45 protein-coding genes (1 of these 45 running past the window's edge) are annotated in these 57671 nt (G+C 71.9%); 25 read left to right on the top strand and 20 right to left on the bottom strand.

Annotation, left to right across the window (positions count from 1 at the left end):
* Positions 1–1609 carry the 3' portion of a maltose alpha-D-glucosyltransferase gene (gene treS / locus AB0G16_RS00225; protein WP_362796895.1) on the top strand. Its footprint begins 86 nt before the window's first position, so 1609 of the gene's 1695 nt are visible here — the last part of the coding sequence; its start codon lies off the left edge, out of view; the stop codon is at positions 1607–1609.
* A gap of 74 nt (positions 1610–1683) precedes the next feature.
* Here the strand turns inward: treS and AB0G16_RS00220 are convergent, their stop codons facing one another.
* From AB0G16_RS00220 to AB0G16_RS00210, 3 genes are read right to left on the bottom strand one after another with little or no spacing between them, the layout of a single operon-like run.
* Entirely contained in the window at positions 1684–3963 is a 2280-nt protein-coding gene (locus tag AB0G16_RS00220; RefSeq protein ID WP_362796894.1) for an FtsX-like permease family protein, read from the bottom strand.
* 6 nt (positions 3964–3969) lie between these two features.
* Positions 3970–4731 (bottom strand): ABC transporter ATP-binding protein, encoded by a 762-nt coding sequence (locus AB0G16_RS00215; protein WP_362796893.1) that lies wholly within the window; start codon positions 4729–4731, stop codon positions 3970–3972.
* A complete protein-coding gene (locus AB0G16_RS00210) occupies positions 4728–5234 on the bottom strand; it encodes a PadR family transcriptional regulator (protein ID WP_362796892.1) in 507 nt (168 codons plus the stop codon). Before AB0G16_RS00210 ends, AB0G16_RS00215 begins: the two co-directional genes overlap by 4 nt.
* A gap of 131 nt (positions 5235–5365) precedes the next feature.
* On the opposite strand from AB0G16_RS00210, the gene AB0G16_RS00205 reads away from it, so the two are divergent.
* From AB0G16_RS00205 to AB0G16_RS00180, 6 genes are all read left to right on the top strand, one after another.
* Positions 5366–6622 (top strand): ABC transporter substrate-binding protein, encoded by a 1257-nt coding sequence (locus AB0G16_RS00205; protein WP_362796891.1) that lies wholly within the window; start codon positions 5366–5368, stop codon positions 6620–6622.
* Positions 6623–6766: 144 nt separating this feature from the next.
* Complete coding sequence (locus tag AB0G16_RS00200) at positions 6767–8098, top strand: ABC transporter substrate-binding protein (RefSeq protein ID WP_362796890.1); 1332 nt, start codon at positions 6767–6769, stop codon at positions 8096–8098.
* A 12-nt stretch (positions 8099–8110) separates the two neighbouring features.
* Positions 8111–9742, top strand: coding sequence for an ABC transporter permease subunit (locus tag AB0G16_RS00195; protein ID WP_362796889.1), 1632 nt, complete (start codon positions 8111–8113; stop codon positions 9740–9742).
* Positions 9739–10614, top strand: a complete 876-nt coding sequence (locus AB0G16_RS00190) for a carbohydrate ABC transporter permease (RefSeq protein ID WP_362796888.1) — start codon at positions 9739–9741, stop codon at positions 10612–10614. Before AB0G16_RS00195 ends, AB0G16_RS00190 begins: the two co-directional genes overlap by 4 nt.
* A gap of 81 nt (positions 10615–10695) precedes the next feature.
* Positions 10696–11373, top strand: coding sequence for a uracil-DNA glycosylase (locus AB0G16_RS00185; RefSeq protein ID WP_362796887.1), 678 nt, complete (start codon positions 10696–10698; stop codon positions 11371–11373).
* A 37-nt stretch (positions 11374–11410) separates the two neighbouring features.
* A complete protein-coding gene (locus AB0G16_RS00180) occupies positions 11411–11743 on the top strand; it encodes a hypothetical protein (RefSeq protein WP_362796886.1) in 333 nt (110 codons plus the stop codon).
* 138 nt (positions 11744–11881) lie between these two features.
* Here AB0G16_RS00180 and AB0G16_RS00175 read toward each other — a convergent pair whose 3' ends face one another.
* Positions 11882–13309: a deoxyribodipyrimidine photo-lyase gene (locus tag AB0G16_RS00175; RefSeq protein ID WP_362796885.1), complete on the bottom strand. Its 1428-nt coding sequence runs from the start codon at positions 13307–13309 to the stop codon at positions 11882–11884.
* 133 nt (positions 13310–13442) lie between these two features.
* Here AB0G16_RS00175 and AB0G16_RS00170 point away from each other — a divergent pair, with 133 nt between their 5' ends.
* From AB0G16_RS00170 to AB0G16_RS00160, 3 genes are all read left to right on the top strand, one after another.
* Complete coding sequence (locus tag AB0G16_RS00170) at positions 13443–14573, top strand: MerR family transcriptional regulator (RefSeq protein ID WP_362796884.1); 1131 nt, start codon at positions 13443–13445, stop codon at positions 14571–14573.
* 336 nt (positions 14574–14909) lie between these two features.
* On the top strand, positions 14910–15434 hold the full coding sequence (locus AB0G16_RS00165) for a sigma-70 family RNA polymerase sigma factor (RefSeq protein ID WP_362796883.1): 525 nt from the start codon (positions 14910–14912) through the stop codon (positions 15432–15434).
* Positions 15435–15493: 59 nt separating this feature from the next.
* Complete coding sequence (locus tag AB0G16_RS00160) at positions 15494–16525, top strand: DUF523 and DUF1722 domain-containing protein (RefSeq protein ID WP_362796882.1); 1032 nt, start codon at positions 15494–15496, stop codon at positions 16523–16525.
* 54 nt (positions 16526–16579) lie between these two features.
* Here the strand turns inward: AB0G16_RS00160 and AB0G16_RS00155 are convergent, their stop codons facing one another.
* The 9 genes from AB0G16_RS00155 to AB0G16_RS00115 form a co-directional block, all read right to left on the bottom strand.
* A complete protein-coding gene (locus tag AB0G16_RS00155; protein WP_362796881.1) occupies positions 16580–17461 on the bottom strand; it encodes an alpha/beta hydrolase in 882 nt (293 codons plus the stop codon).
* 32 nt (positions 17462–17493) lie between these two features.
* Complete coding sequence (locus AB0G16_RS00150; protein WP_362796880.1) at positions 17494–18162, bottom strand: DNA alkylation repair protein; 669 nt, start codon at positions 18160–18162, stop codon at positions 17494–17496.
* Between the two features lie 166 nt (positions 18163–18328).
* A complete protein-coding gene (locus tag AB0G16_RS00145) occupies positions 18329–18700 on the bottom strand; it encodes a hypothetical protein (RefSeq protein ID WP_362796879.1) in 372 nt (123 codons plus the stop codon).
* A gap of 1748 nt (positions 18701–20448) precedes the next feature.
* Positions 20449–22176 carry a malto-oligosyltrehalose trehalohydrolase gene (gene treZ / locus AB0G16_RS00140; RefSeq protein ID WP_362796878.1) on the bottom strand — a complete coding sequence of 576 codons (1728 nt, stop codon included), beginning with the start codon at positions 22174–22176 and terminating at the stop codon, positions 20449–20451.
* A gap of 3 nt (positions 22177–22179) precedes the next feature.
* Positions 22180–24705 (bottom strand): malto-oligosyltrehalose synthase, encoded by a 2526-nt coding sequence (treY, locus tag AB0G16_RS00135; protein WP_362796877.1) that lies wholly within the window; start codon positions 24703–24705, stop codon positions 22180–22182.
* Positions 24698–26803: a glycogen debranching protein GlgX gene (gene glgX / locus AB0G16_RS00130; RefSeq protein WP_362796876.1), complete on the bottom strand. Its 2106-nt coding sequence runs from the start codon at positions 26801–26803 to the stop codon at positions 24698–24700. Before glgX ends, treY begins: the two co-directional genes overlap by 8 nt.
* 113 nt (positions 26804–26916) lie before the next feature.
* The gene (locus tag AB0G16_RS00125) at positions 26917–30324 is read right to left on the bottom strand and encodes a BTAD domain-containing putative transcriptional regulator (RefSeq protein ID WP_362796875.1); all 3408 of its coding nucleotides are present in this window, start codon (positions 30322–30324) and stop codon (positions 26917–26919) included.
* A 159-nt stretch (positions 30325–30483) separates the two neighbouring features.
* Positions 30484–31074 carry a hypothetical protein gene (locus AB0G16_RS00120; RefSeq protein ID WP_362796874.1) on the bottom strand — a complete coding sequence of 197 codons (591 nt, stop codon included), beginning with the start codon at positions 31072–31074 and terminating at the stop codon, positions 30484–30486.
* Positions 31064–31372, bottom strand: coding sequence for a hypothetical protein (locus AB0G16_RS00115; protein WP_362796873.1), 309 nt, complete (start codon positions 31370–31372; stop codon positions 31064–31066). Before AB0G16_RS00115 ends, AB0G16_RS00120 begins: the two co-directional genes overlap by 11 nt.
* A gap of 210 nt (positions 31373–31582) precedes the next feature.
* Between AB0G16_RS00115 and AB0G16_RS00110 the strand changes: the two genes are divergently transcribed.
* The 7 genes from AB0G16_RS00110 to AB0G16_RS00080 all read left to right on the top strand — a co-directional run bounded on the left by AB0G16_RS00110 (position 31583) and on the right by AB0G16_RS00080 (position 35808).
* Complete coding sequence (locus AB0G16_RS00110; RefSeq protein WP_362796872.1) at positions 31583–32452, top strand: helix-turn-helix transcriptional regulator; 870 nt, start codon at positions 31583–31585, stop codon at positions 32450–32452.
* Positions 32453–32549: 97 nt separating this feature from the next.
* Positions 32550–32762, top strand: a complete 213-nt coding sequence (locus AB0G16_RS00105) for a DUF397 domain-containing protein (RefSeq protein WP_362796871.1) — start codon at positions 32550–32552, stop codon at positions 32760–32762.
* A gap of 143 nt (positions 32763–32905) precedes the next feature.
* On the top strand, positions 32906–33154 hold the full coding sequence (locus tag AB0G16_RS00100; RefSeq protein ID WP_362796870.1) for a DUF397 domain-containing protein: 249 nt from the start codon (positions 32906–32908) through the stop codon (positions 33152–33154).
* 44 nt (positions 33155–33198) lie between these two features.
* On the top strand, positions 33199–33627 hold the full coding sequence (mscL, locus tag AB0G16_RS00095) for a large conductance mechanosensitive channel protein MscL (protein ID WP_362796869.1): 429 nt from the start codon (positions 33199–33201) through the stop codon (positions 33625–33627).
* A 163-nt stretch (positions 33628–33790) separates the two neighbouring features.
* Entirely contained in the window at positions 33791–34657 is an 867-nt protein-coding gene (locus AB0G16_RS00090) for a helix-turn-helix transcriptional regulator (protein ID WP_362796868.1), read from the top strand.
* A 25-nt stretch (positions 34658–34682) separates the two neighbouring features.
* Positions 34683–34901 carry a DUF397 domain-containing protein gene (locus tag AB0G16_RS00085; RefSeq protein WP_362796867.1) on the top strand — a complete coding sequence of 73 codons (219 nt, stop codon included), beginning with the start codon at positions 34683–34685 and terminating at the stop codon, positions 34899–34901.
* 205 nt (positions 34902–35106) lie between these two features.
* Positions 35107–35808 carry a hypothetical protein gene (locus AB0G16_RS00080; RefSeq protein WP_362796866.1) on the top strand — a complete coding sequence of 234 codons (702 nt, stop codon included), beginning with the start codon at positions 35107–35109 and terminating at the stop codon, positions 35806–35808.
* Positions 35809–35955: 147 nt separating this feature from the next.
* Here the strand turns inward: AB0G16_RS00080 and AB0G16_RS00075 are convergent, their stop codons facing one another.
* A complete protein-coding gene (locus AB0G16_RS00075) occupies positions 35956–36489 on the bottom strand; it encodes a MarR family transcriptional regulator (protein ID WP_362796865.1) in 534 nt (177 codons plus the stop codon).
* A 75-nt stretch (positions 36490–36564) separates the two neighbouring features.
* Between AB0G16_RS00075 and AB0G16_RS00070 the strand changes: the two genes are divergently transcribed.
* Positions 36565–37284 carry an SDR family oxidoreductase gene (locus AB0G16_RS00070; protein WP_362796864.1) on the top strand — a complete coding sequence of 240 codons (720 nt, stop codon included), beginning with the start codon at positions 36565–36567 and terminating at the stop codon, positions 37282–37284.
* Between the two features lie 60 nt (positions 37285–37344).
* On the opposite strand, the gene AB0G16_RS00065 is transcribed toward AB0G16_RS00070, so the two are convergent.
* Together AB0G16_RS00065 and AB0G16_RS00060 are read right to left on the bottom strand one after the other, a co-directional pair.
* Complete coding sequence (locus AB0G16_RS00065) at positions 37345–38334, bottom strand: Gfo/Idh/MocA family oxidoreductase (RefSeq protein WP_362796863.1); 990 nt, start codon at positions 38332–38334, stop codon at positions 37345–37347.
* A 180-nt stretch (positions 38335–38514) separates the two neighbouring features.
* Positions 38515–40098 (bottom strand): peptide chain release factor 3, encoded by a 1584-nt coding sequence (locus AB0G16_RS00060; protein ID WP_362796862.1) that lies wholly within the window; start codon positions 40096–40098, stop codon positions 38515–38517.
* Positions 40099–40345: 247 nt separating this feature from the next.
* On the opposite strand from AB0G16_RS00060, the gene AB0G16_RS00055 reads away from it, so the two are divergent.
* A complete protein-coding gene (locus AB0G16_RS00055) occupies positions 40346–41107 on the top strand; it encodes a protein phosphatase 2C domain-containing protein (protein WP_362796861.1) in 762 nt (253 codons plus the stop codon).
* 306 nt (positions 41108–41413) lie between these two features.
* Here AB0G16_RS00055 and AB0G16_RS00050 read toward each other — a convergent pair whose 3' ends face one another.
* Together AB0G16_RS00050 and AB0G16_RS00045 are read right to left on the bottom strand one after the other, a co-directional pair.
* Positions 41414–42553, bottom strand: a complete 1140-nt coding sequence (locus tag AB0G16_RS00050) for a HAMP domain-containing sensor histidine kinase (RefSeq protein ID WP_362796860.1) — start codon at positions 42551–42553, stop codon at positions 41414–41416.
* A complete protein-coding gene (locus AB0G16_RS00045; protein ID WP_362796859.1) occupies positions 42550–43206 on the bottom strand; it encodes a response regulator transcription factor in 657 nt (218 codons plus the stop codon). Before AB0G16_RS00045 ends, AB0G16_RS00050 begins: the two co-directional genes overlap by 4 nt.
* Positions 43207–43399: 193 nt before the next feature.
* Between AB0G16_RS00045 and AB0G16_RS00040 the strand changes: the two genes are divergently transcribed.
* From AB0G16_RS00040 to AB0G16_RS00015, 6 genes are all read left to right on the top strand, one after another.
* Positions 43400–44836: an MBOAT family protein gene (locus tag AB0G16_RS00040; protein ID WP_362796858.1), complete on the top strand. Its 1437-nt coding sequence runs from the start codon at positions 43400–43402 to the stop codon at positions 44834–44836.
* Positions 44837–44986: 150 nt separating this feature from the next.
* Positions 44987–46117 (top strand): hypothetical protein, encoded by a 1131-nt coding sequence (locus tag AB0G16_RS00035; protein WP_362796857.1) that lies wholly within the window; start codon positions 44987–44989, stop codon positions 46115–46117.
* 213 nt (positions 46118–46330) lie between these two features.
* On the top strand, positions 46331–46897 hold the full coding sequence (locus AB0G16_RS00030) for a hypothetical protein (protein ID WP_362796856.1): 567 nt from the start codon (positions 46331–46333) through the stop codon (positions 46895–46897).
* An 11-nt stretch (positions 46898–46908) separates the two neighbouring features.
* Complete coding sequence (locus AB0G16_RS00025; protein WP_362796855.1) at positions 46909–49017, top strand: flotillin family protein; 2109 nt, start codon at positions 46909–46911, stop codon at positions 49015–49017.
* Positions 49014–54182, top strand: coding sequence for a DNA repair ATPase (locus tag AB0G16_RS00020; RefSeq protein WP_362796854.1), 5169 nt, complete (start codon positions 49014–49016; stop codon positions 54180–54182). Before AB0G16_RS00025 ends, AB0G16_RS00020 begins: the two co-directional genes overlap by 4 nt.
* A gap of 557 nt (positions 54183–54739) precedes the next feature.
* Positions 54740–55579, top strand: coding sequence for a nitroreductase/quinone reductase family protein (locus AB0G16_RS00015; RefSeq protein WP_362796853.1), 840 nt, complete (start codon positions 54740–54742; stop codon positions 55577–55579).
* A 97-nt stretch (positions 55580–55676) separates the two neighbouring features.
* Here the strand turns inward: AB0G16_RS00015 and AB0G16_RS00010 are convergent, their stop codons facing one another.
* Together AB0G16_RS00010 and AB0G16_RS00005 are read right to left on the bottom strand one after the other, a co-directional pair.
* A complete protein-coding gene (locus AB0G16_RS00010; RefSeq protein WP_362796851.1) occupies positions 55677–57011 on the bottom strand; it encodes an MFS transporter in 1335 nt (444 codons plus the stop codon).
* Positions 57008–57505: an SRPBCC domain-containing protein gene (locus AB0G16_RS00005; RefSeq protein WP_362796849.1), complete on the bottom strand. Its 498-nt coding sequence runs from the start codon at positions 57503–57505 to the stop codon at positions 57008–57010. The genes AB0G16_RS00010 and AB0G16_RS00005 overlap by 4 nt, the downstream gene beginning before the upstream one ends.
* Positions 57506–57671: the final 166 nt, after the last annotated feature.

Here is a 57671-nt window from a genome sequence, read left to right as displayed (position 1 = left end):
CTTCTACGAGGTGCTGGTCCGCGGGTTCAAGGACTCCAACGGCGACGGTACGGGTGACCTGCGCGGTCTCATCGAGAAGCTGGACTACGTCCAGTGGCTCGGCGTCGACTGCCTGTGGCTGCTGCCGCTGTACGAATCCCCCCTGCGCGACGGCGGCTACGACATCTCCGACTACATGAAGATCCTGCCGGACTTCGGCGACCTCGGGGACTTCGTGCAGCTCATCGAGTCGGCCCACCAGCGGGGCCTGCGCATCATCACCGACCTGGTGATGAACCACACCAGCGACAGGCACCCCTGGTTCCAGGCCTCCCGGCACGACCCCGAGGGCCCGTACGGGGACTTCTACGTCTGGTCCGACGACCCCACCGGTTACCCGGACGCGCCGATCATCTTCGTCGGCGCCGAGGAGTCGAACTGGACCTACGACCCGGTCCGCAAGCAGTACTACTGGCACCGCTTCTTCCACCACCAGCCGGACCTGAACTACGAGAACCCGGCCGTCCAGGAGGCCATGCTGGAGGTCCTGCGGTTCTGGCTGGACCTCGGCATCGACGGCTTCCGCCTGGACGCGGTCCCCTACCTGTTCGAGCGCGAGGGGACGAGCTGCTCGGGGCTGCCCGAGACCCACGCGTACCTGAAGAAGATCCGCGCCGAGGTCGACCGGCTCTACCCCGACCGGGTGCTGCTGGCCGAGGCCAACGGCTGGCCCGAGGACGTGGTGGAGTACTTCGGCGACCCCTCCACCGGGGGCGACGAGTGCCACATGGCGTTCCACTTCCCGCTGATGCCGCGCATCTTCATGGGGGTGCGCCGGGGCAGCCGGGAGCCGATCTCGGAGATCATGTCGCGGACCCCCAAGCTCCCCGACAGCGCCCAGTGGGGCATCTTCCTCCGCAACCACGACGAGCTGACGCTCGAGACGGTGACCGAGGAGGAGCGCGACTACATGCACGCCGAGTACGCCAAGGACCCGCGCATGCGGGCCTACCTGGGCATCCGGCGCCGTCTCGCGCCGCTGCTGGAGAACGACCGCGACCAGATCGAGCTGTTCACCGCGCTGCTGCTGTCACTGCCCGGCTCCCCGGTCATGTACTACGGCGACGAGATCGGCATGGGCGACAACATCTGGCTGGAGGACCGCGACGCGGTCCGCACCCCGATGCAGTGGAGCCCGGACCGCAACGCAGGCTTCTCCAGGGCCGACCCCGGCCGCCTGTACCTGCCGGCCGTGATGGACCCGATCTACGGCTACCAGGCGGTCAACGTCGAGGCCCAGCAGAAGAACCCGGCCTCGCTGCTGCACTTCACCAGGAACATGCTGGCGATCCGCCGCGACCACCCGGTCTTCGGCACAGGCGTCTACAACGAGCTGTGGTCCAGCAACCCGGCCGTGCTCAGCTTCGTCCGCGAGGACGGGGACGACCTGATGCTCTGCGTCAACAACCTGTCGAAGTTCCCGCAGCCGGTCGAGCTGGACCTGCGCCGCTTCCTGGGCATGACCCCGGTGGAGGCCAGGGGCGGGGTGCGCTTCCCCGAGGTGGGCACGCTGCCGTACCTGCTGACCCTGCCCGGTCACGGCTTCTACTGGTTCTCGCTCACCCTCTGAGCGGTGCGCGAAAGGGCCCGGGGCGACCCCCGTGCCCTTTCGCCCGCCCGGGGGCCGTCGGGGGCCGGCCAGGTCTACCGGGCGGTGACCGGGACCTGCGCGCGGGCCGCGCGGCCCGCCGGGATCAGCGTCACCAGCAGGGAGGCGCCGACCGCGACGAGCGCCGCGACGGTGAGCGTCAGCGCCGAGGGCGTACGGCCGATGCCCGCCCCGACCCCGCTGGTGTGGCCCTGCAGGTCGATCAGCCCGCCGACCACCGAGGCCCCGGCCGCGATGCCCGCGACCACGCCCAGCACGATCAGCAGGCCGGTCCCGGTGACCAGGGTCGCGGCCACCTGGCGGGGCGTGAGACCCATGGCCTTGAGCACCGCCAGGTCGAAGGCGTGGTCGCGCAGGCCCAGGGCGCCGGCGGTGAGCAGGTTGGCCAGGCCCAGCAGGGCGAGCACCCCGATCAGCGCCACGATCACCACGCGGATGACGGCGAGCCGCTCGGCCGGGTTGACCACCCGCTGCACCTCCAGCGCCTCGCCCGAGGCTGCCAGCAGCCGCGCCCGGACGGCGGCCGGGTCGGCCCCCGGCCTGAGCACCAGGCTGTAGAACTGCGGCGGCACCGCGTCCTTGGCCGGGAGGCTGTCGATCCCCAGCGAGAGCACCTCGCCGTCGTGGTCGGGCTCCACGACCCGGCCCACCAGGTGCACGATCAGCGGGGTGCCGCCGACGGTCAGCCTGACCCGGTCCCCGATGCTCACGTCCAGCAGGTCCAGCAGCCCCTGCCCGGCGACGGCCTCCCCCCGCGCGGCGAACATCCGGCCCTCCACGACCGAGAAGGGGTACGGCTCGGCGGAGGTGCCCGTGGCGCGCGCCAGCACGCTCCTGGTCTGTTCCGGCTCCAGCGCGGGCACCTCGGCGCCCGGATGGGCGACCAGCACGTCGGGGTCGGCCCTGGCGATCCGGGCGGCCTCGTCGGCCGGGAGCTTGGCGGGGCGCACCACGAGCGCGGCCGCCTGGCCGACCCGCTCGGGGTGGCGCAGGAAGTCGTCCAGGGTGCTCCAGCAGCCGAGCGCGATGGTGATCATCATCATCGGGATCGCGACGCCGAAGATGCTCAGGAAGGCCGGCAGGCGGCGGGTGAAGGCGTCGCGGCTGCCCAGGACTAGGGCGGGAGGGAGCCGCGCCAGGAGCGCCAGCCGCGCCAGCCGCGACAGGTGGCCCCTGGGCGGTGCCGCGGGGGCCGCGGGGACCGGCGGGGTCCGGCCGCCGCGCCAGGCCGGCAGCGCGACGGCCACCGTGACCACCGCGGCCGTCCCCCCGGCGATGGCCAGCAGCGGGACCGGTGAGAGCGGCGAGAGCGGCACGCCGTCCAGCACGAACGAGGCGGCGACCTGGCCGCAGCCGAGCCCGACGGCGATGCCGATCAGCCCGAGCGCGCCGTGCTCGGCCATCAGGACGCCGAACACCTGGCCCCGGGTGTAGCCGAGGGACTTCAGGGTGGCGATGTCGCGGGTCTGGGTGAGCACCCGGCCGCCCACCGCGTTGGCGATGGCGAGGGCCGCGGCGACCAGCCCGGTGACGCCGAACAGCGCCAGCAGCAGGCCGAGCAGCCGGTTGTCCAGTTCCATCGAGGCGCGGACCTCGCGCCAGGTGGACATCCGCTGGATCTGACCGTCCAGCAGGGTGACGGCGCCGTGCACGGCGGGCAGGGTGGCCTCGCCGTCGGCCAGGCGCAGCCCGGTGACGGACTCGCTGCGGCCCAGCGCGGGCTCGACCCTGGCCAGCACCGACGGGAGCGTCCAGGCCAGGCCGGGTGTCCACTCGGGGTAGAAACCCTGCTCGGCGCTGTCGGCCAGGCCGACCACGACGAGAGGGTGGGTGGCGCCGTTGAGCGCGGTCACCGGGAAGGGCCCGCCGACCCGCAGGCCGAGCGCCCTGGCGAAGGACCGCTCGACGATCACGCCGTCGGCGTCGCCGGTACGGAGCGCCCGCCCGTCGCGGATCAGCGGGACGGCGATCCCCGGGGGCGTCTCGGGCGTCTCCCGCAGGGCCACCGGGGACTTCTTGCCGTTCAGGGTGAGCGTGACCGGCGCCGACCGGTAGGGGCCGGCGACGCCGACCACGCCCGGGAGCCTGGACAGCGCGACCCGGTCGGGGGCCTCCCCGGTGTGGATCCACACGTGCGCGCCCCTGGACTCGGCGAACAGCGCCCGCCAGGGGTTGGTGCCGTCCTCCAGGAGGGTCGCGGAGGTGATCAGCGCCGTGACGATCCCGGCCACGGCGAGCACCGTCAGCAGCGTCTGTCCCCGGCGGGCCCGCAGGTCGGCGCGGATCCACCTCACCGAGGCGCGGACCGTGCTCACCGCGGGTCAGCCCCTCAGCTCGACGACGCCGCCCGCGCCGCCCCTGGGCCGGCGGCGGACCAGGCCGGCGCCGCCGTCGTCGACGATCTGGCCGTCCAGCAGGGAGACCACCCGGTCGGCGAGGCTGGCCACCCTGGCGTCGTGGGTGACCATGATGACGGTCTGCCCCTCGCGGTGCACCTCGGCGAGGAGGCGCAGCACGTCGCGGGTGTTGCGGCTGTCGAGGTTGCCGGTGGGCTCGTCGGCCAGCAGCAGGCTCGGCTCGTTGGCCAGCGCGCGGGCCAGCGCGACCCGCTGCTGCTCGCCGCCGGCGAGCTGGGAGGGCGCGGCGTCGGCGCGGTCGGCCAGGCCGAGCTCGCCCAGCAGGTGCTCGCGGCGCCTGCGGGCCTCGCGGGCGGAGGCCCCCGCCAGCAGCGCGGGCAGCTCGACGTTGTCGGCCACGGTCATGTTGGCGACGAGGTTGAAGAACTGGAAGACGAAGCCGATCTTCCGCCTGCGGAGCAGCGCCCAGGCGCTCTCGCCCAGCGTGTCGGCGCGCCGGCCGTCGAGCCAGATCTCCCCGCTGGTGCGGGCCTCCAGGCCGCCGAGCATGTGCACCAGCGTGGACTTGCCCGACCCGGACGGCCCCATGATCGCCACGAACTCCCCCGGGGCCACCCGCAGGTCGACCCCCCGCACGGCGGGCACCGGCACCCCGCCGTCCTGGTAGATCTTCACGAGGTTGACGGTGTCGACCACCGGGGGGGTCTCGACCGCGGAAGGGGTCACCTCAGGTCCTCCTGGCAGCGTTCGAGCCAGTCGAGGTCGGCCTGGAGGTGGAGCATGGCCCCCTCGACGAGCAGCAGCGCGACCCGGTTGGCCGGGTCGGTCCGTTCGGCGAGTTCGTTGAGGTCACGCATGAGTCCGAGGTAGTGACGGCGCTGGCGGTTGATCATCGCTGTTCTGTCGGCGATCCCGGTCGTCGGGGCCAGCACGAGCTTCATGAAGAACTCGTCCCGGACCCGTGGGCCCTCCGAGGGCTCGTCCACCCACGTGCCGAGCGCCTCCCGGCCCTCGGCCGTCAGGTGGTAGACCTTCTTGTTCGGCCGGTTGGACTGCTCGACGCCCACGGCGCGCACCAGGCCGTCCTTCTCCAGACGGCCCAGCGTGACGTAGATCTGCCCGATGTTCGGTGAAGGGTAGGCGCTGCCGAAGATCTGTTCAAGTGCCTGTTTGAGCTCGTACCCGTGGGCAGGTTCCTTCGCGAGGAGCGCCAGCAGCGTCAGCCGCACGCCCCACCTCCTCGGAGAGCTCGTTACGTGAGCGTTACGTGTCCAGCCGTTGACGCTGATGTTACCGCTATGCATAACATGAATGCATCTACCTAACACGTATGTAACCAACTGGAGATCAGGAGGTAACGGTGCGCCGATTCATCCCCGTCGCGCTCACCGCGCTCCTCCTGAGCGGCTGCTCGGCGGCCGACGCGCGACCCGTCGAGAACACCGGCGGGAGCGGCCCTTTCACCCTGGTGATCGGGCGTGACACCACCGCCTACCTGCAGCCGCTGCTCGACAGATGGAACCAGGCCCACCCCGAGGAGCGGGCGACCCTGCTCGAACTCCCCGAGGCGGCCGACGAACAGCGCGCGCAGATGGTCGCCAACCTCCAGGCGAGGAGCGACCGCTACGACGTGCTGGGACTGGACGTGGTCTGGACGGCGGAGTTCGCCGACGCGGGCTGGATCCTGCCGCTGGAGCGGGGAACGTTCCCGCTCGGCCGGTTCCTGCCCCCGGTCGTCGACACCGCCATCTACCGGGGCAAGCTCTGGGCGGTGCCGTACACCAGCAACGCCGGCCTGCTCTACTACCGCAAGGACCTGCTGGCCAAGCACGGGTTCACCCCGCCGAAGACCTGGAAGGAGCTGCGCGAGCAGGCGCGCGCGCTGCACGCCAAGCACCGGATCGGCGGCTACGCCGGGCAGTTCCTCGCCTACGAGGGCCTGACCGTCAACTTCACCGAGGCCGTGCAGTCGGCCGGCGGGCAGATCCTCAGCCCCGACGGCACCAAGGTGACCATGGACGTGGACAAGGCCAAGGCCGGCCTGGACTTCCTGGTGAACGGGTTCCGGGAGGGGTGGATCCCGCTCGAGTCGCTCTCCTTCAAGGAGGAGGAGGCGCGGCTGGCCTTCCAGGAGGGCCGGCTGGCGTTCGCCCGCAACTGGCCGCACGCGTACGGGCCGGCCACCGACTCGCTCGTCGCGGACCGGTTCGCGGTCACCCGGCTGCCCGGCCCGAACGGGCCGGGCACCGGTGCCCTCGGCGGGTACAACCTCGCGGTCAGCGCCTTCTCCAAGCGGCAGAAGTCGGCCGTGGAGTTCATCCGCTACTTCACCAGCCTGGAGAACCAGCGCCGGGTGCTCACCGAGGGCTCGTTCCCGCCCGTGTGGGCCGAGCTGTACGACGACCCCGAGCTGATCGAACGATTCCCCTACCTGCCGGTCCTGAAGCAGAGCATCCTCTCGGCTCGGCCCAGGCCCGCCAGCGCCAACTACGAACAGGTGAGCCTGGCGATCGCCAGTGCGGTCTCCAACGCGCTCACCCCACCCTTCGAGGAGTCCGGCGACGACGTCGTCGCCTCCATGAAAGGCCAGCTCGACGAGATCATCCGAGATCGGTGACGCCGGGACGATCCCGGCGCCCCGCAGCCCGACCCGGTCACGAGCACGTCGAGCACCACCGTCACCATCGCGATCCGTACGACCCGTTCCCGGCCCGGTGGCTCCCCCCGCCGGAGGGAACGCAATCCAGGAGGTCTGTTCAGCATGCGCAAAACCATCCCCGCAGTGACGACGGCGGGACTGGCGCTGGCGCTCGCCGCGTGTGGCGGCGGGGCCGCGACCCCCGCGTCGCCGGCCCCGGCCGCGAGCGGCGCCTCGTCCGCCCCGGCCGCCGCCAAGACCCTCGAAGGCGTGACCGTCGAGGTCGCCGCCAAGTGGACCGGCGCCGAGCAGGAGAACTTCCAGAAGGTGCTCCAGGCCTTCGAGGCGAAGACCGGCGCCAAGGTCACCTACGCCTCCACCGGCGAGGACACCGGCGCCTACCTCGGCCCGCGCATCCAGGGCGGCACCCCGCCGGACATCGCGATCCTCCCCCAGCCCGGCCTGGTGGGGCAGTACGCCGACCAGAAGGCGCTCAAGCCGCTGACCGCCGAGGTCCAGGCGCAGATCGACGAGAATTACACCCCGTACTGGAAGGAGCTCGGCTCCGCCGGCGGCCAGTCCTACGGCGTGCTGGTCAAGGCGGCCCACAAGTCGCTCGTCTGGTACCGCGACCAGGCCTTCCAGGACGCCGGCGCGCAGCCCCCGGCCACCTGGGACGACCTGATCAAGACCGCCCAGACCATCGCCGACTCCGGCACCCCGCCGTTCTCGCTCTGCGGCGCCTCCGGCTGGACCCTGACCGACCTGTTCGAGAACGTCTACCTGTCCACCGCGGGCCCGGAGAACTACACCAAGCTCTCCAAGCACGAGATCCCGTGGACCGACCCCAGCGTCACCACCGCGCTGGAGAAGATCGCCCAGCTCGTCGGCAAGAAGGAGTTCCTGCTCGGCGGCTCGGCCGGCGCCCTGCAGACCGACTTCCCGACCTGTGTGACCCAGGTCTACGGCCAGGACAAGTCGGCCATGGTCATCGAGGCGGACTTCGTGGGCGTTACGGCCGAGCAGTCGGGCGCCAAGCTCGGCGAGGAGGCCAAGTACTTCCCGTTCCCCAAGGCCGGCGAGACCGCTCCGGTCGTGCTGGGCGGCGACATCGCGGTGGCGCTGAAGGACTCCAAGGGCGCGATGGCGCTGCTGGAGTTCCTCGCCTCCAAGGAGGGCGGCGAGGTCTGGGCGAAGCTGCCCGGCTACCTGTCCCCCAACCGCAACGTCTCGCCGGACAACTACCCGGACGAGCTGACCAAGAAGCTCGCCGAGACGATCATCGCGGCCGGTGAGACCGTCCGCTACGACATGTCCGACCTCGCGCCCAGCGCGTTCGGCGGCACCGACGGCAAGGCCGAGTGGAAGCACCTGCAGGACTTCGTCCGCGACCCCTCCGACGTCAAGGGCATCCAGGCCAAGCTCGAGGCCGACGCCAAGAAGGCCTGGAAGTAGGGGAGAGCGGCCGTGACCGACAGGTTGGACGGCCCGCAGGGCCCGCGCGGCGGCGACGACGCCGCCCGCGGTCCCTCCTCCGGACCACACGACACCCGACCGGACGACGCCCGGGCGGACGGCGCCTCGCCGCCGGCCCCCGGCTCCCCGTCCCCCGCCCCCGATTCCCCCGATTCCCCCGGCTCCCCCGGCTCCCCCGGCTCCGCTGCCTCCGCCTCCCCCGCCCCGGGTTCTCCCGGCTCCGCGTCCCCGGGCACGGAGACGCGGTCCGGTCACCCGGCCGTACCGGAGGCGACGGCCGGGCCCGAGCTCACGACGGCCGGGCCCGCCGCCCCGGCGGTGGTGCCCGCCGGGGCCTCCCGGCTGGGACCGCCGCCACGGCTGGCGCTGTGGTTCCTGCTGCCGGGCGCGCTCGTGCTCGGGGTGATGGTGATCTACCCGATCGTCTACTCCGTCTTCCGCAGCCTCTACGACGCCGACGGCGGGACCTTCGTCGGGGTGGAGAACTACGCGACGATCTTCAGTGACTCCGGCACCCTGACCACGATCAGGAACAACCTGATCTGGGTCCTGGTGGCCCCGGCCCTGGTCACCGTGATCGGCCTGATCTTCGCGGTGCTGACCGAGCGGATCCGCTGGGCGACCGCGTTCAAGCTGATCGTGTTCATGCCGATGGCCGTCTCCCTGATGGCCTCGGGCGTCATCTTCCGCCTGGTCTACGAGCAGGACCCCGACCGGGGCGTGGCCAACGCCGTGGCCACCACGGTGACCGGCTTCTTCGGCTCGGGCCAGACCTACCCCGACGCCCGCGCCAGGGAGAACGACCAGGCGCCCGTCGTCACCGAGCAGGGCGCGGTGGTGACCAGACAGCCCGCCAAGGCCGGGCAGCCGGTGCTCATCCCGCTGGTGGGCGTGAAGCCCGCCGACGTGGCCTCGGCCGCGACAGCGAAGGCGGCGCAGCCCGGTCCCGGCGAGCTGGCCGGCACCGTCTGGGTGGACTTCACCCAGGGCGGCGGCGGCGCGCTCAACCAGGTGGACGCCACCGAGAAGGCCCTGGCCGGGGTGACGGTCGAGGCGGTGCAGAACGGCGCCGTCAAGGCCACCGCCACCAGCGAGGCCGACGGGACCTTCCGCTTCACCGGGCTGGCCCCGGGCGACTACCGGGTACGGCTGCCGCAGTCGAACTTCCAGGCGGCCTTCAACGGCATCCCCTGGCTGGGCCCGGCGCTGATCACTCCGGCGATCATCGGCGCGTTCATCTGGGTGTGGGCGGGGTTCGCCATGGTGCTGATCGCGGCCGGCCTCGCGGCCATCCCGCGCGACGCGCTGGAGGCGGCCCGCATCGACGGCGCCACCGAGTGGCAGGTGTTCCGGAAGATCACCGTACCGCTGCTGTCCCCGGTGCTCCTCGTGGTGTTCGTCACGATGATCATCAACACCCTGAAGGTCTTCGACCTGGTCTTCGTCATCGCCCCGGGATCGGTGCAGCCACAGGCCAACGTGATCGCGCTGGAGATGTGGCGGGTCTCGTTCGGCGGAGGCGGCAACCAGGGGCTGGGCAGCGCGCTGGCCATCTTCCTGCTGATCCTCGTCCTGCCGTTCATGATTCTCAACATCCGCCGGTTCAGGAGGGACAACCAGTGACGACCTCCACCCTCGGCGCCCCGCGGCGCGGCACCCTCGGCAGGATCGTGGACCGGCTCGGCGGCGGCGCCGTCCAGGCGGTGCTGGTGGTGATCGGCCTGTTCTGGCTGGTCCCCACGCTCGGCCTGTTCATCGTCTCGATCCGGGACGAGACGGCCAACAACTCCACCGGCTGGTGGACGGTCCTCACCAAGCCGGCCGAGCTCACCCTGCAGAACTACTCCGACCTGCTGGCCACCGGGTTCACCGCGTCGTTCTGGAACACCGTGTTCATCACGGTGCCCTCGACCGTCCTGGTGATCGGCATCGCCGCCATGGCGGCGTACGCGTTCGCCTGGATGGAGTTCCCCGGCCGGGACGCGCTGTTCCTGGTCGTGGTCGGCCTGCTGGTGGTGCCGACCCAGATCGCGCTGATCCCGATCGCCAAGCTCTACGGGTCGGCCGGGATCTTCGGCTCCATCGTCAGCGTGGTGCTCTTCCACGTCGCCTTCGGTCTTCCCTTCGCCATCTTCCTGCTCCGCAACTTCTTCGCGGGCATCTCGCGCTCGCTGCTGGAGGCGGCGCGGATGGACGGCGCCGGGGAGTGGAAGATCTTCTCGACCGTGGTGTTCCCGCTGGCCAAGCCCGCGGTCGCCTCGCTCGGCATCTTCCAGTTCCTCTGGGTCTGGAACGACCTGCTCGTCTCGCTGGTCTTCGCCAACCCCGAGAACCAGCCGATGACCAAGGCCCTCCAGTCCCAAATGCGGCAATTCGGGACCAACGTGGACATTCTTGCGCCAGGAGCCTTCCTGTCGCTGATCATCCCGTTGATCCTTTTCTTCGCCTTCCAGCGCTACTTCGTTCAGGGGATGATGGCTGGCTCGGTGAAATAGATAACAGGGGCAGGCCCGGTACGGCGCGTCGATTCGACGGGGCACGCCGTACCGGGCCTCAAACCTCGATAGGGTCCCCCCATGGCCGCACGTCCCTTGAACGAAGTCGTGGAAGCCGGGTGGGCCGAGGCCCTGGAACCCGTCTCCGAGAAGGTCGCCGAAATGGGCGAGTTCCTGCGGAGGGAGGTGGCCGAAGGCCGGCAGTACCTCCCCTCCGGAGCCAACGTGCTCCGCGCCTTCCAGCAGCCCTTCGACCAGGTGAAGGTGCTGATCGTGGGGCAGGACCCCTACCCCACCCCGGGCCACCCGATCGGCCTGAGCTTCTCCGTCGCCGCGGACGTGAAGCCGATCCCGGGCAGCCTGCGCAACATCTACAAGGAGCTCACCGAGGACCTCGGGCTCCCGATGCCGGGCAACGGCGACCTGACCCCCTGGACCGAGCAGGGCGTGCTCCTGCTCAACAGGGTGCTCACCGTCATGCCGGGCAAGCCCGCCTCGCACCGCGGCAAGGGCTGGGAGGAGATCACCGCCCAGGCCATCGAGGCGCTCGTCGCGCGCGGCACGCCCCTGGTGTCGATCCTGTGGGGACGCGACGCCCGCACCCTGCGCCCGATGCTCGGCGACCTGCCCGCCATCGAGTCGGCCCACCCCAGCCCCCTGTCCGCCCGCAGCGGCTTCTTCGGCTCCCGCCCGTTCAGCAGGACGAACGAGCTTCTCGAGCAGCAGGGCGCGACCCCGGTGGAGTGGAAGCTCCCCTAGTCGGGTTAGCCTTCCTCCAGGCACTAGGATTTCCACCATGAGTGATGAATCGGGCACCGAACGCTATCTGCGTCTTACCGTTGAACTGACCGTCGAGGTGCAGGACATCGCCGCCCTGCAGGCGGCCGCGCTGAAAGAGGTCAACCACCCCGACGCGGATCTGGACGACGACGAGCGCAAGGAACAGGCCGAGCTCGTCTCGACCGACGAGACCGGTGCCACCGCGCTGCAGTGGTTGATCGAGCCGGACCACGTGCTGGGGCTGATCGAGCACGTCGACCAGATCGAGCCCCGCGAGGCCGTGCTGGGCGTCGAGCCCTCGGACGGCCCCTCCGACGAGGACGACGAAGAGGACGACCACCAGCACTAGCCACCTCGCGCCACCGGGCCTCACCGGCCCGCCCCCCGCCGCCCTGCCGGTGGGGGGCCCTCCCCGCAGGCGCCCCGCGGGGAGGGCCCCCCACCGGCAGGGCTTTTTCACGACCGGGCCCCCGGCCGGCCGGTCCGTTCACTCCATGGCCACCAGCGGCGGCGGATAGCCCGGCACGGGCGAGGAGAGCCGCCACGGCTCGTGGATCATCCGCCTGGGCACCCCGCGGAGCTCGGGAACGTGGCGCAGGACGTACTCCCCGTCCGGGTCGTAGCGCCTGGCCTGCCGGATGTGGTTGACGGGCCGGTTGGGCCGGGTGTCGTTGCCGGTCCCGGCCACCCACTGCCAGTTGCCGTAGTTGTTGGCCACGTCACCGTCGAGCAGGTGCTCGAAGAAGTGCTCCCCGCCGACGCGCCAGTCGACGCGGAGCCGCCTGATCAGGAACGACCCCGTGATCAGGCGGGCCCGGTTGTGCATCCACCCCTCGGTGAGCATCTGCCGCATCCCGGCGTCCACGATGGGGACGCCGGTGATGCCCTCCCTCCACGCCCGCGCCGCCTGGTCGTCGCCGCGCCACTCGTGGCCGCGAGGCCGGTAGTCGTCCCGGTCGATACGCGGGAAGGCCCGCGTCACCTGGTAGAAGAAGTCGCGCCAGCACAGCTGCCTGACGAAGGCCGCGACCTCGTCCGCCGCCCGGGCGTACGCGGCCCTCCTCGGGTCGTCGTCGGTGGGACGCGCGTTCCCGGATGGATCGACCTCTCCGGCGGGATCGGCGTCCTCGGCGAGGCCGACGATCCCGGCGGATCCGGCGGCCCACATGTTCGCGGCCTCCCCGGCGAGCGACTCCAGCTCCAGCGGCGAGACGCAGCCGAAGCGCAGGTAGGGACTGAGCCTGGACGTGCGGTTCCCGGCCATGTCGTCGTGGCCGTCGGTGTACTCGCGCACGCAGTGCCTGAGCCACTGGTCCATTCTCCGGCGGCCGACCGTCTCACCCCCCGGGAACAGCTCGTAGGTCCGGCTCCCGGGCTCGGGCAGGGGGCCCGCGAAGAGGCTCCGGGGAACGGGCACCACGCCCGGGGCCTTGAGCACCTCCCGCCGTGGGCGCGCGCTCCAGGCCCGCCAGTAGGGCGTGAAGACCCGGTAGTGGTCCCCGCCGCCCGAGGGGCGCAGGGCGTCCGGCGGCACGACCGTCAGGCCGGGGAACAGCCGGTACTCCGTCCTGGCCCGCTCGCACTCCTCGGCCAGCCTGCGCTGCCGCAGGCGCGCGAACGTGCTGACGTCCAGGCTGGCGTACACGGCCCCGGCCCCCACCTCCCCGGCCAGGCGCATCGTCTCGGCGACCACGTCGCCCCGGCGGACGATCAGGTCGCCGCCCCTGCTCCGGAGTGACTCGCGCAGGTCGGCCAGGCACTCCGACAGGAAGCCCCACCGGTTGCCCGAGGGCACGGCGGGGTCGGCCACGAAAAGCGGTATGACATGACGTGCGCGCTCGCACGCAGCGGCGAGCGCCGGGTGGTCGTGCACCCGGAGATCACGGCTGAACAGAACGATCACTGTATCGGTCACGTTTTCCTTTCGGCCGGTCACGCTGGGTCGGTTGCATCCAGCGGGGACCGCATCTCGAAGGAACGTTCAGGGAGCGACCGCTCCCGTCGCCTGTCACGCTGGTACCGCAGTGACGGGCCGGAAATGAGATGAGATGGACGAGCAGCGTCAGGTGGCAACCGATGAGGAACCGGGCTACGGCATCGGAGCCGTCGCGCGGCGTCTCGGCGTGCCCGCCCCCACGCTGCGGACCTGGAACCTACGCTACGGCCTGGGGCCGAGCCGCCGGAGTCCGGGGGGTCACCGCCGCTACGACGCCCGTGACCTGTGGCGCCTGGAGGAGATGAACCGGCTCATCAGGAGCGGCGTTCCCGCGGCCGACGCGGCCCGCGAGGTGCTGAGGATCGAGACCGTCCCCGAGCCCCCGGCCGAGCCCGGAGCGGAGCGGGGCCCGGCGCGGGGAGCCGGGCAGGGACAGGGGCCCGAGCAGGGAGCGGGGCAGGGACAGCGGCCGGGCACCGGGCCGGCACCCGGGGCACGGCCGGGATCACGGCCCGGGCCCGCGACGGGTCCGGCGCCCGGATCGACGTCCGGATCGACGTCCGGGCCGCCGCCCGCGTCCGGGCGCCCGTCCCCGGAGCGCGTCCCCGCACCCGCCGGGCGGCCCGGCGTGCCCGCGCTGCCGACCGTCGCGATGCTGACGCGGGCCGCGGTGGCGCTGGACAGCCGGACGGTGCACGAGTGGCTCGTCGCCGCCCTGACCAGGCACGGGGTGTCGTGGACCTGGGAGCGGCTGGTGACGCCGGTCTTCGAGGCGATCTGCAGGCTCCAGTCGGAGAGCTCCGCGGGCGTGGAGGTCGAGCACCTGTTCTCCGACCGGCTGCTGGCCTCGCTGATCGGGCTCACCGAACGGCCGTCCCGGCCGGTCAACGTCAGGCCGGTCCTGCTCGCCTGCGCCCCCGACGACCAGCACAGCCTGCCGATCTACGCGCTGGCCGCGGCCCTGACCACCGAGCACCGCGTGGAGACGCGGGTGCTGGGTTCCCGCACCCCGTACCCGGCGCTGGCGGACGCGATGCGCCGGCTGGGGCCCTCGGTGGTCTTCGTCTGGTCCCAGTTGCCGGCCACCGGTGACCCCGCCCCGCTCTCGTCGCTGCCCGCGACCCGCCCGCCGAGCCGGATCATCGCCGGGGGGGTCGGCTGGCGGGAGGGGCTCCCCGCGTCGATCCCGCACGTCACCTCGTTCGAGGAAGCCGTCACCCGCGTCCTGGCCGCCCTGGACTGACAGTGAGGACAAAGGTGACAGTGAGGACAAAGGTGAACGCCTCCCGGTGAGGTCTGGCTCACGGTCTGACCGGCCGTGGTGTCCTCAACGGGATCCGCCGTGCCGGCGGACGGCGTCCAGGTACTCGTCGCAGGGAATCATCCTGATGTCCCCGACATCACCGTACGTGGCGGCCGCTCGGGGTTCACGGGCCGGGCCGGGCGAGGACGCCCCCTTCCGTCGTCACCGTCCCAGCCCGATGTCTCGCACACCGACCGTCCCGTCGACTTGCGATCACAGCCACCGAGCGACTATGAATAAGTTTTGAGTAGGTTTTCTCGGTAAGGGGAGTCCACCATGACAGACACGCTGAACGTTCGCTTCGCCGCGGGCGACGACGCCGCACTCGCCGAGTGCTTCCGTGTCCACGGCTCCCTGATCCGGTCCTACCTGCGGCGATTCGTCCCTTCACAGGAGATCGACGATCTCCAGCAGATCGTGTTCGCCGAGGTCTGGCGATCACGGCACCGCTTCGACCCGTCACGCAGCCTGCCCGCCTGGATGCTCGGGATCGCCCACAAGCGGGCGGTCGACCACCTGCGGATGCGCACCCTGCGCACCGTGCCCCTGGACGTGCTGACGGACCCGGCCGGCGACGACGGCCGGGTGGACGGGGACGGCATGGCCGAGCGCGACCAGGTTCAGCGGGCGCTGGCCGAGCTGCCCGAGCCGCAGCGCCAGGCCATCGAGCTGGCCTACTACGGGGACCTGACCCAGCGGGAGATCGCCGAGAGGCTGAGCGTCCCGCTCGGCACGATCAAGGCCCGTACGGCCCGTGGCCTGCGCCGCCTGTCCGGCATACTCACCCCGGCCGCGGCATGAGCGGCCACCCCGCCCCCGCGCGGACGGACGCCGGCGCCGCGCCCGGGACGAGAACCGGGATGAAGGCCGAGACGGCCGGAGCGGCCGTCAGGCCGAGGGTCGCGGTCTCCAGCTGCCTGATGGGCGAGCCCGTCCGGTTCAACGGCGGCCACAGCCGCGACCGGTTCCTCGGCGACGAGCTCGACGCCCACGTGGACTGGGTGCACGTCTGCCCCGAGATGGAGATCGGTCTCGGCTCGCCGCGCGAGACCCTCCATCTGGAGAGCTCGCCGATCGGCCCGCGCCTGGTCACCCGCAGGACCAGGATCGACCTCACCGACCGGATGACCGCCCTGGCCGCCGAGCGGGCACGCACCCTGGACGAGGTGGACGGCTACGTCCTCAAGTCCAAGAGCCCGAGCTGTGGCGTGCACGGCATCCCGCTGTACGCCCCCGACCCGGAGGGCGTCACCGCGACCTGGGGCGACGGCAGCGGCCGCAAGGGCGGGAACCGCAACCCGGTCGTCCATCGCCGGGCCCGGGGCGTTTTCGCGGCCGTCGTCCTGGAGACCCACCCGCTGCTCCCGGTGGAGGAGGAGGGGCGGCTCAACGACGCCCTGCTCCGCGAGACCTTCGTGGAGCGGATCTTCGCCCACGCCCGGCTCCGCGCCCTGCTGGAGAGCGACTGGCGGCCCCGCGACCTGGTGGCCTTCCACGCGCGGCACAAGATGCAACTGCTCGCCCACCACCCCTCGGCCTACCGGGAGGCCGGACGGGTGGTCGCCCGGGCGGGCCTGCTCCCGCGCGAGGAGCTGGCCTCCGACTACGCGCGTTTCTTCGGGACGGCGTTCGCCGCCAAGGCCGGCATCGGAAGGAACGTCAACGTCCTGCAGCACTGCGTGGGCATGCTGAACGACTCGCTCGACCCGGCCCGCCGGGCAGATCTGGCCGAGGTCATCGCCTCCTATCGGGCCGGGCGGGTGTCCCTGAGCGTCCCCGTCACCCTGATCCGCCACCACGCCCGGGGCGAGGCCGCCGGGTACGTGCGCGACCAGACCTACTTCGCCCCGTACCCGGAGGAACTCCGGCTCCGCAACCACGTGCCGGCCTGAGCGCGGCCGGCGACACACGTCCCGGCCCACTCCTCTTCGAGACCCCGCTCGCTCTCACCGGGGCATGCCGTTCCCGGCCCGGAGGCGGCCCAGGAGCGCGGGGAGCAGCTCGGGATCCTCGTGCGGGCCGAGATGCCCCATACCCGGTACGGCCACCGTCTCGCCGCCGAGCAGGGCACGGACCGGGCCGCCGACACGGGCGGGCGGGTAGAAACGATCGTCGGTCCCGGTGGCCACGACCACCGGCGTCCCCTCCCAGCGGCGCACGACGGACGCGGGCAGCGGCGCCGGAGCCAGGCTGGTGCGGCTGTGCCGGGCGACGAGGGTCATCCACTCCGCCGGCATCCGGTCCCCGTCCCTCGGCACGTGCGCCCGGCCGCTCATGTACCGCAGCAGGGCCTCGCTGTGCCCGATCGTGGGAGCGACCAGCCAGGGCAGGGTGACGCCGAGCAGGGCGGGGGTCAGGCGGGCCCGGCTCAGCCCGGCCGGGGACACCAGCACCAGTCCGTCGATGAGCGGTCCCGGTCGCGCCGCCAGGGCCACCGCCGCTCCCAGCGAGTGTCCCACCACCGTGACGGGACCATCGCTCACCTGCCCGGCGACCTCCACGACCCAACGCCCGTAGGCCGCCATGCGCCCCCGCCGGGGGCGCCCCGGAGCGCTCAGGCCGGGCTGGCCCGGCAGGTCCGCCATGATCACCTCATGGTCGGGCACCAGGGCGTCGGCCACCTCCAGCAGGGTCGCGGCGCAGAAGTTGGTGCCCGGAAGCAGCAGCACGCCCGGTCCCCGCCCGGCGACGACCACCGTCGTGCTTCCCAGCCCGGTCTCCAGCGTGCGCGTCCGGTGCGGGGTCGTCCAGGAGCGCAGCCGGTCCCGGCACCAGTCGCGGATCCGCCGTTCACCGGCGGGTGAGGTGTAGATGGTCGGGGAGGTCACGGGAGAGCCTTTCGGGCGGGAACGTGACGCGCTCAGGAGCCGTTCCGGCTCACCATCTCGGTGATCCACACGGGTGCGAACGGGGACGTGCAGCCCGGAGCGGTGGGGTAGTCCTTGAGCACCTCCAGGCGCTCACCGATGTCGATCGCGCGGGCGCGGTGCCCGGCGTGCTCGATCCCGATCTGGGCCAGGCAGTGGTTCATCGCCCACTGCAGCCGGTCCGGGGCGTCCTTCATCCGCGCCTCGACGACGTCGAGCAGTCCCGCGAGGTCGAGACCCTCGGGCCTCTTCGCCACGCGTTCGGTGGTCAGCGCCCAGCCGGCACTCGCGACCACCGGGTCCGGATCGGCCGACCAGGCCAGGCGCAGTTCCTCCGAGTGCGGGTTCTTCTTCACCACGTAGTTCACGAGCCAGTCGTGGACCTTGGGCGCGCGCGCCTCGCGCAGCATGGCGTCCAGCTCACCACGCTCGAACGCCTTCGGGCGGCAGATCAGGATCGCCAGCAGTCTCGCCGCGGTGTCACCCGTCTCCCAGAGGCGGCAGGCGAGTTCCTGCTGCGTCTTCAGCCGCTTCGCCAGCGCGCGCAGCTTGCCGAGGTTCACACCGTGGTCGTCACCGCGTCTCTCGTTCGCCTCGCGTATCTTCGGGTCCTCGAGCTCGGCCAGCTCGGCCATCACCTCGGCCACCATCGTCTCGGCCACCTCAGCCTTCCGTTCCTCAGGTGCGAGCAGCCTACGACCGAATTCGGCCCCCTGTCGTACACGCCGGTTCCACGGTGGCCGCCGGCACGGGAGCCCCTGTCCTCGCGATTGCGCGGCGGTCCCCGGCACCGACCGGCACCGACCGGCGGTTCCCAGGTCGGTGGGGTCAGGTCGGTGGGGCGACGTCGGTGAAGGCGCCGCAGTTCCCCGGCCAGGCCGGGTTCGACAGCGTTCCCGGGACGGGCCGCACCAGACAGGTCGTGTGGGCGATCGTGCCGGTCGCGGTGAGCACCGTGACGTGGAGGTCGGTGGCGTCGCTCTCCAGTTCCACCTGGGTGACGGTACCGGGGTACCCCGGCACCGACGTGATGTCGTGCCAGGACGGGTCCGTGCGCGGGTCCCGGATCGACGTCGTCCCGTTGCCCGAGGTGAACGCGGTGAACCGGGCCAGGGCGTTGAGAGAGGTGGCGATGCTCCCCCTCGACCGGGCCGTCAGGACGGCGGCACCCGCAGGCCCCGGGGGTCCCGCCGGACCCACCGGGCCTGCGGGGCCGACCGGACCGGCGGGACCCGCGGGACCCGCGGGACCTGCCGGACCGGTCTGGCCTGTCTGGCCGGGCTGGCCGGGCTGGCCGGGCTGACCGGCCGGACCCTGCTGACCGGGCTGGCCTGGCTGGCCGGCCGGACCCTGCTGACCGATCGGACCGGCGGGACCCGTCTGGCCTGTCTGACCCGGCTGACCCGGCTGACCGGCCGGACCCTGCTGACCGGGCTGGCCTGGCTGGCCGGCCGGACCCTGCTGACCGATCGGACCGGCGGGACCCGTCTGGCCTGTCTGACCCGGCTGACCCGGCTGACCGGGCTGACCGGGCTGACCCGCCGGACCCTGCTGACCGATCGGACCGGCGGGACCCGTCTGGCCTCTCTGCCCGGTGAGACCTCTCTGGCCGGTCTGCCCTCTCAGCCCCGCGGCCCCGGTCGGACCCGTCGCCCCTCTCTGCCCCGTGAGACCTCTCTGGCCGGTCGCCCCCACGGGACCGGCCGGGCCCGCAGGACCCGCAGGGCCGTCCGGGCCGACCTGACCCGTGGCGCCGGTCAGACCTCTCAGACCCCTCAGGCCTCTCAAGCCCCTCAGCCCTCTGAAGCCCCTCGGTCCCCTCAGGCCTCTCGGTCCCGTCGCTCCCGTGGGACCGGCCGGGCCGATCTGGCCCGTGGCGCCCGCGGGTCCTCGAGGCCCCGCCGAACCGGTCTCGCCGGCCGGCCCAGGGGTACCGGCCTCGCCCGTGGCACCGGCGGGTCCCCGCGGGCCCACCGGCCCCCTCGGCCCGGTCGGTCCCGTCGCGCCCGGGGCGCCGTCCGTACCGTCCACCCCCGCGGGGCCGGCCGGGCCCACGGGTCCGCTCGGACCTCCGGGCCCTGGAGGTCCCGGGGGACCCGGTGGTCCCGGAGGCCCCGTGTCGGTCGGGAACGAACCCGGGGGGCCCTGCGGGCCCGTGGGCCCCGGGGGACCGACCGGTCCCGGCAGGCCCAGGCCGGGGCGGCCCTCCTCACCCCTGGCTCCCCTCTCTCCCCTGGGGCCCGCGGGACCGCGTGGTCCGCGTCTGCACTCGCGGCGGCACACCGGGATCCCGCAGCCACAGCGTCCGCACCGTCCGTCCCGGCACGCCGCTCCGGAACGGGGACGCGGCGTCAGGGGGAGGGCGGCGAGGTACGCGTTCGCGGCCGTACCGGCGAGCGGAGGGTGGGAACCGCCCCGATCGTCCGTCCCCCCGGTGTCGGCGTCGGCGAGCCTCTGGCAGGACGCCGCCAGAAAGGCCCCGGCGATCGTCGTCGTGACGATCAGGACGTAGGAACACCCGCCGAGGTGCGACACCGGGATACGCCTATTACCGCTATAGGTCATTTCTTCCCATTTCACGTATATAATGAGAAATTGGGACACCAGCCCCAAGCAGTGACCAGCAGTAAATTCCCGATCAGGGAAACAACGGCACATCGAACCGCGCCAACACCTCTTAAATTCCCAACAGGTCAGCCAAACAGGCCAATCACCGTTTTTGGCCGCGCCGCCCGTCCCCGCCCCGGAAAAACCCGATCGGCAAGGCCGTGACCTGCGGGAACCACGCCGCCGGTTCGAGCATTCGGGCAGTCGGCGACCCGGTCGCGCGGCCGTACCGGGCTCCTTCCCACCCGCGAAAGGCGATCACGGGTGAGGTGGAACCCGTGAAAACCGGTACGGCACATCCCCCGAAGGAGGATGTGCCGTAAAGGGCCGGGAAAAGCTCGTCAGGCCGGCGGGTCCAGGCGGACGACCGCGAGCGAGCGGGGCGGCAGGGACAATTCCTCCCCCTGCACGGTCACCGACGCCTCGGAGGCGAGCAGGACCTGTCCCGGCGTGGACCGGCCCGTCCCGAGCGTGACCGTCAGCGGGACCGGCCCGAGATTGGCCGCCACCCTGACCCCTCCCCGGTGCACGACCAGCCAGGACTCGCCGTGGTCGACCTTGACCCGGTCCAGCCGGGGGTCGGTCAGCTCGGGGTGGGCGCGGCGTAGCGCGATCAGGGCCCGGTACCAGTCCAGGTGGGCCCGGTGGGCGTCCTCGTCCAGCTCGCTCCAGTCGAGCTTGGAGCGCAGGAACGTGGTCTCCTCGCCCGGGTCGGGCGCCTTCTCCGCCCAATCGTCGTAGCCGAAGCCCACGAACTCCCTGCGCCGCCGGTCCCCCTCGCCCTCGCGCAGCTGCGGCTCCACGTGGTCGGTGAAGAACAGGAACGGCGAGCTCGCCCCCCACTCCTCCCCCATGAACAGCATGGGCGTGAACGGCGAGGTCAGCAGGAGCCCCGCGGCCAGCCGGAGCGCCTCGGGGTCCATCCGGTCACCCTCGGCCCGGTTGCCGATCTGGTCGTGGTTCTGCGCGCAGCAGACGAAGCGGTACCCGGGAACGTGGGAGGCCGGGCGGCCGTGGGAGCGTCCCCGGAACGAGGAGAAGGTCCCGTCGTGGTAGTAGCCGTGGCTGAGCACCTTGGGCAGGGCGCCGTGGAAGTCGTCGTAGTAGCCGTGCCGCTCCCCGGTCACCGCCACGTGCAGGGCGTGGTGGACGTCGTCGTCCCAGGCCCCCGCCAGGCCGAATCCCCCGGCCTCGCGGGGCGTCATCAGCCGGGGGTCGTTGAGGTCGGACTCGGCGATGAGCGTGAGCGGCCTGCCCACGGCGGCCGACAGCGCCTCGGTCTCGACGGCCAGCTCCTCCAGCAGGTGCACGGCCCGGCTGTCGTGCAGCGCGTGCACGGCGTCCAGCCGCAGGCCGTCGACGTGGTAGTCGCGCAGCCACTGCATCGCGTTGCCGACGAAGTAGGCGCGCACCTCGTCGGAACCGGGGCCGTCCAGGTTGACCGCCTGCCCCCAGAAGGAGGAGGCGCTGGAGTGGAAGTACGGGCCGAAGGGGGCCAGGAAGTTCCCCGAGGGACCCAGGTGGTTGTAGACGACGTCGAGGATCACGCCCAGCCCGCGCCGGTGGCAGGCGTCCACGAAGCGCTTGAAGGGGTCCGGGCCGCCGTAGTTCTCGGTGACGGCCCACAGGTCCACGCCGTCGTAGCCCCAGTTGCGCCCGCCCGGCACCGGCGGCACCGGCATGACCTCGACGAAGTCGACACCGAGGTCGACCAGGTGCTCCAGCCTGCCGATCGCCGCGTCGAAGGTGCCCTCGGGGGTGAAGGTGCCGATGTGCAGCTCGTAGATGACCGAGCCCGGCAGGTCACGCCCCCGCCACAGCTCGTCGCCCCACTCGAAGCGGGCGTGGTCGTAGAGGCGGCTCGGCCCGAAGATGCCGTCGGGCTGCCAGCGGCTCCGGGGGTCGGGCATCGGGTCGCCGCCGTCCAGCCGGAAGCGGTAGTCGGTACCGTGGCCGGCGCCGGGGACCTCGGCGGTCCACCAGCCACCGCCCGCCGAGGACATGGGGTAGCGGACCTCGCCGATCTCCACGTCCACCGACGTCGCCTGTGGTGCCCATACTTCGAACACGTGTCAGTTCCTTTCCAGCAGCGCGACAGGGTGGACGGCCAGCAGGTGCGCCAGGGGGATGCGGCCGGTGTGCTCGGTGCCGGTCAGCAGGTCCCGCCAGGTGCCGCGCGGCAGGGTGATCGTGTCGCTCCCCCAGCCGCCGCGCCGCTCCAGCCCCACCGGCAGCCGGGTGGCGACGGTCACGGCCCGCTCGCCACGGGCGAAGGCGAGTCCGTGCTCGCCCGCCTCGATCGGCAGGTACGGCGCCTCCGGGCCCAGCCGGTGCCGCAGCCCGAGGGCCTGGGCGGTGACGGCCAGCTTGGCCTCGTCCCAGGAGAGGTCCTCGGCTGCGGTGCTCGGGTTGGCCTCGTCGGGGTTGGCGTGGCTCGCGTGCGCCTGGGCCGACGAGAGCATCCGGCGGCGGAGCTGGAAGTCCACCGGCCGGCGGTTGTCCGGGTCGACCAGGGAGAAGTCGGTGATCTCGTTCCCCCAGTACAGGTCGGGCACGCCGGGCAGCATGAGCTGGACGAGCTTCTGCCCCAGCGAGTTGGACCTGGCGTACGGCTCGATCCTGGCGGCGAACTCCGCGATCGAGGGACCGCACTCCTCCACCGCGCGGGTGACGAAGTCGCGGATGCCCCGCTCGTAGGCCGGGTCCGGGGTGGCCCAGGAGATCGAGGTCTTGGCCTCGCGGGCCGCCTTGAACAGGTAGTCGAAGAAACGGCCCGGGTCGATCGGCCAGGACGCCATCAGGTTCTGCCAGGCCAGGTAGTCCAGGGCCGGGTCGAAGGAGACCTTCGCCGACCACTCGCCGACCGCCGCCGCCCACTCCGCCGGCATCTCCGACAGCACGGCCAGCCTGGCCCGCACGTCCTCGGAGCGCTTGGTGTCGTGGGTGGACAGCGTCGTCATGGTGGCCGGGGACATCCTCCGGCAGAACGCGTGGAACTCCTCGACGGACTCGCCGAACCGGTCGGGCTCGCCGCCCACCTCGTTCAGGCAGGACAGCGGGTACCACCGGTACAGGGCGGTGTCCTCGACGCCCTTGGCCATCACCGGCCCGCAGGTCTGCTGGAAGCGGGTGACGGCCTCGGCCGGCCCGTGCAGCACCTGGCGGACGACCTCGTCGACCGGGGCGCCCTCGGGCAGGTGCCCGGCCGCGATCCGCCCGGCCTCCTCGACGATCCGCGCCGACGCCTCGGGCACCGGCTCTCCCGGCACCGCGTAGGCCCGGTAGACCGGCATGGCGGCGAGCAGTTCCACCAGGGTCCGCCGGTCGGAGCCGGTCAGGGCGTGCAGCCGGTCGATCTCGGAGCCGAAGAACAGGTTCAGGACCTCGGTCTTGGACTCGCGGACCACCTGGGCGTAGTCGGACGGCCCGCCGGTGTGCGTGGTGTACAGCTCGACCAGCGGTTCCTTGCCGGCCGGGTCGACGAACAGGCCGGTGATGCGGTTGAGCACGTCGTAGCCGGTGGTGCCGTCGCACTCCCAGTCGGCGGGCAGCCGCTCGGAGCCGACCAGGATCTTCTCGGCCACGGTCCACAGGCCCGAGGCCGCGCGCAGCCGCGACAGGTAACCGCGCGGCTCGGCCAGCCCGTCGGGGTGGTCCACCCGCAGCCCCTGGATGACGCCCTCCTTGACCAGGGCCAGGATGAGGGCGTGCGTGTCGTCGAAGACCTCCGGGTCCTCGACGCGCAACCCGATCAGCGAGGAGACGTCGAAGAAGCGGCGGTAGCCGGGGCCGCGCCGCCAGTCGACCAGCCGGTAGTGCGTGTCGGGCAGCGGGAACTCGTGGTCGTGGTAGCGCAGCACGTCGCCGTCGGCCACGACCTCCTCCGGGTCGCCGCCGAGGACGGGCATGTTGACCCTGCCCTCGCCGCCCTCCCAGTCGATGTCGAACCAGGAGGCGTACGGCGAGTCGCGCCCCTCCTTGAGCACCGACCAGAGCTGGGCGTTGCCCGACTCGGGCACCGGGATCGTCATGTGGTTGGGCACGATGTCGACGACGATGCCGATCCCGTGCTGGGCCAGCGTCGCCGACAGCTCGCGCAGGCCCTCGGCGCCGCCGAACTCCTCGCGGACGCGCGAGTGGTCGGTCACGTCGTAGCCGTGCCGCGACTCGGGCACGGCCTGCAGGATCGGCGACAGGTAGACGTGGCTGACCCCCAGGTCCCGCAGGTACGGGGCGAGCTCGGCCACCTTGTCGAACCCGAAGTCGGGGGTGAGCTGGAACCGGTACGTCGACAGCGGCACCTCGTAGGAGCCGGGTGAGGGCAGCGGGATCTGCCCGTCGGTCTCCAGCGGCGCCGGATCGACGATCTCGTCGACGTCCTCGCCGGTCCTGGCGCCGGGCACCGTCTCGGCGGGCGGGACGTCCGGAGCGCCCTGCTGCGGTACGGTCCCGGGCTCGGGGACGGTCCCGGGCTCGGGGACAGGCTCGGGGACAGGGGCCGGCTCCGGAACGGGAGCGGGCTCGGCCGGGGCGGGCCCGGTCAGGACGGGCCCGGCCGGGGCGGGCTCGGGAACGGGCTGGACCATCGGCTCAGACACGGCGCAACACCCTCACCGAGCGGCCGACCACCGGCACGCTCTCTCCGGCCCGGCACAGCCGGGTGTCGATCGTGATCGGCATCGCCGTGTCGATCTCCGTCAGCCACATCTCGCCGTAGTCCTTCGGAAGGGTGAACTTGATGACGTCGTGGTGGGCGTTGAACAGCAGCAGGAACGAGTCGTCGGTGATCTGCCGGCCCCGGCGGTCGGGCTCGGTGATGGCGTCGCCGTTCAGGAAGACGGCCAGCGACTTGGCGTAGCCCACGTTCCAGTCGGCGTCGGTCATCTTCTCGCCCTTGGGGGTGAGCCAGGCGATGTCGCTGAGGTTGTCCTCCGACCCCCGTACCGGCCGGCCGTAGAAGAACCGGCGCCGCCGGAAGACCGGGTGGTCGGCGCGGAGCTTGGCCACCCGCCGGGTGAACTCCAGCAGCAGCCAGTTCTCCCTGACGTCGGACCAGTCGACCCAGCTGAGCTCGTTGTCCTGGCAGTAGACGTTGTTGTTGCCCCGCTGGGTGCGGCCCAGCTCGTCGCCGTGGGAGAGCATCGGGACGCCCTGGGACAGGAACAGCGTCGTCAGGAAGTTGCGCTTCTGCTGCTCGCGCAGCGACTCGATGGCCAGCGAGGCCGGCCCCTCCTCGCCGCAGTTCCACGAGCGGTTGTCGTCGGCGCCGTCCCGGTTTTCCTCGCCGTTGGCCTCGTTGTGCTTGCCGTTGTAGGACACGAGGTCCTGCAGGGTGAAGCCGTCGTGGCAGGTGACGAAGTTGATGGAGGCGGCCGGGCGGCGGCTGTCGTCCTGGTAGAGGTCGCTGGAGCCGGTCAGCCGGGAGGCGAACTCGGGCAGCGCGGCGGGCTCTCCCCGCCACAGGTCGCGGATCGTGTCGCGGTACAGGCCGTTCCACTCGGTCCACCGGGCCGGGAAGTTGCCCACCTGGTAGCCGCCGGGACCGACGTCCCACGGCTCGGCGATCAGCTTGACCTGGGAGAGCACCGGGTCCTGCTGGACCAGGTCGAAGAAGGCGCTCAGCCGGTCGACCTCGTGCAGCTCCCGCGCCAGCGTCGAGGCCAGGTCGAACCTGAAGCCGTCCACGTGCATCTCGATGACCCAGTAGCGGAGCGAGTCCATGATCATCTGCAGGACGTGCGGGGAGCGCATGAACAGGCTGTTGCCGGTGCCCGTGGTGTCCATGTAGTACCGCTTGTCGTCGTCGACCAGACGGTAGTACCCGGCGTTGTCGATGCCCCGCATGCTCAGCGTCGGGCCCAGGTGGTTGCCCTCGGCGGTGTGGTTGTAGACCACGTCGAGGATGACCTCGATGTTCGCCTCGTGCAGGGCCTTGACCATGGCCTTGAACTCCAGCACCTGCCCGCCGCGCTGCCCGGTGCTCGAGTAGGCGTTGTGCGGCGCGAAGAAACCGATGCTGTTGTAGCCCCAGTAGTTCGTCAGCCCGCGGTCGGACAGGATGTGGTCGGTGACGAACTGGTGCACCGGCATCAGTTCGAGCGCGGTCACCCCGAGCGACGTCAGGTGGTCGATGATCTCCGGGTGCCCGATCGCGGCGTAGGTGCCGCGGATCCGCTCGGGGATCTTCGGGTGGTTGATCGTCAGGCCCTTGACGTGCGCCTCGTAGATCACCGTGTTGTGGTACGGCGTGCTCGGCGGCCGGTCGTGCCCCCACCCGAAGAACGGGTTGATCACGACGGACTTCGGCATGAACTCGGCCGAGTCGGCGTCGTTGAGGCTGTCGGGCTCGCCGAAACGGTAGCCGTACACGGCCTCGTTCCAGTTCACGTCGCCGTCGATCGCCTTGGCGTAGGGATCGAGCAGCAACTTGGCGGGGTTGCATCGCTGCCCCGCCGCCGGGTCGTACGGGCCGTGGACGCGGTAGCCGTACCGCTGCCCCGGGCCGACGCGCGGCAGATATCCGTGCCAGACGAAGCCCTCACACTCGGTGAGAGGGACCTTCGTCTCCTGATTGTCATCGTCGAACAGGCACAGTTCGACGCGTTCCGCGGCCTCGGTGAAAAGCGCGAAGTTGGTTCCCGCGCCGTCGTAGGTGGCCCCCAGAGGATAGGGATCACCCGGCCAGATCTCGATCATTACACCGCCCCTTCAGCGGTGGACAGATATGCCCCGTGTTCGCCGTGGCATGCATACATTCCCACTCCTGTGTCTCTGATCTCACCGGCCGGGCGCGTCACGCCGCCACGAGCCTAGGGCGAACCCGGCTCCAGGCGTCCGACCAGTGCCCGGACGGCGGGTTCGTACACGCGCAGGCCCGCCCGCGCCACGAACGTCCCGGCCGCGCGCAGGTGGGCCGCGGCCCGCTCCTCGTCGCCGGCCAGCAGGGCCAGCCTGCCCAGGCAGAGGTCGGCCTGCGACCAGCCGAGCAGCCGTCCCGCGTGCGGGGCGAGCAGGCCGTACAGGACCTCTCCGGCGGCCTCGTCGCCGAGCGCGTCGCAGATCTCGCTGACGGCGTCCGCCACGAACCGGTAGGCCAGCTCCGGGCCGATCGCGGCGAAGCCGTCCCGGGCGAGGGCGTCGAGGATCTCGCGCGCCTCGCCGGTCCTGCCCAGGTCGACCAGGGCCAGGCAGCGCAGGATCGTCCAGGGCCGCTGGCCGGGACGCAGGGCGAGCATCTCCCCGGCCAGCGCGAGCGCCCGGCCGGCCTCGCCCCCGGCCCGCAGGGACAGGAAGCGGAACGTCTCGCGGCGCAGCAGCGCGTCGTCGCGGCCCAGCGCGCCCTCGGGGTGGGCGGCCCCGGAGGCGTCGGCCGCGGCGAGCGCGCCGACGAGGTTCCCGGACAGGTAGGCGCGGACCGCGGCCTGCCACTCGGCGAGACTGACCATCGAGGGGAGCCGGAGCCGGCCGGCGTTCTCCCGCAGCCAGGCCAGCGACTCCGCGGCGGCCTCCGCCTCGCCCCGGGCCATCAGCTCGACGTACGCGTTCTCCCTGCCGATCCACTCGGTGACCAGGTCCCCGGTGCGGCGGCCGATCTCCACGATCTCGGCGACGGCCGCCCGCCCGCCCTCGTGGTCGTGGCCGGAACGCAGCAGGATCTCCAGCGCGATCAGCGTCCTGGACAGGGTCGCCTCGTCACCGCCTCGGCGGGCCAGCGACACCGCCTCCCGCGCCAGCTCCACGCTCCGCCCCACCGGCCGGGAGGTCGAGCCGGTCAGCGCGGCGGCCGCGAGCAGCCTGGCCCGCCAGGGCGAGTCGGAGGCCAGGCCGGAGGCGAGCACCCGGCCGATGCGCTCGGCCATCCGGGCGATGCCGGTCATCTCCTCGTACATGGCCAGGTGGAGCGGGTCGGAGAAGCCGAGCACCGCCCTGGCCAGCCGGTCGTCGTCGCCGAGCTCCTCGGCGAGGTCCGCCGCCGCCTCCAGCGAGGCGTGGGCCGCGCCGCTCGCCCCGGCGGCCGCCTGGGCCTCGGCCAGGTCGAGCAACAGGTCGCAGCGGAGCGCGGCGTCCGGCTCGGGCAGCCGGTCGACCAGCGCGAGCGCCTTCTCCAGGCCCTCAACCGCGTCCTCGTGGGCGAACCGGGCACCGGCCCAGGCCGCCGCGCGCCGGGTGTAGCCGATCGCCCTGGCCGTCGTCTCCGGGCCGAGCAGGCCCTCGCGGCAGTGGTGGGCGATCTCGCTCAGCCGCGTCCCGCTCCGCTCCTGGAGCACCTCGGCGATCCGCGCGTGCGTCCTCCTGCGGCGCAGCGGCGGCAGCGCCTCGCGCAGCACGTCGCGGACGATGTCGTGGACGAACCGGCAACCGGGCCCGTCCTCGGCGACCAGCAGCCGGGCCTGCACGGCGGCGTCGACGATGTCGAGCACCCGTTCCGGGGACGGCCCGGCCACCCGGGTCAGCACGTCCAGGTCCGCCTCCCGGCCCAGCAGCGCCGCGGCGGTCAGCACCTCCTCGGTGCCGGGCGGCAGGCCCGCCAGCCGGCCGCGCACGACGTCCGACAGCGCCTCGGGGGTCTCGCCGAGCTGGAGCGCCTCGCCCAGGAAGAACGGGTTTCCCGCGGTGAGCCTGCCCATCTCGGCCGCCCTGCCCGGGTCGGCGCCGGCCCGTCGCAGGTACTCGCGGATCTCCCCCTCGGCCAGGCCGCGCACCGGGAGCCGCCGCACGTGCGGCAGCCGTGCCAGCGCGCCCAGCGTGCGCTCCAGCGGCCCGCCGTCCCGCCCGCCGGTGTCGCGGTACGTCGCCACCACGGCCAGGTCCGGGCAGAGCCGGGTGGAGGCCAGGAACTCCAGCAGCCGCAGCGACGAGGGGTCGGCCCACTGCAGGTCGTCGAGGACCACCAGCGTCCGGCCGTGCTCGTTCAGCAGCCGGGCGAACGCCTCGTACAGCTCGAACTGCCCGGTCGCGGCCGTGCCGCCCGGCGCTCCCGGCGCTCCCGGCGCTCCCGGCGCTCCCGGCGTTCCCGGCGTTCCCGATCGCGCCCCGGCGCCGATGAGGTGCGCCAGGTCCCCGTCCCCGCCGACCAGCCCCCGCACGGCCTGCGTCCAGGGCCAGAACGGGGGCGCGCCCGCGTCGTCCCAGCAGCGGCCCCACGCCACCCGGTGGCCCCGGGCCCGGGCGGCGTCGGCCGCGTGCTCGGCGAGGCGGGTCTTGCCGATGCCCGGCTCACCGGCGATCAGCACCACCCGGTGCCCGTCCCCGGCGGCCATCCGCTCCAGCACCCCGGCCTCGGCGTCCCTGCCGACCAGCCCGTCGTCCCGCCCGGCCTCGGTGGCCGGCCCCGTCCCGGCGTCCCCGCCCGCGCTCGTCGCGCCCGCCCCGTTCGTCTCGTCCGCGACGTCCGCCGTACCCGGTGCGCCCGGCGCGCCCCTCGCGCCCGCCTCGCCCGCCGGGGGACGTGGGGTCAGCGCGGGGTCCTGGGCCAGGATGCGCCGCTCCATCTCCCGGGAACCCGCGCCGGGGTCCAGCCCCAGGTCCTCCATCAGCAGCCGCCGCCCCTCGGCGAGCACGGCGAGCGCGTCGGCCTGCCGCCCCGCCTGGTACAGGGCGTGCGCCGAGAGCGCGCGCAGCCGCTCCCTGAACGGCTGCGCGGCGACCAGCTGGGCCAACCGGCCGTTCAGCGACGCCCCCCGCCCCAGCGCCAGCTCGGACGCGGCCAGGTCCTCCTCGGTCGTCAGCCGGAACTCGGCCAGGTGCGCGCCCTCCTCCGCCGCCCAGGAGGAGGCCGTCAGGTCCGCGAGCGGCTCGCCGCTCCACTCCCCCAGCGCCCGCCGCAGCTCCCGGGCCGCCCCGTCGTGGTCGCCCGCCGCCGCCCGGCTCGTCCCGGCGGCCACGCGCTCCCGCGCCCGGCCCAGGTCGATCGAGGCCGCGGGGACGTCCAGGACGTACCCGCCCGGCCTGGTGACGAGGACCGCCGGGGCCACCCCGCGTGTCCTGCCGGGCTCGAAGACCCTGCGGAGCTTGGAGATGTACGCCTGCACGGTGTTGAGCGCCCCCGGAGGGGGTTCGTCCTCCCAGAGCACGCCGATCATCCGCTGCGGCCCGACCGGCCGCGGCGCGGCGAGGACGCACATGGCCAGCACCAGCCGTTGCTGGTAGGGGCCGGTGTCCAGCGCCGTCCCGTCGTCGGCGATCACCCCGACCGGGCCCAGCACACGAAAGTCCATCCGGCCCACCTCGCATTGAACTGCGCCGATAGTACCTTTCGCCTGCCGCGCCGAGCCTCGGCCCACCGGCCCTCACCTGCCGGCCTTGACCCACCGGCCTTGACTCCGATGGCCTTGAACCGCCGGTCCTCACCGGCCGGCCGTTCCCCGCGGGCCCGGTCAGCCCCGGCTTCCCGAGAAGGGGGACTCCCTGCGCCCGTGCCCGCCCGGCCCGGCGGCCCACGCCCGCTCGTCGCGGATGACCTCGACCGCGACCAGCGCCGGGTGGCGAGGATGGGCGGCGATCCGCACCAGCGGCGCCAGACAGCAGATCGCCAGCACCTCTGCGGCGTCCTCCAGGTCGGAGACCGTGGTCCCGGCCCGGCACCAGAGCCAGGCCCGCTCCCCGAACGGGGTCGCCACCGTCCGCAGGACGTGGGGCGCGCGGCCCCTCCGGTTGACGACCAGCGCCTCCACGCAACCGGAGCGGACACGGTGCGCGGTGAACACGCACCGGCACCGCCCCCACACCTCGGCCCGCGCGACCGGCACCGCCCCCACCACGAGGGCGAGCAGCGCCACGGTCGCGAGCACCCAGCCCCAGTCGAAGATCCTCACCGCGACGACGACGGCGACCGGCACGACCAGGACGAGGCCGATCTCGTACCGCCACTCCCAGATCAGCCCGAGCGGCCCGGTCCGCGCCTGAGGGATGATCGCCGCCCGCCGCGTCGCGGAGAGCTGACCGAACCGGGGCTCCTCACTTCTCACGGCTCGCCCCCGCGTTGAGCCGTGCTATCCGCCCGTCCCCCCCGCAGAGCCCGCACACGTGATCGTCCCGCCCGGTCCACCCCGCGCCCCGGCACAGGCCGCATCTCTGCAGCGCGTCGAACTGCGGGGAACGGTACCTGCGCGTGAACGGACGGCTCCGGTCGATCTCCCAGCCCAGCACCCCGGCGAACGCGTCGATCTCCCCGAAGATCCAGTTGTCCAGCGCCCGGAGACAGGTGATCGCTAAGCTTCGTACTCGGATCGAGAGGCTTCTCCCGCCTTCGATGTCGTGCTTCAAGGCTCCACCCCCTGAAGATTCGCCCCCTTGGGGCCTTGCCTGTCCCTCTACCCAACCTTGTGCCGATGACAACACGATTATGGCAATTGCCATGTAGGATTTGCCGGAGGATCTTTCCGTTGGTTCTTGCCGCCGCTCCGTACACGCGTTGTACCGGGGGCTGGACAGAGACCGGCCCGCCGTCTGCGGCATCGAGAAGAGGTTGCGCCGATGGCTGAGAACAATCCGACCCTGCGCCGACGCCGACTCGGGGGCCGGTTGCGAGAACTGCGCAAGGCGGCCGGGCTGACGGTCGAGCAGGCGGCCGAGGCCCTGCTCTGCACCCCTTCGAAGATCAGCCGTATAGAGAACGCACAGCGCGGCGCCAGCCAGAGAGACGTACGCGATCTCTGTGCCGCCTACGGCATCGAGGACGAGGAGCTGATCGAACAGCTCATGACGCTGGCCCGCGAGATACGGAAACCGGGCCTGAAATACGAACACGGCGATCTCGGCAACGACATGCTGTACACGTACATGGAACTGGAGGCCGGAGCGGCGTCGATCACCGAGTTCCAGACCGCGTTCTTCCCCGGCCTGCTCCAGACGGAGGACTACGCCCGGGCCCTGATCCACGGCCTGCTGCCCCGGATGGAATCCGACGTGCTGGAGCGGCGTGTCGCCGCTCGCATGGCGCGGCAGCGTGCCCTACTGGAGAGGGCCGACCCTCCCCGCTACTGGACCTTCATCGACGAGGCCGTGCTGCACCGGCGGGTCGGCAACCTTGAGATCATGACGGCCCAGATGGAGCATGTCCTGGTGGTCGCCGAGAAACGTCACGTCACCCTCCAGGTCGTTCCGTTCGACAAGGGTGCCTACATGGGGGCCGGCAGCCCGTTCGTCTTCCTGGAGATGGGCGAGGGCACGGGCTCGGACGTCGTCTACATCGAGATCCTCGTCCGGAACGAGTACTTCGAGCGACCCGATGACCTGAAGGTGCACCGTGAGGCGATCGACCAGATCCGTGCCACGGCACTGGACCCCAAAGATTCCCTGAAGTGCATCAAAGAGATGATTCGGACATATAAAGCCCAAATATGAATTTAACATCCATACGTAAGAGGCCATGCCACAATGGTGACCCGGGACGCCCTGCGCAACAGGAGTCCCATTTTCACCAAAGACACCGGGAGTGTCAATGAACTCACCGCAAGGCACGACCACTCCCCCCATGGAGTGGCGCATTTCCTCCTACTGCAACGGAGGTAACTGCGTCCAAGTCGCCTTTGCGCCCGATACGGTCAGCGTTCGCGATTCCAAGGTTCTCGACGGCCCCGTGCTGCGCTACTCGCCCGGCGATTGGTCCGCCTTCGTGAGGGCCGTCAAGCAGGGCGCATACGACCGTTATTAGATGCCGTAACCGTGTGCCGGGACCGAAACCAGCGGCCCCGGTACACGGTTAAGCCCAAAAGAGACATTCACATTTTCTGGACATATATTACGATACTCCCGGCATGACATCTCGGCTTCATAATCGATCTTCTGGGAGAGCGTATGACGGGCCGATCTACGTTCAGCGACAGCGTCTGGCATCGACCGGCGTGCAACAACGGAGAGTGCGTAGAGGTGGCCTTCGAGCACGGCAGCGTCGGCGTGCGCGACGGCAAGAACGGCGCGAACGGACCGATCCTCACCTTCACCGCCACGGAGTGGACCTCCTTCGTCCGATCCGTCCGCCGAGGACGCTTCGACATCTCCTGGCTGCGGCGGATCACCCGCAGGAGCAGGAGGTTTGGCCGCTGATGGATGGGTAGTTCCAGCGTCCTCACGATCGGAGGACGCGAAGCATGGGTGGATTCAAGAAGTTCCTGCTGAGGGGCAACCTCGTCGAGCTGGCCGTGGCGGTCGTCGTCGGAGCGACCTTCAGCGGGCTGATCCAGGCACTGGTCAAGGACCTCATCACCCCCCTGATCGGGGCCGTGACGGGTGGCAGGCAGCCGGACTTCTCGCAGTACGTGTTCACGATCAACGGCTCCAAGTTCATGTACGGCGACTTCATCAACCACCTGCTGACCTTCCTCATCATCGCCGCGGTCGTCTACTGGCTGGTCGTGATGCCGATGACCCGCCTGATCGGTTTCTTCGACAGGGACAAGAAGGCCACCGAGAAGGAATGCCCGGAGTGCCTGAGCGACATTCCGATCGACGCCAAGCGTTGCGCGTTCTGCACCGTGGAACTGTCGCGGGTCGCCGTCGGCGACCGGCCTCCGGCGTAACCGGCGACGCGCGAGAGAAGTGCCCCGTACGACGGCCTGCCGCTTCCGGAGAGCACGGGCTCACGATTCCGCAGACGATGGCGGTCACCGACCGGTGGATCGGCCAGAATGGACGCTTAACGTCAGATATCTCGTTGAATCTTACCGAAGTAAGTGAGCGACGATGGCCAGTACCACACCTACTCTCCGTGGCCGTCAACTGGCGGCTCGCCTGCGAGCGCTACGTGAGAAGGCCGGCCTCACCGTCAAAGAGGCCGCCGAAGGCATCGAATGTTCACCTGCGAAGATTCAGCGCATCGAGAACGCTCAACGCGGCGCCATTCCCCGTGAAGTGCGGGACCTGTGCCTGTTGTACGGGGTGCGGGAGCAGGACGAGATCGACACCCTGATGGAGATGGCCCGCGAGGCCAAACAGGCCGGAATCCATCTCGACATAGGCTCCGCCTCCGTCGAGAAGATCCTCCGTACCTATGTCGGGCTCGAGGCGGCGGCCTCGTCCATCTGGGAATTTCAGACCGCCCTCGTCCCCGGCCTCCTCCAGACCGAGGAATACGCCCGCACCCTCACCGGCGGCATGCTTCCGCAGATCACCCCCGACGTCCTGGACACCCGCGTCGCGATCCGCGTCAAGCGGCAGGAGATCCTCACGCGTCCCGACCCGCCGAAGTACTGGGCGGTCATGGACGAGGCGGTGCTGCGTAAGAGGATAGGCGGCGACGGCGTCATGCACGAGCAACTGCTGCACGTGACAGAGATCGCCAGGTTACCCAATGTGACCATTCAGGTCGTCCCCTTCGAGGCAGGCGCCCACATGGGAATCAACAATCCTTTCGTCCTTTTCGAGATCCCGGACTCCAAGATCCCGGACATCGTCTACCTGGAATCCATGACCACGGAGAGATATCTCGAGAAGGCGGTCGATACGGCCCCGTACAAGGAGGCGAAGGAACACATCATCGCAGCGGCGCTCAGCCCGCGAAATTCAATGGAGAAGATCGAGGAGATGAGCAGGAATTATTCGGCCGACTGATTCACCTGGTACAGGTTTACCGGAGGTGAGAACAGTGACGTCATCGGAGTTCGCAGGATCGCCAGACCTGCCGTGGCGTGCATCCAGTTTCTGCAACAACGGATCATGTGTCGAGGTGGCCCGTCTTCCGAACGGCGGAATGGCGGTGCGAGACAACAAGCTCGGCGACGACAGCCCCGTACTGCGCTTCACGCCGAGAGAGTGGGAAAGCTTCGTCGAGAGTGTGAGGTCCGAGATCCCCTGACGGGAAAACGTTTCTCGTATTTCACTCCGACGACCGCAGGACCTCCGCTCATCGACCCGGTCGCCCTCCTGAAGCGGTTCAATTCCTTTCCCCGCAGGCGCCGTGAACGAAATGGCGCCTTCTGGAGTCGCGCCCTTCACCGGAAGACCGGCACATGCGGACCGCCCGGGTCGGCAGGCCGTGTCGCCCGGGGGACAATGGGGTCGTGAGCTTCGAACTGGCCGTCTGGTACGAGCCCGAGCCGATCACCCGGGAACGCGCCCGGGACGTCTTCCGGGCGGCGCGTCACGCGGCGCCGGAGGGCGCACCGGCACGTCCCGGTGAGGCCGGGATCCCCGGGGAGCGCCGCGACGGGCCGGTGGGCCCCGGGGACGGGATCCTCGGTGAGACCGAGGGCGCGGAGCCCCATCCCGGGGTGGTCGCGTTCGCCGGGCGTCTTCCCGGTGCCGAGTGGCTCTCCCCGGGTGTCGTCCTGGTCACCCTGGTCCCGGAACGGGCCGACGAGGACTCGGCCGAGGTCTTCGCGCTGGCGGCCGGGTGCGGGCTGGTCTGCTACGACCCGCGGCGGCACCTGGTGCACAACCTGGAGCCCCGGGGCGTCCACCCCGCCATGGAGATGCGCACGGGCGACGGGATGATCGTGGTCGGCCCCGACCTGGGGCTCGTCTCGGACGCGCTCACCACCCTGTCCCCGCAGAACCCCTTCATGGCACTGGTCGTCTTCGGCGAGCACTTCGTCCAGACCTCCCCGGAACCGTCCGGCTACGAGCTGGAGTACCGCGACAGCGTGCGCGGGCTGATGTTCCGCACGCACGTCGCCGACCTCGCCGCGGTCCAGGACGCCTTCGTCGAGTACGCCACCGGTGGGCGGGCCTTCATGGACCGTCACGACTGGCGGCCCGTCTGACCTTCGTCCGAAGGCCTGTTCCCCCTTCCCGATGTCCGAGGTGTCTCCCGGTCCTGCGAGCCGGCCGCTCTCGCGGGGTGACCGGGAACGTCGGAGGTCGTTCCGCGACTCGCGGAGCCGGCCGGGGGTCCCTGCCGACGAGTGTCCTCACCCGGATCCGACCGGTGTGATCTTCTCCTCGCCGAGCCGTGCCTGGAGGTCGTCGAGAAGAGCGCGCAACAGGTCCGTCAGGGCGGTCCGCTGCTCCGCGGTGAGCCCGGAGATCAGGTCCGCCTCCCGGCCGAGCACCCGGTCGACGAGCCGCTCGACCAGCGCGTGTCCTTCGGGGGTGAGGGTCACCACGACGGATCGCGAGCCGGCGCCGAGCGGTTCCCTGACGACGAGTCCCTCGGCCTCGGCACGGGCCACCCGCTGGGAGATGGCCCCGGCGGTGACGTGCGCGCGCTCGACGAGCTGACGGGTGGTCAGCCGGTACGGCGGCCCGCTGCGCCTGAGCACGCTGAGCAGGTCCAGGATCGCCGGGTCGGCGTCCACGGCGGCGAGCATCCGCCGGCGGTCGTCCCCGAAGATCTTGGCCAGTTGCCAGATCCGGGTGACGACGCCGATCCCCTCGACCGGGGTGCCGGGGCGCTCGCGAAGCCAGGCGAGCGTGATGGCGTCCACCGGGTCGTTCTCGTCCATGATGTCCCCTCCGATTTGCATTTAGGTCTAAACGACACCTATCGTTTAGACCTAAACCTAGCTTAGGGAGTAATCATGACACGCACTGTGGTGGTCACCGGCGCAGGTACCGGCATCGGCCGCGCGGTGGCGGCGGCGTTCGCCGAGGACGGCGACGACGTCGTGATCACAGGTCGTCGCCCCGCGCCCCTCCAGGCGGTCGCCGCCGAGCTCGGCGCCCGCGCCCTCGTGTGCGACGCCGGCGACCCGGACGAGGTGGAGGCGCTGCTGGAACGGCTTCCGGCCTCGGTCGACGTGCTGGTGAACAACGCGGGCGGCAACACCGACTTCGACCGGCAGACCTCGTCGAACCTGCGGGAACTGGCCGACAACTGGCGGGCCAACATCGAGGCCAACCTGCTCACCGCGGTCCTGATGACCACGGCCCTGATCGACCGCCTGGCCGAGGGCGGGGCCGTGATCAGCATCGGCTCGATCGCCGCGGACAAGGGCGCCGGCGCGTACGGCGCGGCCAAGGCCGGGCTGGCCTCGTGGAACGTGGAGCTCTCCGCCGGGCTCGGGCCGCGCGGAGTGACCGCCAACGTCGTCTCCCCCGGCTACATCGCCGACACCGAGTTCTTCCGCGACCGGCTGACGGCCGAGCGCCGGCGTTCCCTCGTGTCGGCGATCCCCACCGGGCGCCCCGGAACCCCGCGGGACGTGGCCGGCGCGGTGAGCTTCCTGGCCTCCCCCGCCGCCCGGCAGATCACCGGCCAGGTCATCGCCGTCAACGGGGGCGAACACGCCACCCGCTGAACGCCGGCCCTCGTAGCCCGGCGGGTCGTCGGAGAACGAGGGAGGAACCTCCCCGGGCGGTCACTCGCCGGGGAAGCGGACCCCCACCTGCGAACGGACCTCGTCCAGGGTGCCCATCACGTCCAGCGTCGCCCGCCAGGGCATCAGCGGGCTCTCCAGCAGGCCCTCGCGCAGGCAGCGCATGGCCTCGGCGGCCTCGTGCAGCATGCCCTTCCCCTCGAAGGGGACGTGGAAGGTCTCCGGCTCGCCCTCCGTGCGGTGCAGGGTGAAGGTGTCGGGGCGGAAGAACGGGCCCGGCACCTCGATCCGGCCGAGCGGGCCGGAGACGGACGCGACGACCGGGCTGTGCGTGGTGATGCCGCAGGACAGCAGGGCGACCGCACCGCTGTCGTAGCCGAGCAGCACGCCGGTGTTCTCGTCCACCCCCTCGGGGGTCAGCCGCGCCCAGGACCGCACCCCGGCGGGGGCGCCGAGCACCATGTGGGCGAAGGAGACGGGGTAGACGCCCACGTCGAGCAGCGCGCCACCGCCCAGTTCCGGGTTGCGGAGCCGGTGGTCGGGCGGGACGGAGACGGAGAACCCGAAGTCGGCGTGGACGGTGGCGACCGGGCCGATGGCGCCGCCCTCGATCAGCTCCATGATCGTGCGGACGGCCGGGATGCAGCGCGTCCACATGGCCTCCATCAGGAACAGGCCCCGCTCGCGCGCGAGGTCGACCAGATCGGCGGCCTGGGCCCGGTTGAGGGTGAACGCCTTCTCGCACAGGACGGCCTTGCCGCCTTCGAGGCAGGTCCGTACGGCGTCGTGGTGGGCGTTCTGGGTGTTGGCGACGTAGACGATGTCCACGTCGGGGTCGGCGGCCAGCTCCGCCCAGCTTCCGTGGGCCCGGGGGATGCCGTGCCGGTCGGCGAAGGCCCGCGCGGACCCCTCCGACCGCGATCCGACCGCGACCACCTCGGCGTCCGGCAGGAGCTTCAGGTCCTCGGTGAAGGTGGCGGCGATGCCGCCGGTCGCCAGAATGCCCCACTTGATCGGCTTAATCGCGCTCATAGCCTCATATCTCACCATGAGTCGTTCTCCAGTGGTCGGCCGGTACGGATCCCGGCCCCACGCGCCCCCGCGGGCGGGCGTCACGGGGCCGGTGATCGCGCGGGGGACGCCCGGCCCGCGGGACCGTCGGTCACGCGGGAGGGACTCGGCCCGCGGGACCGGCGGTCGCCGGGGAGACGCTCAGCCGCGCGTGTCGGCGAGCAGGGCGTTCAGCACCAGGTCGGGATGGTCGCGCATCACGCCCCGCATCCGCCACTCGTCGGTGAACAGCGCCAGCAGGACCCCGTCCAGCGACCGGGTGAAGACCTCCACGCCGCGCTGGCGGGCCAGGATCGGCGCCGACTCGGCGTCGGTGAGCCTGGCGATGCCGAAGTCGAGGCGGTCCATCAGGATCTCGGTGTTGAACTCGGCGGCCATCCGGTGCTTGACCACGTCGAACTGCATCGGGCCCACCGCGGCGAGCACCGGCGACTGGTCACCGCGGACGTCGGAGCGCAGCACCTGGACCACACCCTCGGCGTCGAGCTGCTCGATGCCCTTGCGGAACTGCTTGGACCGGCTGGAGTCGCGGACCCGGGCGGTGGAGAAGTGCTCCGGGGCGAAGCTCGGGATCCTCGGGAACTCCACGGGCGGGCCGTCGTAGAGGGTGTCCCCCGGACGCAGCGCGCTGGCGTTCACCAGGCCGACCACGTCCCCGGGGTAGGCCTCGTCGATCGTGGCGCGCTCCTGGCCGAAGACCGACTGGGCGTACTTGGTGGCGAACGGGCGGGCGGTGGCCGCGTGGACGAGCACCATGCCGCGCTCGAACCTGCCCGAGCAGACCCTGACGAAGGCGATCCGGTCGCGGTGCGAGGGGTCCATGTTGGCCTGCACCTTGAAGACCAGCCCGGAGAACGGCTCCTCGAGCGGGCGCGGGTCGTCGCGCACGTCCGGTCGGGGGGTGGGCGCGGGGGCGATGTCGACCATGGCGTCCAGCAGGCGGCCGACGCCGAAGTTGGACAGCGCGGCACCGAACAGCACCGGGGTGGACTCGTGCGCCTCGAAGGTCTTCTGGTCGTGGTCGGAGCCGATCGCGGAGAGCAGGTCGATCTCGTCCTTGGCCCGCTCCCAGTCCTCGCCCAGCTCGGCCAGGGCCCGCTCGGCGGTCAGGTCGGTCTCGATGGCCTTGGTGGCGCCGCCGGGGGTGCGGGTGTAGCGGACGATCCGGTCGGCGGTCCGGTCGGCCACCCCGTGAAAGAACCCGCCGGTGCCGATCGGCCAGGTGATCGGCGTGGGCTTCAGGCCGGTCCGCTCCTGGATCTCGTCCAGGAGCTCCAGGGCCTCGCGCCCGGGCCGGTCCCACTTGTTGACGAACGTGATCACCGGGATACGGCGGTGCCGGCAGACCTCGAACAGCTTGAGCGTCTGCGGCTCCATGCCCTTGGCGGCGTCCAGCAGCATGACCGCGCAGTCGACGGCGGCCAGCACCCGGTAGGTGTCCTCGGAGAAGTCGGCGTGGCCGGGGGTGTCGACCAGGTTGAACATGTGCCCGCGGTACTCGAAGCGCAGCGCGGCCGAGGTGATGGAGATGCCCCTGGCCTTCTCCATCTCCATCCAGTCGGAGGTCACCCCGCGCCGTCCGGACTTGCCGTGCACCGCGCCGGCCTGGCTGATCGCCGAGGCGTGCAGCGCCAGGGCCTCGGTCATGGTCGACTTGCCCGCGTCGGGGTGGCTGATCACCGCGAACGTGCGGCGCCGTGCCGCCTCCTGAATGATCGCGGCCATTCCTGGTCTCCTCGGTGCGTAAGTCGCGGAACTCCGGGCACAGTGCGGGAGGCACCAAAGGCCCCGAGAGTGTTCTGAGACAGCTTACGCGCCGCCACAGCCGTCAACAGATGTGGCAACACTTCCCCAGGCCGCTTGCGCCACCATGGTGTTAAGTGGATTGTGGAACATCTCGGTTCGCCCACGCCCATCCCAACTGTCCGAAAGCGGCTTAGCTCGTGCAACTCGACGATCCAGTGGTGTGCATATGATCACGCTGCGTTATACGGCAGGCTCCGACGTGGGCCGGGTCCGCCAAGGCAACGAGGACGCCGCCTACGCCGGCGCACGGCTCCTCGCCGTCGCCGACGGGATGGGCGGTCACGTGGGCGGTGAGGTCGCGAGCTCGGCGGCGATCGCCACCGTCGCGTCCCTGGACCAGGAGTGCCCGGGTGACCTCACCGCCGCGGCCGAGGCCGGGGTCCGCAGGGCCAACCAGCGCCTGCGCGAGCTGGTCGAGGAGGACCCGACGCTCAGCGGCATGGGCACCACCCTGACCCTGATGCTCTGGAACGGCTCGCGCGTCGCCCTGGCCCACATCGGCGACTCCCGCGCCTACCTGCTCCGCAACGGCGACCTCTACCAGATCACCTACGACCACACGCTGGTCCAGACGCTGATGGACGACGGCCGGATCACCGCCGAGGAGGCCGCCCGCCACCCGCACCGGTCGATCCTGTTGCAGGTCCTCGACGGCGGCGAGAACCTCGAGCTCGACCTCTCCCTGCGGGACGCCGAGCTCGGTGACCGCTACCTGCTCTGTTCCGACGGGCTGTCCGGGGTGGTCGAGGCCGAACGGCTCCGGCAGGTGCTCGCCGAGGTCGACGACCTGACGGAGGTGACCCGGCGGCTGATCGAGCTCGCCTGCGAGGCGGGGGGCCCCGACAACATCACCTGCGTGGTCGCCGACGTGGTCGAGGGGGAGATCTCCGACACCCCGGTGGTGGTCGGTTCAGCGGACCCGGTGTAGGGACCGTCCCCGACCGGGGAGGACGGCGGCTCAGCTCCCGGCCCGGGTCTCCGCTCAGCTCCCGGCCGGGGACGTCGGGTCTCCGCTCAGCTCCCGACCGGGGACGTCGGGTCTCCGCTCAGGTCCTGGCCGGGGACGACGGCGGCGGTTATCGTCGGAGATCCACGCTCCTGCCGATCACCGTTGCGGAGGGATGTCCCCGTGTACAAGGAATTCGCCATCGAGGCCGTCGTCTGGCTCATTCCCGTCGTGATCCTCGTCGGTCTCGCCTACATGATCACCCGGCCCGTCTGACCCGCCCGCCCGTCACTCCTCGTACGGCAGCCGTACGGTGACGGTGAGACCGCCGCCGTCGCGCGGCCGGGCGGTGACCGTGCCGCCGTGCGCGCCGGCGACTGCCCGGACGATCGACAGGCCGAGCCCGCTGCCGCGCTCGTGGTCCGGCCGGTCGCCCCCGAGCCGGCGGAACGGCTGGAAGATCGCCTCGACGTCGAAGGGCGACACGGCGGAGCCGGTGTTCGCGACCACCAGCTCCACCGTGTCGCCGCGCCTCCGGCTGGTCACCCATGCCTGGCCGCCCGGCAGGTTGTGCCTGATCGCGTTCTCCACGAGGTTCTGCACCAGCCGCTCGACCAGTGCCGCGTCACCCGCGATCGGCGCGTGCCCGGGCGTGCCGTGCACGACCACCCCGCGCGCCCCGGCCTCGGTCCCCGCCTGGTCCACGACGTGCTCCACCACGTCGGCCAGGTCGAACCGGCTCGGATCGTGGATCACCTGCTCGCCCTCGGCCAGCGCGAGCAGGCCGTCGATGAGCCTCTGGTGCCTGGTGTTGACCAGCAGCAGCGACTCGCCGAGCCGCCGTACCTCCTCGGTCGTGCCGGGCGCGCGGACCGCCACGTCGACCAGTGTGCGGTTGATGGCGAGCGGGGTGCGCAGCTCGTGCGAGGCGTTGGCGATGAACCGCCGCTGCCCGTCCACGACGCGGGCCAGCCGTCCCAGCATGACGTCGAAGATGTCGGCCAGCTCCTTGACCTCGTCCTCCGGGCCCTCGTAGCGGATGCGCCCGGCCAGGTCGTGGCTCTGCGCCACGCGCCGGGCGGCGACGGTGACCCTGCGGGCCGGGTGGAGCGCCCAGCCCGCGGCCCACCAGCCGGCCCCGGCGCCGATCGCGGTGGTCCCCAGCACGACGAGAGCCCCCCAGCCGCGCACGGCGCTCATGGTGTCGCGCAGGTAGAGCCGCCGGACCGCCCGCTCGTAGCCGGTCCGGAAGTCCTCCTCCACGGCCCACCCCCCCGGGACGCGGACCACCGCGGAGGTGTTCTCGTGGGGGAGGGGCTGGAGGTTCTGCCGTACGACGAGAAGGACGGCGCCCAGCAGCAGGACGCCGATCAGGAGGGACATGGCGCCGGACAGCAGCGCGAACCTCGTCCGGACGGTCGTTCTCACGGGATCCGGTACCCGACCCCGGTGACGGTCTCGATGACCTGCGGGTCGCCCAGCTTGCGGCGCAACCTCATCATCGTGGTCCGCACCGTGTTGGTGAACAGGTCGATCTGCTCGTCCCACACCTTCTCCAGCAGGACCTCGGCCGAGACCACGGTGCCGCGGGCGCGCAGCAGCTCGGCGAGCAGGCCGAACTCCTTGCGGGCCAGCGGGACGTAACGGCCGGCCCGGAAGACCTGCCGGTGGACCGAGTCGAGGCTGATGTCCGCGTGCCGCAGGATCGGCGGGTCGGCGGGGCCGGCACGCCGGGCCAGGGCCCGCACCCGGGCCAGCAGTTCCTCGAAGGCGAACGGTTTGCGCAGGTAGTCGTCCGCGCCGAGGGACAGCCCCGCCACGCGGTCCCGCACGTCGCCCGCGGCGGTGAGCATCAGGATGCGGACCGCGCCGCCGGTCTCGACCACCGTCCTGCAGACCTCGTCCCCGTGCGTGACCGGCAGGTCCCGGTCCAGGACCAGCACGTCGTAGTCGCAGGCGGCGAGCCGTTCCAGCGCCGCCCCGCCGTCGTGGACCACGTCCACGACCAGTGTCTCGCCGCGAAGGCCCGCCGCGATCGAGTCGGCGAGCATCTGCTCGTCCTCGGCGATCAGAACCCTCATGTCGTCTCTCCCCCGTTCCTCACCCGTCGCTCCCCCGAGCCTGCCGGGCGGGCATGGCATGCCCGCACGCCGCTCAAGGCTGACAGAGGCGGGATAACGCAGGCGTAACCAGATTCGGTTACGCCCGCCCGACCGTCGGTCCACTGGAGTGCGTCCTGTCCCCCTCTCCGTCTCCGCACCTCCATGGACATCGATGTCGTTCGCCTCGCCCGTCTTCCTGTGGTTCTTCATGCCGGTCACGCTGCTGCTCCACTGGCTGCTTCCGCCGCGGCGGCGCAACGCGGTCGTCGCCGTGGCCAGCCTGGTCTTCTACACCTGGGGCGCCGGGCCGTACGCCGCGCTGCTGCTGTCGGCCGTCGCCGTCAACTACGGCGCCGGTCTCGCACTCGACTCGGCGCGGCTGCGGGACCGGCCCCGGGCACGCCGGGCCGTGCTGCTGGCGACCGCCGGGTGGGACGTGGCGATCCTCGCGGTGTGGAAGTACGCCGGTTTCGCCAGTGCCCAGATCGACGCCCTGGCGGGCGCGCTGGGACTGGGCCACACGCCGATCGTGAACCTCGCCCTGCCGATCGGGATCTCGTTCTTCACCTTCCACCATCTGTCGTACGTGGTGGACGTCTACCGGGGCAGCACCCCGGCCCAGCGAGATCCCGTCCGGTTCGTCACCTACATCGCGATGTTCCCGCAGCTCGTCGCCGGGCCGATCGTCCGCTACCACGAGATCGCCGGGCAGCTCGGCGACACGCGGCGCGACCGGCTCGGCGACCTCGCGGCGGGATTTCCCCGCTTCGCCCTGGGCCTGGCCAAGAAGGTGGTCGTCGCCGACTCGATCGCCCCCGTGGCGGACGCCGCGTTCGCGCACGCGGGCGGTGAGATCACCACTCCCACGGCGTGGCTGGGGGCGCTCGCCTACACCCTGCAGATCTACTTCGACTTCTCCGGCTACTCGGACATGGCCGTCGGCCTGGGCACGATGTTCGGGTTCCGGCTTCCGGAGAACTTCGACCGGCCCTACACGGCGTACTCCGTCACCGACTTCTGGCGGCGCTGGCACATGTCGCTGTCCCGCTGGTTCCGCGACTACGTCTACATCCCGCTCGGCGGGAACCGGGGCGGCGCGGCGCGGACGTACCGCAACCTTTTGATCATCTTCGTGCTCTGCGGCTTCTGGCACGGCGCAGGGTGGACCTTCCTGGTCTGGGGGCTGTACCACGGTCTCCTGCTGGTGGCCGAGCGGCTGCTCGGCTGGGACCGCCCGCCCTCGGGCCTCGCGACCCTCGTGCTGCGCCGCGGCGTGACCCTCCTGCTGGTCGTGGTCGGCTGGGTGTTCTTCCGGGCCCCGAGCATGACCGAGGCCGCGGGCATGCTGCGGGCGATGTTCACCTGGCGGCCGGGCGAGCTCGACGAGTTCGCCGCGTTCGCCGCGACCGACCAGCGGACGCTCGTCCTCGTGCTGGCGCTGGCCGCGGTGGCGCTGCCCTCCGCGCCGGCGCTCGGCCCGCTGGTCGAGTCGGGCCGGGGGCCGGTGGCGCGGGCCGCGCGGGCGGCGCTGACCTGGGTGGCCGCCCCCTACGCGGCGGTGCTGGTCGCCGCGGGCACCTTCAGTCCCTTCCTGTACTACCAATTCTGAACGAGGTCCCCGATGAGGATGCCGATGATCACTGGACGGGCGGAGCCGGTGCCGCCCGCGGAACGGCGCCGCCCGGTGTGGCGACGGCCGCCGGGACGGTGGCCCGGACGGTGGCCGGGACGGCCGGTGAGACGGTGGCCGGGACGGTCGGTGAGACGGTGGCCGGTGACGCTGGCGGCGGTGCTGTTCTTCTTCGGTCCCGCCCTGGCCTTCGTCGCGGGCGAGCGCGCCGAGGAGATCGAGAACCGGAGGCTCCCGTCGTTCCCGGCGTTGTCGCGCGGCTGGGACGCCGTCCCGGAGGCGCAGGCCTGGGCGACCGCCCACCTGCCGCTGAGGCAGCACGCGATACGCGGCAACGCCGTCCTGTCGCGGCTGCTGTTCGGGCACGCGCCGTCGTACGGCAGGTCGGCCGCGGACTACCCCAGGGTCATCGAGGGACGCGACGGCTGGCTCTACTTCGGCGACGACGTGATCGAGGCCTGCCGGCCGCGCCGGTCCGTCGCCGACACCCTCGACCGCCTGCGCCGCCTGGCCGGGATCGTGCGGAAGTCCGGCAGGCGGTTCCTGTTCACCGTGGCCCCCGACAAGACCACGGTGACCCCCGGCCGGCTGCCGGAGCGCTTCCCCGGCCGGGACTGCCTTCGGGAACGCAAGAGGGAGTTCTGGGACGCGCTGCGGGCGGCGCGCCTGCCCGGGTACGTGGACCTCAGGGGACCCCTGGAGCGGGCACAGCGGGAATCCGGCACGCCGGCGTACTGGCGGACCGACAGCCACTGGAACGACCGGTCCGCGGGCCTGTACGGCGCCGAACTGGCCCGCGCCCTCGATCCCGCCCTGGTCGGGCACACGCGGCTGGTCGGGGCCGGGCGGGCGGTGCGCGACGGCGACCTGGGCGCGCTGCTGGGCGTGCCCCACGAGGAGAGCGTCGAGCGGTGGAACCTGGTCAGGGACGGCGTGCGGCCGCTCCGGCGGGACGACCGCGAACTGCCCCTGTCGTTCGGCGTCACCCACGTCTCGGACCGCGCGCCGCTGTCGCGGTCCAGGACGCTGCTCGTCGGCGACTCCTTCACCCGCAACTCGCTGCCGTGGGTGCTGCCCTACTTCGCCGACCTCACCTACCTGCGGAGCGACGCCCCGGCCACGGCGGGGCCGGACCACGTGGCGCGGAAGGTCGCCCGCAGCGAGACGGTGGTGCTGGAGGTCGTGGAGCGCCATCTCGTCGGCGGCCGTGCCGAGATGCTGGACGACGCCGTGCTCGCCGCGCTCGAACGGGCGCTCTGAACCCGCGCGGCGGGCACGTCCCCCGACCCGAATGATTCACCGGATATTTTTCCCTTTGGGGAACTTTCTCCTTTAACAGATCTTTATCTATATATAGTCATGAACGCGTGCTCGGGGGGGCGCGAAACCGGTACGCCAGCAGGGGGATCTCACACGCCGATGGGTCCGTTCGTCGATGCCGCGCTCTCTTTCCCGACCGTTCTTTTCACGTTCATGCTCCTGGTCATCGTCGTCTACTGGGTGCTCGTCGTGGCCGGGGTGTTCGGGTTCGACGACGGCGGCCCCGACGGCACGGACGCCTCCGAGGCGACCGGCGCCGCCGGCCTGATGAGCGGGCTGGGACTCGGCGGGGTCCCGGCCGCGATCGCCGTCTCGCTGCTGGTGACCGTCGCCTGGTTCGCCAGCCTGGTGGGCGGCACCCTGTTCACCGGTACCCCCGCCCTGGTCGCGGTGCTCCTCGGGGCACTTCTCTGCGCCTGGGCGTGCACGCGTCTCGTCGTCGTATCGCTGCGGCGTCTCATCCCGAAGGAGCGCCTCCCCTCCCGCGCCGACTTCGTGGGCCGCGCGTGCGTCATCCGCACCAGGCGGGTCGGCCGCGACTTCGGCCAGGCCGAGGTCACCTCCGCGGACGGCTCCTCCGCTCTCGTGCAAGTACGACAGACCGGCGACGAGGATTTCGCAGCCGGCAGCACCGCCCTGATCTTCGCCTATGACTCCCCCGGCGAATTCTTCTGGGTGATGCCGTACGACGCGGAACTCGACCCCGATCGTCCGATCTAACGAGGGAGCACATGGACGTCATCTCCACCGGACTCGGCATTCTCCTCGCCGTCGTCCTCCTGCTCGTCATCGGCATGCTCTTCCTGATCAGCCGTCTGTTCAACAAGGTGGAACAGGGCAAGGCGCTGATCATCTCCAAGATCAACAAGGTGGACGTCACGTTCACCGGCGCCGTCGTGCTGCCCGTCTTCCACAAGGCGGAGCTGATGGACATCTCGGTGAAGACCATCGAGATCGCGCGGACCGGTCGCGAGGGCCTGATCTGCCGCGACAACATCCGCGCCGACATCCGCATCACCTTCTTCGTCCGCGTCAACAAGACCGTCGAGGACGTGGTGAAGGTCGCCCAGGCGATCGGGACCGCCCGCGCCAGCCACCAGGAGACGCTGCAGGAGCTGTTCAACGCCAAGTTCTCCGAGGCGCTCAAGACCGTCGGCAAGCAGCTCGACTTCGTCGACCTCTACACCCAGCGCGACCACTTCCGCGACCAGATCATCCAGGTCATCGGCACCGACCTCAACGGCTACAGCCTGGAGGACGCGGCCATCGACTACCTGGAGCAGACCTCGCTGGCCTCCATGGACAGGAACAACATCCTCGACGCGCAGGGCATCAGGAAGATCACCGAGCTGACCGCGATCGAGCACGTGCGCACCAACGAGTTCCAGCGCCGCGAGGAGAAGGAGATCACCCGCCAGAACGTGGACGCGCGGGAGGCCATCCTGGAGCTGGAGCGCCGCCAGGCCGACGCGGAGACCAAGCAGAAGCGCGAGGTCGCGACCATGCGCGCCCGCGAGGAGGCCGAGACCGCCAAGGTGCAGGCCGAGGAGCGGCTCAAGGCGCACGCCGCCGGGCTGCGCACCGACGAGCAGCTCGGCGTCCAGCAGGAGAACCAGGCCCGTGAGATCGCGGTGGCGGCGAAGAACCGCGAGCGGGTCCTCGCCATCGAGACCGAGCGCATCGAGAAGGACCGCCTGCTGGAGGTCATCGCCCGCGAGCGCGAGACCGAGCTGTCGCGCATCTCCAAGGACAAGGAGGTGGAGGGCGAGAAGCGCTCCATCGCCGAGGTCGTCCGCGAGCGGATCGTCGTGGAGAGGACGGTCGCCGAGCAGGAGGAGAGCATCAAGCGCCTGCGGGTGGTCGAGGAGGCCGAGCGGACCCGCCAGGCCGTGATCATCCAGGCCGAGGCCGAGGCGCAGGAGAGCCTGGTCAAGGACATCAAGGCGGCCGAGGCCTCCGAGGCGGCGTCCAAGCACCGGGCCCGCGAGGCGCTGGTGCTGGCCGAGTCCCGCCAGCAGGCCGCCGAGCTCGACGCCCGCGCCAAGATCCGCCTGGCCGAGGGCGTGCAGGCCGAGACCGCGGCGGCCGGGCTGGCCGAGGTGCAGGTGCGCGAGCGGGACGCCGCGGCGATCGAGAAGGTCGGCCGCGCCGAGGCCACCGTCGAGCGGGAGCGGGCGCTGGCGGTCGCCGAGGGCGAGCAGGCCAGGGCGCTCGCCGTGGCCACCGGGGTGCGCGAGAAGCTCAAGGCCGAGGCCGAGGGTGAGCAGGCCAAGGCGCTGGCCGCCGCCACCGCGATCGGCGAGAAGCTCAAGGCCGAGGCCGAGGGCCTGACCGAGAAGGCCGCGGCGATGGCCGCGCTCGACGACGCGACCCGCGCCCACGAGGAGTACCGCCTGCGGCTGGAGGCGGAGAAGGAGATCCGGCTCGCCGGGGTGGAGGTGCAGCGCAGGATCGCCGAGGCGCAGGCCTCGGTCCTGTCGGCCGGCCTGTCCAAGGCCAACATCGACATCGTCGGCGGCGACAGCGTGTTCTTCGACCGGCTGATGGGCTCGATCACCATGGGCAAGGCCGTGGACGGTTTCGTGGGCCACTCCGACGTCGCCAGGACGCTGGCCGGCCCGTACCTGGACGGCTCGTCGAGCCTTCCCGCCGACCTGGCCGGGATGCTCGGCTCGATCGACGCCGCGGGCGTGCGTGACCTCTCGCTCTCGGCGCTGCTGATGAAGCTGATCAAGGAGGGCGGGCCCGACGCCGACAGGCTGCGCCTCCTGCTGGCCGAGACGCAGGCGTCCGGCACCGCCGAGGTGCCGGCCGGCGCGCTCGACCCCGCCTCGCGGTGACGTCATCCACGGCGGAAGCCGTCACCCAGACCCCCGGCGAGGGGACGGGGCTGGACGCGGGCACCTACGAGGTGCTCCGCGCCCGCCTGGCCGAGCAGGCCGCCGAGCTCGCCCGGCGGGCCGACGCGCTCAACGCCGAACGCCTGGCGGTGTTCGGCGGGACCGAGATGCGCCTGCTGGGCACCGAGCGGATCCGCACCGAGAACAACTGCGTACCGCGTGACATCGTGTCCGTCGGCGGGCTCATGCTCTTCGGCTACAACGTGTTCATCGGGCTGAAGCCGGAGACGACCGTCGAGGACGTCTTCTCCGTGCACACGTTCGTACGGGACACGGGCGCCACCGGCGGCACCGCCGGTGGCGCCGCCGGTGGCGCCGGTGGCCCGGCCGGGGACGGCGGCGCGGGGAACGGCCGGGCCGCCGGGAGCACCGCGGACGGCGCGGACGGCGCGGACGGCGCGGGTGAGGCGGGCAGGCCGTTCCGCTTCGACCCCGCGCCGATGTTCCGCGACCCCCGCTTCGAGCACGACTTCGCCGAGCTGTACCGCTACTACCGGGAGACGCGGCTGCTCCAGCTCCGCCGCGTCGAGGGCAAGCTGCTGGCCGTCTTCCGGACCGGCCCGCAGGACACCCGCGTGCTGCGCTGGCAGGTCGAGACCGACGGCACGCTCACCTACATCGACAACCGCGGGGAGCGCGACCACGTCTTCCCGCCCTCGCACGACTTCGAGTGGATCCCCGCCACCCGCGACGACCACGTCCCGGGCCGTCACCCGCACATCTCGATCGAGGGCGAGGTGTTCGTCGAGACCGTCGGCGGCGACCTCACCATCAAGATCGAGAACAACACCGAGACCGGCGAGGGCGTCTACCGCGAGCCCGTCGCCGAGCCGCTGCAGAGCCTCGCCGACGCGGAGGTGCAGCACGCCAGGATCGGCCCGCTGATCCTTCTTCGGGTGCGCCCGTACAAGGAGACCGAGTGGCGCCACCTGGTCTTCAACACCCGCACCAAGGGCGTGGTCCGCGTGGACGGCATCGGGCAGGCCTGCCGGCGCCTGCCCGAGGACCAGGGGATCATCTTCCCCGGCGGCTACCACCTGGCCACCGGCGTCGGCAAGACCTTCGACACCGACGTGACGGACCTGGAGTTCGAGCGGGTCGTCCGCTCCCCCAACGGCGAGGACGTGCTCTACGTCTTCCACGCCAGGGCGGAGGGGCGGTCGCTGCTGCTGCCGTACAACGTGATCCGCAAGCAGGTGGCGACGCCGCTGTCCTGCCACGGGTACTCGCTGTTCGACGACGGCACGCTGGTGGTCTTCAAGGCCGTCTCCGACGAGCCCACCCGCGTGCACCCCATGCAGGTCTGGCAGACGGCCTACCAGTCCGACCTGTACGCCGCCGGGCGGCGCACGGGCACCGGGCCGCTGGAGCGCATCGGCAACGCCGAGCTGGTGCGGGGCATCTCCGACTGCCTGTCGGTGGCCCGGATGACCGAGGAGATGGCGCCGTCGGTGCCGGTCTTCGAGGCGCTGATCGCCGCCTGCGCCCGGGTCTTCGACCGCTACCACTGGCTGGGCGAGCACCACCTGCGCGGCCCGCTCGCCGACGTGCGGGCCACCGCCGAGCAGGTGCTGGACGAGTTCGAGGCGGTCCAGGAGCTCACCCGGCAGGCGGCCGAGGCGCTGGCGGCCGCCGCCGACGACGTCACCTCGCTGGTACGGCGGGCGCGCGTCGACGCGCCGGGGACCGCCCAGGGATGGGTGGACCGGCTGTCGGAGCTGCGCCGCGCGCAGGGGCACCTGGTGACCCTGCGCGAGATGCGCCACGTCGACCTCGGCGGGATCGACGCGCTGGAGACGGAGCTGACCGCCGAGCTCGGCGCCACCGCGCGGAGCGCCGCGGGCTTCCTCAGCGGCGACGACGCCTTCGCCGGCTACCACGCCGACGTCGAGCGGCTGGTCGCGGACGCGGGCACGATCGCGACCGTGGCCGAGGCCGGGCCGGTCGCCGAGCGGATGGACCGGCAGGCGCGCGGCCTGGAGGTCCTCGTCGAGGTCGTCGGCACGCTCGACATCGCCGACGCCACCGTGCGCACCGCCATCCTGGAGCGGGTCGGCGAGGTGCTCGGCGGCGTCAACCGCGCCCGCGCCACGCTCCGGTCCCGCCGCGCGGAGCTGCTGGCCGGTGAGGGGCGGGCCGCGTTCGCCGCCGAGTACGCCCTGCTGGGCCAGGCGATCACCGGCGCCCTGGCGATGTCCGACACCCCCGAGCGCTGCGACGAGCAACTGGGCCGGCTGATGCTCCAGCTGGAGAACCTCCAGGCGCGCTTCGCCGAGTTCGACGACTTCCTGGGGCGGCTGGACGCCAAGCGGGAGGACGTCTACGAGGCGTTCTCCTCGCGCCGCCAGGCGCTGCTCGACGAGCGGGCCCGCCGCGCCGACCGGCTGGTCGACTCGGCGGCCCGCGTCCTGACCGGGGTACGGCGCCGGACGGCGGGCCTGGCGTCCCAGGACGAGGTCAACACCTACTTCGGGTCCGACCCGATGGTGCTCAAGCTCAGGGCCGTTGCCGGCGAGCTGCGCGCGCTGGGCGACCAGGTCCGCGCCGAGGAGCTCGAAGGACGGATCGCGTCCGCCCGCCAGGAGGCGGGCCGGGCGCTGCGCGACCGCCTGGACCTCTACGTCGACGGCGGCGACACCATCCGGCTCGGCCGGCACCTGTTCGCGGTCAACACCCGGCCGGCCGACCTGACGCTGGTGCCCCACGAGGGCGGCATGGCGTTCGCCGTCACCGGGACCGACTACCGCGCCCCGGTGCGCGACGCGGCCTTCGCCGAGACCCGGCCGTTCTGGGAACAGGCGGCCGTCTCGGAGTCGCCCGAGGTCTACCGGGGCGAGTACCTGGCCGCCTCGATCCTGGCCGCCGCCGAGGCCGGCACCCTGACCGTGGGCGAGACCCCGGTCCCGGCGCGGGCGCTGCACGAGGCCGCGGCGTCCGAGGGCGGGGAGCTGCTGGAGATCGTCCGCCGGGTGGCGGAGACCCGCTACGACGAGGGGTACGAGCGCGGCGTCCACGACCACGACGCCACCGCCGTCCTGCGGGCCGTGCTCCGGCTGCACGCGGACGCCGGCCTGCTGCGCCACCCGCCGGAGGCCAGGGCCGCGGCCCAGCTGTTCTGGGCGTTCGGCGTCGACACCGACGCCCGCGCGACCTGGACGACCCGGGTGGGGTCGCTGGCGCGGGCGCGGTCCCTGTTCGGCCGCGTGGAGGCGGTGGCCGAGACCCGCGACGCCCTGGCCCGCGCGATCGCGTCCTTCGTCCGGCCCCTGCGCGGCGGAGCGGCGGACGCGGCGGGATCACCGGGGGCGGCGGGTGCGATGGGCGCGGCCGGGTCGGCGGGATCGGCGGGGCCGGCGGGATCGGTGGACGACCTGGACGACCTGGACGCCGGGCAGGCCGGGGAGTACCTCTTCGAGGAGCTCGCGGGCGGGCAGGACGGGTTCGTGACGAGCGCCGGCGCCCGGTCGCTGCTGGAGCGGTTCGACCGGGCGCTGGGGCCCGCCCGCGCGGGGTTCGAGGACGACCTGCGGGCGCTGGGCGACGACCTCGCCGGCCGTCACCGCCTGGCCGAGGCGTGGCTGTCGGCCTTCGAGGGCACCGGGCGGGACGCGGCGGGCGAGATCGCGGAGGCGGTGGCCGTGCTGCTGTGCGAGCTGCCGCGCTACGACTCGGAGGCGGCGCCGGCCGTGGTGGTCGAGGACCTGCTCGGCACCCATCCCCGGATCTCCGCGCACCGCATGGAGCTGCGCCTGGACGAGTTCCTCACCAGGACCCGGCGCTTCCGCGAGCACCGCGTCCCGGCGTACCGCGCCTACCAGCGGCGGCGCAACGAGCTGGTCGCGGCCGAGCGCGAGCGGTTGAGGCTGGAGGAGTTCCGCCCGAAGGTGATGAGCGCCTTCGTCCGCAACCAGCTCCTCGACGAGGTCTACCTGCCGCTGATCGGCGACAACCTGGCCAAGCAGCTCGGCGCGGCCGGTGACGCCGAGCGGACCGACCAGATGGGCATGCTGCTGCTCATCTCCCCGCCGGGGTACGGCAAGACCACGCTGATGGAGTACGTGGCCGACCGGCTCGGGCTGATCTTCGTGAAGGTCGACGGGCCGGCCCTGGGACACCTGGTCACCTCGCTGGATCCGGCGCAGGCACCCGACGCCACGGCCCGGCAGGAGGTCGAGAAGATCTCCTTCGCGCTGGAGATGGGCAACAACGTCCTGCTGTACCTGGACGACATCCAGCACACCTCCCCCGAGCTGCTGCAGAGGTTCATCTCGCTCTGCGACGGCCAGCGGCGGATGGAGGGCGTCTGGGAGGGCCGTACCCGCACCTACGACCTGCGGGGCAAGCGCTTCGCGGTCTGCATGGCGGGCAACCCCTACACCGAGTCGGGCGGGCGTTTCCGCGTCCCCGACATGCTGGCCAACCGCGCCGACGTGTGGAACCTGGGCGACGTGCTCTCCGGCAGGGAGGAGCTGTTCGCGCTGAGCTACATCGACAACGCGCTGACCTCCAACCCGGTGCTGGCCCCGCTCGCCGGCCGGGACCGCGGCGACGTCCGCCTGCTGGTGCGGCTGGCGCGGGGCGAGGAGGGCGTCCGGGCCGACCGGCTCTCGTACCCGTACTCGCCGACGGAGCTGGAGCAGGTCCTGTCGGTGCTGCGCAAGCTGCTGCGGGTCCAGCGGACGGTGCTGGCGTGCAACCAGGAGTACATCGCCTCGGCCGCGCGGTCGGACGCCTCGCGGACCGAGCCGCCGTTCCGGCTCCAGGGCTCGTACCGGAACATGAACAGGCTCGCGGCGCGGGTCATGCCGGTGATGAACGACGCGGAGCTGGAGGCCGTGATCGACGACCACTACGTCGGTGAGGCGCAGACGCTCACCTCCGGGGCGGAGTCCAACCTGCTCAAGCTGGCCGAGCTGCGCGGCACCATGACGGCCGGGCAGGCCGCCCGGTGGGCGGAGGTGAAGGCGGCCCACCTGCGCTCCCAGGCGCTGGGCGGCGCCGAGGACGACCCGGTGACCCGCGCGGTCGGCGCGGTCGGCCTGCTGGCCGACCGGGTGAGCACCGCCATCGAGCACGCCGCCGACCGGTTGTCCGCCGAACCGTGACCCGGTGGGCGGGCGGCGACCGCCCGCCCGCCGGGAGCGCGCCGGCCGGTCCGGGGACGGGCACGCGACCCGGTCGGCCGGGCCGGCCGGGCCGGCCGGCGAGGCGGCCGTGGCGACCGGAAAGGACCGGCGGGAGAACGCGCCCGCGAAAGGCGTTCCGCGGGGAAATCCGTGTTGCCTCGTCCCTCCGCCAGGCACTACATTGAATTCATGACTGCCGGGTCGGCCTTGGGCCAAGAGCGAGTGGGGCACCCGGCCTTCGCGTGACCGCCAGGTGGGCCAGAGGCCCGCCTTTTCTTTTTCCGCGCATTCCGAGCATTCCGCGCGACGTTTCCATGAGCACGACGGTGCAGGTCACCGTCGCTTCAGCGTGCCTTCGACGAACCGGTCCGGCGGGCGGGTCATCCGCCCCGGCCGGATATTCGGCACGCCCTTTCCCGTTGTCACCCGCACCGCGGCAGGCATCACCCGACGGTGATTTCGCACCGCCCGCCGTGCGGTCATTCGCCATGCCCGCGAACGGTCCGCGGGCCATCGACAAGGAGCACGTACAGAGAATGCCCAATGATTTCAACCGGCAGGTCATCGAGGAGTTCCGCGCCAACGCCGGCCGGGTCGGCGGTTTCTTCGAGGGGGCCCGGCTGCTGTTGCTGACCACGGTCGGCGCGCGGTCCGGAGCCCCGCACACGACCCCGCTCGGCTACCTCCCCGACGGCGACCGGGTCCTGGTCATCGCCTCGGCCGCGGGCGCGCCGAGGCATCCGGCCTGGTTCCACAACCTGGTGGCCGACCCTCGCGTCACGGTCGAGACCGGCGCCTTCACCTACGAGGCGCGGGCCGTCGTGCTGGAGGGCGGCGAACGCGACCGGCTCTTCGCCCGCGCGGTCGAGGCCGACCCCGGATGGGCCGACTACCAGGCCAAGACCGACCGCGTCATCCCGGTGGTCGCCCTGCGACAGGCCGGGGACGGGCCCCCGGCGCCGAACGTCACGTCCTGGGGCGCGCACCTGAAGCTGGTCCACGACGCCTTCCGGCGGGAGCTGGCCCTGATCCGCGAGGAGGTCGCGCGGTCGGGTCCCGGCCTGGGCGCCCAGCTCAGGGTGAACTGCCTGACGCTCTGCCAGGGGATGCACAACCACCACACCGGTGAGGACCTGATGATGTTCCCGGCGCTGGGCCGGGACCGTCCCGACCTGGAGCCGGTGCTGGAGCGGCTCCGCGAGGAGCACCGGACGATCGCGACCCTCCTGGACGACCTGCGCGAGGTCGTCTCCGCCGACCGCGCCGACCCCCTGCCGGTGCTCACCGAGGTCGAGCGGCTCACCGGCGCGGTCGAGGCCCACCTGGTCTACGAGGAGGAGTGGCTGATCCCGATCCTGGACGCGCCGGCTCCCTGACCGGGCGGCGCCCGCCCCCCGGGCACGGTGGCTCCGGGGGGCGGGATCGCCGCACCCCGGGACCGCCGCACCCCGGGGCCGGACCGGGACCGCAGGCTCAGCGCCGGGCGCTCTTGCGCCACCACCAGAACATCGCCAGGACGGTGCCGAGCACGCAGTAGGCGCCGGCGAGCTGGAAGACGAACGCCACGCCTCCCGCCGCGATCAGGATCCCGGCGATCGAGGTGCCGACGCCCGAGGAGATCGAGTCCGAGGCGCTGGCCACGCCGAAGGAACGGCCGAGTGCCGCCGGGGGCGCCAGCTTGGTGATCAGCGCGTAGGTGAGGGGCACCGAGACGGCCATCAGCACACCCTCGACCACCGAGATGACGATGGCCATCCAGATGCTGGTCGTCACCGCGTACGCGAACGCCAGCACGCCCAGCAGGCCGGTGACCACGCCCACCACCAGCCAGCGGGGGGTGTTGGGCAGCACCTTGGAGGCGTGCGGGGACAGCAGCACCACCGGCAGCATCGTCGCGGTGAACGACCACGGGATGATCGGGTCGGCCGCGCCGAGCTCGCGCAGGTAGGGACCCCACAGCACGGCGTACACGCCGTACATGGTGGCGGTGGCGGAGACCAGGGCGATCACCGGGCCGATGGAGCGCAGCACGTCCAGCAGCGAGGTCCTGTCCACCGCGTCCGTGCCCGTGCCCGTACCCGTGCCCGCGGCCTGTCCGGGCGTCGCGGTCCCGTCCGCCTCGCCGGCGTTCTTCCCGCCCTCCGCGCGTCCGGCGCCTTCGGCGTCCTCCGGCTTCCCGGCGCTCTGGCCCCCGTCCTTGCGCAGTTCCGCCGGGAGGGCGGCGGTGCGGCTCAGCAGGCTGACGACGCCGGCGCTGCCGAGGGCCACCACCGCGAACCAGGGGGCGGCGGCGGTGCCGTCGATCACGACCAGGCCGACCATGATCGGCCCGACCAGCGCCCCGGCCGTCCCCACGCTGTTGAACCGGCCGAAGATCCGCTCGTGCTCGGCCGCCGGGGTGGCCAGGCCGATCGTGGTGCGCAGCGCGTTCCCGGCCGCCGCCATGCCGCCCGTGGTGAACAGGTAGGCGACGGCCATCACCGGGAGGTAGGAGATCATGATGAAGGCCAGCGCGGCGAGGAACGCCACCGCGCAGCCGCCGACCAGTGCCCGCCAGGCCCCGAACCGGTCCACCAGCCGGCCGGTGATCAGGTTCGAGGCGGCGGCGCCGAAGGCGGAACAGATCATCACGGTGCCGAGCATGGCCAGCTCGACCCCGCGGTCCAGCAGGTAGGGGACGATGATGGCGATGGTCCCCATCTGCGACGCGCGCAGCAGGAAGGTGACCGTGAAGGCTCCGCGCAGCGAGACCGCGTACGGCACCGCCGGCGGGGGAGGCGGGGCGAGCCGCGCCTCGACCCGGCTCATCCCCTCTCACCCCGGTCGACGACGCCGACCGGGCTGCTCTGCGGGCCGACGGCGCAGATGTACCAGCGCATCCGGTCCAGGACGCGGGGGGCCCACATCTCCCGGGCGTGCTCCAGGTCGGCCTCGGACAGGCCGCGGTGGGTGACCACGAGCATGGTCGCCCTGGGGGTCGGCCAGAGCCTGATCTCGGCGACGCTGCGCCGCGTGGGCCAGCCCTCGCAGTCCATGGTCACCGCGACCCGCTCGCCCAGGACGAGCTCGGCGGTGGTGGCCGACAGCCCGAACTCCGCGATGCTCCAGCGCACCCCCTCGGAGGTCTCGCCGGCCGGCTCGCCGGTCCACGCCGCCAGGGAGGCCGGATCGGTGAGGGCCCGGTAGATCTGGCTGGCCGTGCCGCGCTGGATGATGTCGGTGACGAGCACGGAGTGGGTGCCGTCCTCGTGCGCGTAACTCGGGTCCTGCTTGCTGCCCGGCCGGAAACTCAGGGACGTCAAGGAAGGTCCTCTCAAGGCAGAGGTGGCCGTGACGTCACGACGCCGCGGGCACCGGGGTGCTACGGGGGGGTGCCGGGATCCCGAGGTGCCGGGATCCCGGGGCCGGGGGTGCGGCGACGGCCCGCTCCAGCTCGGTGAACCTCTCGAAGACCGAGGAGCGGAACGT

Source organism: Streptosporangium sp. NPDC023615 (genome assembly GCF_040640155.1).
Lineage (GTDB): Bacteria > Actinomycetota > Actinomycetes > Streptosporangiales > Streptosporangiaceae > Streptosporangium.
This window is presented reverse-complemented; position numbering and strand designations above follow the sequence as displayed.

Bases quoted from the DNA above. Each gene is read 5' to 3' on its own strand.
- AB0G16_RS00065 (WP_362796863.1), bottom strand. From the start codon at position 38,334: ATGAGCGCGATTAAGCCGATCAAGTGGGGCATTCTGGCGACCGGCGGC.
- AB0G16_RS00165 (WP_362796883.1), top strand. From the start codon at position 14,910: ATGACAGACACGCTGAACGTTCGCTTCGCCGCGGGCGACGACGCCGCA.
- AB0G16_RS00015 (WP_362796853.1), top strand. From the start codon at position 54,740: ATGCCCAATGATTTCAACCGGCAGGTCATCGAGGAGTTCCGCGCCAAC.
- AB0G16_RS00100 (WP_362796870.1), top strand. From the start codon at position 32,906: ATGACGGGCCGATCTACGTTCAGCGACAGCGTCTGGCATCGACCGGCG.
- AB0G16_RS00090 (WP_362796868.1), top strand. From the start codon at position 33,791: ATGGCCAGTACCACACCTACTCTCCGTGGCCGTCAACTGGCGGCTCGC.
- AB0G16_RS00045 (WP_362796859.1), bottom strand. From the start codon at position 43,206: ATGAGGGTTCTGATCGCCGAGGACGAGCAGATGCTCGCCGACTCGATC.
- AB0G16_RS00200 (WP_362796890.1), top strand. From the start codon at position 6,767: ATGCGCAAAACCATCCCCGCAGTGACGACGGCGGGACTGGCGCTGGCG.
- AB0G16_RS00030 (WP_362796856.1), top strand. From the start codon at position 46,331: ATGCTCCTGGTCATCGTCGTCTACTGGGTGCTCGTCGTGGCCGGGGTG.
- AB0G16_RS00185 (WP_362796887.1), top strand. From the start codon at position 10,696: ATGGCCGCACGTCCCTTGAACGAAGTCGTGGAAGCCGGGTGGGCCGAG.
- glgX (WP_362796876.1), bottom strand. From the start codon at position 26,803: ATGATCGAGATCTGGCCGGGTGATCCCTATCCTCTGGGGGCCACCTAC.
- AB0G16_RS00075 (WP_362796865.1), bottom strand. From the start codon at position 36,489: ATGGACGAGAACGACCCGGTGGACGCCATCACGCTCGCCTGGCTTCGC.
- AB0G16_RS00125 (WP_362796875.1), bottom strand. From the start codon at position 30,324: ATGGACTTTCGTGTGCTGGGCCCGGTCGGGGTGATCGCCGACGACGGG.
- AB0G16_RS00040 (WP_362796858.1), top strand. From the start codon at position 43,400: ATGTCGTTCGCCTCGCCCGTCTTCCTGTGGTTCTTCATGCCGGTCACG.
- mscL (WP_362796869.1), top strand. From the start codon at position 33,199: ATGGGTGGATTCAAGAAGTTCCTGCTGAGGGGCAACCTCGTCGAGCTG.
- AB0G16_RS00070 (WP_362796864.1), top strand. From the start codon at position 36,565: ATGACACGCACTGTGGTGGTCACCGGCGCAGGTACCGGCATCGGCCGC.
- AB0G16_RS00105 (WP_362796871.1), top strand. From the start codon at position 32,550: ATGAACTCACCGCAAGGCACGACCACTCCCCCCATGGAGTGGCGCATT.
- AB0G16_RS00055 (WP_362796861.1), top strand. From the start codon at position 40,346: ATGATCACGCTGCGTTATACGGCAGGCTCCGACGTGGGCCGGGTCCGC.
- AB0G16_RS00180 (WP_362796886.1), top strand. From the start codon at position 11,411: ATGAGTGATGAATCGGGCACCGAACGCTATCTGCGTCTTACCGTTGAA.
- AB0G16_RS00060 (WP_362796862.1), bottom strand. From the start codon at position 40,098: ATGGCCGCGATCATTCAGGAGGCGGCACGGCGCCGCACGTTCGCGGTG.
- AB0G16_RS00160 (WP_362796882.1), top strand. From the start codon at position 15,494: ATGAAGGCCGAGACGGCCGGAGCGGCCGTCAGGCCGAGGGTCGCGGTC.
- AB0G16_RS00010 (WP_362796851.1), bottom strand. From the start codon at position 57,011: ATGAGCCGGGTCGAGGCGCGGCTCGCCCCGCCTCCCCCGCCGGCGGTG.
- AB0G16_RS00025 (WP_362796855.1), top strand. From the start codon at position 46,909: ATGGACGTCATCTCCACCGGACTCGGCATTCTCCTCGCCGTCGTCCTC.
- AB0G16_RS00110 (WP_362796872.1), top strand. From the start codon at position 31,583: ATGGCTGAGAACAATCCGACCCTGCGCCGACGCCGACTCGGGGGCCGG.
- AB0G16_RS00170 (WP_362796884.1), top strand. From the start codon at position 13,443: ATGGACGAGCAGCGTCAGGTGGCAACCGATGAGGAACCGGGCTACGGC.